Raw genomic sequence first — 57,671 nt, forward strand, 5'->3', positions numbered from 1 at the left:
TTCTTGCAATTCCCGTTTGTGCCCAAGTGGCGGAAGCAAACGATAGAGCTACCTATATATATGACTCTAAGGGAAGGCTACATGCGGTCAGCCATGCTGGTGGACCAAGCAGTGGCGCCACGGTCACACTCGAACACGATGATGCTGGGAATCGCTACCGGGTAACGAGTACTGCTTCTTCTGGGAGCGGAGGGTGCGGCTTTAATGTTCTAGACGCCAGCGGCAACAGCGAATTCAGCTTCGACATTCCTATTCAACGGACCGGGACTTGTTCTGGGGCCGTTACAATCCGTTATCAGCGCAACGGCCAGAGCGGCACAGTAACATTCCTTCCGCAAGACGAATATAAGTACGTCACTAACCCGGGATCGGGGTGCGGCGGATACAGTTACGTGATTACCATCTCTGTAGAATCCGGAAATGCTCATATCGAACGAGGCGCAGCAAACATCAGCGTTGTCGATAACTGCTAAAAATTTCAAATCCATCAATCCAAAATACAACGCAGCTCTATAGGGGATGTGGTAATGAGATTTAGAAATTCGCTGGCATTGTCCGCGTCTGCGCTTTCCATTGCGATGGCAGCACCGATGGCCAATGCGCAGAGCTCGCCACAACTGGATCCGCCAACCGACTATCAGCTAGACGAGCGCGGTGTCGATCTCACTACGGGAAGACTTAGCTATGACCCCGCCCCTATCTCCATCGGCGGAGAGGACGGAGGAATCAGCTACTTTCGCCCGACTGGCGTACAAGGATACAGGGATGAATATGACTCGTCGATCCTTCCCGGATCGAACCTAATATCTCTCGTTGTCAAGATTGGCGCGATTTCGGATCAATTTTCTACGGGAGGGGGAAAAAGCCAGTCGGGGACCGGGGCGAAGCTCACTATAGACGGCCAGAACTATACCTACATTACCTCTCAGGGCGCCGTTTTCGAATTCCGACGCGACGCATACGCCGATGTGTGGATCGATGGCATATATAAAGGCCAGACTCCCAAGCTTACCCGTATCGTCGAACCCGATGGGCACACTAGAACTGTAGAGTACACGCTGCGTCAATTTCAGCAATGCGCAGGCCAGAATTGCATCGCCAGACAGGTGAGCAGGCCCGTCGCCATCGCCTCCAATGACGGCTATCGGCTGACCTTCTGGTACTCATTTAATGATACCGAGGATACACTCGACTATACGACGGTGGACCGATGGATGGCCGTCTCAAGTGTGACGGGCTCGAATGCGGCGGATCGCTATTGCACGCCGACCAATTGTGGTCCTTCGACGCCTGGCCTCCGATCCACACGCTACAACCGGAGTGGAACGGTGGAGTCCCGGATCGATGCTGCGGGTCGCGAAACGCAAGCAAGCTTTGACGCGCAAGGACGCGTGGTGACGATCACGCCGGCTGGAGCCGGGGCAAACGTCATCCAAATTACCTATGACGCGGACGGCAGGGTGAGTTCCTACAGCCAGGGATCATCGACCTGGCTTTATTCGTTCCAGCCCAATCAGGGAAAGCGGATCGCGACCGTTACCTCGCCATCAGGTCTGGTCACGACCGCAGTATCGCAAATAGCGACGGGCAAGCTCCTCAGCTTGAAAATCGGCACGAGCGGCATAACGAACTTTCAATACGATGAGGTGAATCGCCTCACTGCGGTGATCGCCGCTGAAGGTGACAAGAAGACCTATGCCTATGACGCTAACGATAATGTGACGCGGGTTACGAGCTACGGAAAGGGGGGCGAAGAAATCGCTCATCTATCCGCAACGTACCCAGTTGATTGCAGCAATCCAAAAACCTGTCACCAACCCCTCACTATCACGGATGAGCGTGGAGCGACGACGAGCTTCCAGTACGCTGCCGAACATGGCCAGCCGACTCGCATTACCCGGCCAGCAGCGGACGTCGGCGGAGCGCAACGGGAACAGACGCTCACTTATCAGGCGCTGTATGCACGGTTCAAGGATGCCAGCGGTGCGCTGACGCAGGCCTCCTCACCCATCTGGAAATTGGTTGAGACGGCCGAGTGCGCGACCGCGACGCAGTGCATTGGTGGGGCACAGGAGACACGCACCTCTATCAACTATGGATCGGCTGGCCAGCCGAACAATTTGTTGCCAACTGCAATCACGATCAGAGCCGGCGATAATTCCGTCGCCAGTACTACCGTGAACACTTACACTTGGTTCGGCGAACTGCAGAGTGCCAGGGTCGGCACAGATGACGCGACGGTGTATCGCTATAGTGCAGCGGGCGAGCTGGAAGGAGTCCTTGAAACTGATCCAGATCTGGGTGGGCCGCGCCGCCGTCGGGCCTTGCGGTATTCCCGCGATGGCGCCGGGCGCGTGCAGACAACGGAGCTTGGCACAGTAGCGGGCACAAGCGACTCCGATTGGGGCGGCTTCGCGCCGGCGCAAGTGGCCACGACCAGCTATGACGGGTTCGGGCGCAAGATCGCCGTTGTCGAGACCGCAAGCGGCACCATCCTCGGCGCGGCTTTCTATGAATATGACAGCGACGGGCGCGTACGATGCGAGGTCCGAAGGGTGGCAACGGTAGGGAACACCTGCGCTCAGTACGTCGGCACTGAGGGTGCCGATAAAATAACCGAGTATGTGTACGGCAGCGATGGAGAAGTCTCGACGATACGTCAGAATGGCGTGGACTCAGCGAAATACACGTATTCGCCCAATGGCCAGGTGCTGACGGCCACGGACGCGAACAACAACGTTACAAACTACCAATATGATAGCGTCGACCGTCTGTTACGGACGACCTATGCTGACGGTAGCTACGAGTATCTGAATCGTAATGGCGCCGGAGACGTCCTATCGGTTCGCCAGCGCGACGGCCGTACGGTGACCAACAATTATGACGGGCTGGGCCGGCTGACGAGCCAATGGCTGCCAGGCGACGTGGGGGGAAATAGCAACCCTTCGTTCGGCTATGATCTCAAGGACCGGTTGATATCGGCATCCAATGGGAATGGTCAGCCACAGTGGACCAACGCGTCGGTCTTTACCTACGACGCGCTCGATCGCCTAACATCGGAGACAAGTACCATCGCGGGCATCGGGCCGAGAACCACATCGTATCAATATGATGCGGCAGGCAGGCGCACTCGGCTCGGCTGGTTCGATGGCTTTTACGTATCTTACGAGTATAATACTGCGGGCCAGTTGACGCACGTCCGTGAGAACGGCAGCCTTCCCTTAGCCACTTACAGCTACGATGACCTGGGACGCCGTACTGGGCTGGTACGAGGTAACGGTACCTCGACTGGCTATGGCTATGACGCCCTGGGGCAGTTGACCTCGCTCACGCAGGATCTCGCGGGGACTGCGAGCGACCTGACTACCCAGCTGACCCGCGACAAGCTTGGGCGAATTACGGTATCTGACAGGTCGAATGAGACCTATTCGTGGAGTGGCTACGTATCCACTACGCGCAATTACGGGCGCAATGCGCTGAACCAATATACATCGGCGGGATCGACGTCTTTTGGCTACGATAGTCGCGGCAACCTCGTCTCCGATAGCGGGGGCGCCTCCTATGCCTTTGACTCGCTCAACGAACTTGTCTCGTCGAGCGCCGGGGCAGCGCTAGCTTATGACGCGCAAGGCCGGCTTACGTACACCGCTATGAATGGCGCCAACGTCACTCGCTTCGGCTACGACGGCACCCAGATCATCAGCGAGTTCGATGTGAACGGCGGACTGCTTCGACGCCACATTCCAGGGCTGAGCGATGACGAGTACCTGCTCACCTATGGTCCCCAGGGTCGGCAATATCTGTATGCGGACGAGCGCGGATCGATCATCGCCGCTGCGGACGACGCTGGCAACGCCAGCCAGATCCTCAGTTATGACGAATTCGGCATTCCCGCAGCCAACAACACGCTTCGCTTCCAATATACTGGTCAGGCTTGGCTTCCCGAGTTGGGCATGTATCACTACAAGGCGAGGAACTATTCGCCGACACTCGGCAGGTTCATCCAGGCCGATCCGATCGGATATGACGACGGCATGAACCTGTACGATTACGCTCACGGCGATCCGGTCAACAATACCGACCCGACTGGCACATGCGCTCCCGAGCCGGGGGTGATAATCGTGTGCGGAAAGCTTCTTGCCCCGGTAGTCATCAAGGTGGCAGCTACTGTTGTCTCGGCCATAGGTAGCTTCTTCGGCTTGTTTTCCGGTGGACCGCCGAAAGTGCAATACAAGCCGAAAGATCCGCCCCGCCAGAAGCAGGACGCGAAGAAGTCCGGTACGCGCACCTGCAACATCACCGCAACGTTCCGTGCTGTCGGGCCTGGTCAAGCGACCGCGGATGGCGCCTTTTTTTCAAAATATCCCGCGTTAGCCGGTGGCTCCATTAAGGGGGGTACGTTCGGAACAGTGGCAGTAAAGAAGGGGTTCCTGGGTCTCACGACACGACAATTCCGGACATATGGGACTAGGATATTCGTGACACCGGGCAACCAAGATCTTCTTACCACGACGCGCGGCCCGTTGGGCAGATTAAGCGTTTCAGACTACGGCGACCCCAATATTCAGGCGACTGCGGGATACGCGTTCGACATTTATCGTTTTCCGACCACGAAAGAGGCGCTTACCTATGGTAACAAAGTTGTAAATGCAACGGTAGAATATCCAACTGAACTCGGAAATCGTTGTTGAGAGGGATTGAAATATGATTGCCGCGGTATTCGCAACATTGTTGACCCAGCAACCTCCGCTGCGGTTTTGCACTGCATCGCCTAAACGCTCTATAGATTTGCAATGGAGCAGAGCGGCTGCTCTAACGTCCCCTGACCGTTCCTGGTCAATTGAACTCACGCCTGACATTAAAGGAGAAAATAATAATAGTACACTTGCATTGATAAATTGCAAGACAATGACGAAGACTATTATAGCGCGTATCACTAGAAAAGCATACGCGAATTGGGAACCCAGAAGTAAAGAGTTACTTCTCGTTACAGAGCCCAGTGCCGGCGATATGATCCTGGAATATTTCAAGATCGGGACCAACCGCTCGGCCGTTGTAGTTAGTAAAAGTGATGCACCAAATCGCGCGTTGACAGCGGAATTGGTGAGAATGATGCCGCCCGGTTATAAATTGTCTTTTCGGATTATTAGGCTAGAGACATTTGATAATAATCAAATTACGTTATTATCAAGCGGAGTATTTGATAAAAAAAATGGTGGCGCAAGTATACCGTATTGCGCTAGGTTTACTATCAGCACTATCGGACATGTAGAACGAATTAATAAGATCACGACTAGCATAGATAATTTGAGCGACAAATGCGATTACTACCCCTAACACAATAATCCTTGGTTCTACAGCGTATATAGCCTTATAATATTCGCGAGTAAAAACAAAAGAGGGTTGTTTAAGTACCTGTGAACCGCACCCTTGACGAAACATAAGCCGCGCTGGCGGGCAGACCGACCTGTTCGGACAGATAGTGCTAGGGCATAACCGTTATCGAGATAATCTGTAAAATAATGCAATCGGGTAACCCACGACATCGCCTAGTATCTATTTCGCCAACTATTGCACAATATTCGTGGGCACGAAGCCCAGGTGCGACCACTTCATCGCGTCGGCACCGCGGCGCCGCTGTAGGGATCATAAGGCTGCGCTTCAAAGGGTTGCCGCGGTGGCGGCTGAAACACAGGGGCTGGCGGCGGCGCCACGCTGCGCGCTACCTCACCAGCCCCGCCGGCGATCGCGGCCTGCAATCCGGCAACGACACTCGGGGCACCGAACAGGATGAAGCAGCCTATGATGACAGTTACACTTTGACGTAGGTCAATCCTACCGGACAACGCCATGAAGCCGACCGATGCGACGGCGATGATGGCAATCGCGGTGGCAGCCGACCCTAGAAGCACCTGCTGCACCCACCCGACAGCAGTGACCAAGGTCCCGGTTCCTGAAGATGGGATCGACATGACTGCCCTCTGATGGTTCGATATAAATCCCGGCACATCCCTGTATAAAAGAAATTCGTAATTGTAGCCTTGAATCTGCTTCAACCCGCTTGCGCCTCGGCATGCTGGTACGCCGACCCCAAAATCTATCCAACCAACGGTCCGGATCCGCAAGCTACGCCAACTCGCGCTGACATCTTCCGAGGACTTAGCTTATAGCTAAATAATTGATTTTACTATATATTTAACAAATCTACTCCATCGCCAAATGTCACAACCAGCATGACATTTTCGCTCCCACCGCATCGATTCAAACCACCCCCCGCAGCCGCTATCCCCGTCCCATGATCTACAAACCCAAATTCGCCGACGAGGCCCGCATGATGTGCCGCCTCGGTGCCACCGACGAGGAACTCGCCCAGCATTTCGACGTCCGCGTCCGCACCATCTATCGCTGGCGCAACAAATATCAGGACTTCGCCGAGGCCGTCGTCATCGGAAAGGAGTTCGCCGACGATCGTGTCGAGCGGGCGCTCTATTCCCGCGCCGTGGGGTGCAGCGTTCAGCGCACCAAGGTGTTCAAGACGGCGGCCGATCCCGATCCGGTCTATGCCACCTATATGGACCATCTGCCGCCCGATACGCAGGCGGCCTTGCACTGGCTCCGCGTCCGCCGGCCGAAGAGATGGGGCGTCCGCAAGGACGTGCCCGAAGAGCCCTTTGACGAAAGTGCCTGGGACGATGACGTCTGGGAGGAGGTCATCCACCGGAAGCTGGACGAGGTCGTTCGAGAGAAGCAGATCAGGCAGTCCGCCCAGCGGCCGCGCAAGCAGCCTTCCGCGCCGACCCCCGCGCCCCCGCCTCCACCTCCACCGCAGCCAGCGCCCCCGTCACCACCACAGCCGGCGCGCCCGAATGCCGCCGCACCGCAACCCGCCCCGGCCGAGCGCCCGGCGCCCGCTCCGGCGTCGGCGCCGCCCCGTGTCGAAGCCACCCCCGCCTCGCGCGAAACCCCTCCGCCAGGCGCACCCTCTGCCCCTGCCGCGGACGACGCCCAGGCGCCACCGCCGGAAGGCGTCACGCCGCATCCCGATCTGCAGTTCTACGGCGCTCCCGATCAGCAACTCTACGCCGAACTCGCCAGGCTCATGGAGCCAGATCCGCCGTTCGATCCGTACCGGGAAGAAAGCCCCCGCCCCTCGGACGAAGCTTTGCGCTCGGGCGCTGCCCCACCCCCGCAGGCGAGCCCCGCCCCCCTCTCACCATCAGCGCCCCCACCCGCGCGCCCGGTTCCGCCGTCCCCGTCGCCGGCTTCGGCCCCGCCTCCCGCCCCACGCCCCCTGTTCGAGCGCTTCTCCCGTCCCGGCGGCGGCTATGGCTAGCCCCGCCGCCCGCCGGGCGCTCCGACGGCACCATGAGGGCACACGCAACACGACAAGCCTTATGAAATGCATTCCATTTCCCGTTGCACCGGCCTAGGCTGCCGCAAAACGGATCGGGGAGAGGGCCATGGGCCGCGGCACGCTTGCCACCATTGCATTGGTTACCAGCTACGCCGTGCTCGGCCTGCTGATGAACAGCGTCGGCGCTGTCATCCTGCAATCGATCGCGCACCACAATGTCTCCAAGCCGGAGGCCGCCACGTTGGAGGCGTGCAAGGATCTCTCGGTGGTCGTCGCGTCCTTCCTGTTCGCGGTCGGCCTGCCGCGCTTCGGCTTCAGGCGCGCGCAGATCATCGTGATGCTGGCGATCGCCGCCGGCGCGCTGCTGATGTCGGTGGTGGACAGTTTCCGCGCGACTCAGCTCTTCTTCGTGCTGATCGGCCTGTGCTTCGGCACGGCCAAGGTCGCCACCTATGCCTCGATCGGCCTGCTCCGCCCCGATCGTACCGGCCATGCCAGCCTCACCAGCCTGGTAGAGGGCGTGTTCATGGTCGGCATCCTGCTCGGCATCTGGATGTTCGGCTGGTTCATCGGCCGGGATAGCACCGGCAGCGAATGGCTTCAGGTCTATCGCGTCGTGGCCGCGCTCGCCGGGCTGTCCGCTCTGCTCTGGTGGCTCGCCCCGCTCGACGAGACCGTCAACCGCCAGCCCGAGGGTGCCCCCGCGGCGAGTCGGCGGGATATGCTTTCGCTCGTCATCCTGCCCTCCACCATCGCCTTCCTCGCCGCGATCTTCCTCTACGTGCTGGTCGAACAGAGCATCGGCACCTGGCTGCCGACCTTCAACAACCAGGTCCTCCATCTGCCCAGCGCGATGAGCGTCCAGGCGTCGAGCATCTTCATCGCCGCGCTCGCGGTGGGGCGGGTCAGCGCCAGCTGGCTGGTCGCGCGGCTCGGCTGGCTGCGCCTGCTGCTCGGCTGCCTCGTCGCAATGGCGGTGCTGGTGCTGCTCACCTTGCCCACCACCCGCGGCCTGACGCTGCGGCCGGGCGTCACCTGGTTCGATGCGCCGCTCGCGGCCTATCTCTTCCCGCTGATCGGCATGTTCATGGCGCCGATCTATCCGATCGTGTCGTCCGTCGTGCTCAGCGCGCTGCCGCAGCAGCGGCATGCCGCGATGGTCGGGCTGATGGTGATCTTCTCGGCCCTGGGCGGCACGATCGGCTCGCTGATCACGGGATTCGTGTTCGATCGCTTCTCGGGGCAGACCGCCTTCTACCTCGTGCTGCTGCCCATCGCGCTCATCGCCGTCGCGCTGTGGCGGCTTGATCGGATCACCGCGGCGCTCGCCGCCGCCCGCCCCCCCGTTCAGCCGCCGGCTTAGTCGCCCGCCTGAATCCGGTAATCGGAGAGGCGGAAGTCGGCGATCGTCGCGATGATCAGGTCCGCCGCCGGCAGCGCGTCGCGCGTCCCGACGCCCAGCGCCGCCATGCCGGCCGCGTGGATCGCCGCGACTCCGGCCGGCGCGTCCTCCACGCCCAGCACACGCTCGGGCGCTGCGCCCACCGCCCGGGCGGCGGCGAGGAAGATGTCCGGCGCCGGCTTGCCCGCCGCGACCGAGGCGGGATCGACCACCACGTCAAACAGCTCGTCGATCTCCATCCGCTGAAGCAGCAGCGGCGCATTGCGGCTCGCCGAGGCAAGCGCGACGGACAGCCCCGCCGCCCGGCACTGCTCGATCGCATCGCGTGCCCCGGGGAACAGGTCGCCCGGCCCGAACTCCTCTATCTCCTTGAGATACCATTCATTCTTCTGAGCGGCGAAGTCGGCGCGCGCCGCCGCATCGAAGCCCAGCCGATCCCCCAGGATCAGAGCCAGGCTCCCCATCCGGTCCACTCCCTTGAGCGCCTCGTTGGCCGCCTCGTCGAACGGGATGCCGATCGAGTCGGCAAGCCGCTTCCACGCCCGGAAGTGCGCCCGCGCGGTGTCGGTCAGCACCCCGTCGAGATCGAATGCGACGGCATCGATCTCCCGCGGCAGCCGCATCATGCCAGCGCCCCCGACCAGCTCTCGCCGGTCCGCAGGGTCACCTCGGCCGCGCCATGGCCGAACGCCAGGTCAGACCCCGAAACCAGGCTGTACCGCACACCCTCGCGGTCGATCTCGACCCGCAGCTCGCTCCCCCGCCACTGCAGGCCGAAGCGGTATCCCCGCCACGCCTCGGGCAGCGTGGGCCGGAACGCGAAGGTCTCGCCCGCTGGCCGGAAGCCCGCAAACCCCCATACCAGCGCCAGCCACGATCCCGCGAGCGAGGCCATATGCACCCCATGGTCGGTATTGCCGTGCTGGTCCTCGATATCGACGAAGCTGGTCGCGTTGAAGAAGCGCAGCGCCGCATCGTGATGGCCCACCTCGCTCGCCAGGATCGCGAAGGTCGATGCCGAGAGGGTGGAGTCGTGCGTGGTGATCGGCTCGTAATAGTCATAGGCGCGGCGCTTGCGCTCGATCGACACCTCTTCCCCGCCCAGCACCATGCCCAGGATCAGGTCGGCCTGCTTGCACACCTGGTGCCGGTACAAGGTCATCGGGTGATAATGGAGCAGCAGCGGGAACTGCTCCCGCGGCGTCCCCGCGACATCCCAGCGCGGCTTGCCAAGGAAGCTCGCATCCTGCGCATCGATCTGCCGCGCCTCGTCGAACGGCAAATGCAGGCCGTCCGCGGCCCGGGCGAATTCGCCCAGCTCCGCCCCGGTCAGCCCGATCCGCCCGGCCAGCGCCTGCCACGCCGCCGGCGCCTCGGCGGCCAGCCGCGCGGCGGTCCGGCCCACCAGCCTCAGATGCTTCTGCACCATGCGGTTGGTATACCAATTGTCGTCGACCAGCGCGGTATACTCGTCCGGCCCCGTCACCCCGTGGAGATGGAACGCGCCCTCCCGCCAGTCCCCCAGCACCAGCCACAGCCGCGCCGTCTCGACCAGCATCTCGGCGCCCATCTCGATCAGGAAGCCATCGTCCCCGGTCGCATCCACATACAGCCCGATCGCAAAGGCGATCGCTGCGTTGATGTGGTACTGCGCCGATCCGCTCGGGTAATGCGCCGAGCACTCCCGCCCGGCGATGGTCCGCCAGGCGTAGAGCGCACCCCTGTCGTGATCGAGCGCCCGGGCATTGGCCACCGCGGCCCCCAGAGTGCGATGGCGATAGACCAGCATCGACCGCGCGACCTCTGGCGCAAGCACGGCCAGCACCGGCAGCATGAACGCCTCGGTGTCCCAGAAATAATGGCCCTCATAGCCTTCGCCCGTCAGCCCCTTGGCCGCCGCCGTCGACAGCCCGTCCCGCCCCGCCGAACAGAACAGGTGATAGAGGTTGAGCCGCAGCGCCGCGGTCGTCCGGGCGTCCCCATCGATCGCGATATCCGCCCGGTCCCAGAAAGCGGAGAAGATGGCCCGCTGCGCCTCCAGCGCCGCCTCGAAGCCGATCGAGGCATAGCGCTCGGCCACCTCCGTGGCGGCCGAAGCCAGCGCCCCGGAGGGCTCCTGCCCGACCGCGAACCCGGTCACCACCAGCGCCCCGGCCACCCGCTGCGCGGCGGCGACCCCGATCCCGCTCCCGGGAAGTCGCTCGACCACCAGCGCATCGTCCGCCCGCTCGCACACGAACCCGCCCGAGCCGAGGTTCACCCCGATGCGCGGATCGTCCGACTGGTCCGCCGGCCGCGGCGCCGGGCTCAGATACGGCTCCAGCACCACGCTCGCCCCGTCCATACGCGCCTCGATCCGCCGCAGCAGCACCGGCGTCCCGTCGGCCGGAACGAGCCGCTCCGCCGTGATCTCGAGGATCCGCCCATCCTCCAGCCGCCACCGCGTCTCCCGCCGCAACAACCCCGACCGCAGATCCAGCGCGCGGCGAGTCTCGACGATCCCCGCCGCCGCGAAGTCAACCGCCGCGCCGTCCACCAACACCCGCAGCCCAAGCGGCTCCGCCACCGGCACGCGCGTATCCGACCGCTCGGCAAAGCCGTGCAACCGCTCATGATAATGGATCGGGCTCTGCTCATAGGCGAGCGCCAGGAACGTCGTGGCATGCGCCCGCTCCTCGATCGTCCCCCGCACGCCCAGCGCGCCGTTCGACAAGGCAAGCATCGTCGCGGCCCAGCCTTCGCGCGCGGGATCGTCGCCGTCGATCGTGATGGTCCAGCCGTCGTCTACGAAGTTCAGGGTTTCAGCACCCAGCCGGCCTTGCTCGCGCCCCAACAAATCCACTCCCCGATCATTCTGTGCCCGCGGGGATACCGGACCTTTGATAACGATTTCAAGAGCCGATCAGGTGGCGATCGTTATGGCCCTCGAAACGCCGTCGGATCAGGTCTCGCGCACCACCACGCGGGTCGGCAGCACCACCGATCGCGGGTGCCCGCCATCGATCAGCTGCATCAGCTTCTCGACCAGCAGCGCGCCCGCCAGGTCGGTCTTCTGGTCGATCGTCGTGATGGCCGGGCTGAAATGCGCCGTCGGCGGGATGTTGTTGTAGCCGACCAGCGAGAAGTCCCGCGGCGAAACCAGCCCGCGCTCCCGGAACGATCCGATCGCCGCCATCGCCGCGGTATCGGAAAAGCTGAACACCGCATCGGGAGCAGGCGCCCCGGCCAGATAGGCGGACACCGTTTCCGCGGTGGCGGTGAAGGCCATCGACTCGATCGGCAACAGGTCGATCGTGACATCGCCATGCCCGGCCGCCGCCAGCTTCAGCCCTTCATAGCGCAGGCGCAACTCCTCGTGCCGGATATCGCCGATGAACAGCCAGCGTCGCCGGCCCTGAGCAAGGAAGTGCGCGCCCGCCAGCTTGCCCCCGGCCAGGTTGTCGCTGCCCACCGCGCAATAGCCCGCATCCGCCGAAACCGCGCCCCAGACGACCAGCGGCACATCCTCCCGCGCAAGCGCCCGCAGCATCACGTCGCGCGTGCCCTGGCCAAGCACGATGAACCCGTCGGCGCCGCGGGCATGGAAGAAATCCCGAAACGCCCGGGCATCCTCCAGCCCCGGCGGCGACAGCAGCAGGTCCTGGTTGCGGATCGACAAGGCCTCGGAAACGCCGGCGAGCAGCTCGAAGATGAACGGATCGCCGATCGCGCCGTGACGATGCGATCCGAAATCGAGCATCACCGCGATGGTGTTGGTCCGCGCATGCCGCAGCTTCTGCGCGTTGCGGTTGACGGCATAGCCATGCGTATTGGCGACCTCGAGAACACGCGCCCGGGTCTCCTCGTTGACCAGCGGGCTGTTGTTCAGCACCCGCGACACAGTCGGGGTCGATACGTTCGCGAGACGCGCGATGTCGTGCATCGTCGGTCGCGACGCCGCGCCTCGCGCCCCTCCCCTCCGTCTGATCGCCTTGTCCTCGCTCATTGCAACCTTCGTAGCAGGCCCCGCCCTCGTAGCAAGCGGCAGAAATACGGATCTGTGAAAGCTGTCTTGAAAAGCATTTCAGATTTGCCTAGAATCGAGGTTCGAGAGGCAAGCATGCCCAATCACAGGGGAGGAATGAAATGCTCCGCACTGCACTTCTGATGGCCGGCGCCGCGCCGCTGGCCTTGTTCGCTACCACCGCCCAGGCTCAGACCACGCCGGACGCCAGCGCCGGCCAGGTCGAATCGACGGACGCGGTCGATACGCCCTATGAGGGTGAAGACATCATCGTCGTCGGCACCGCCGGCGGGGGCACACGCCGCCAGGACGCGGCCTTTGCCGTCACCACCCTCAGCAGCGCAGCGATCGCGCAGGCAGCCCCGAACAGCACGGCCGATCTGCTGCGCACTGTCCCCGGCGTCAGCGCCGAGAGCTCGGGCGGCCAGAACGGCGCCAACATCTTCGTCCGCGGCTATCCGTCCGGCGGCGACGCGCAGTTCGTCACCTTCCAGCTCGGCGGCGTGCCGATATTTCCGCCCCCGACTCTGTCCTTCCTCGAGAATTCGCAGCTGATCCGCCTCGACGAGACGGTCCAGCGCGTCGAGGCCGTCCGCGGCGGCACGGGATCCTTGTTCTCGAACGGCCAGCCGGGCCTCACCGTCAACGTGGTCCAGCGCACCGGCGGCAACGCGCTGCATGGTCTCGCGAAAATCTCCTACACCGATTATGACGAAGTGCGCGGCGACGCTTGGATTTCCGGCCCGCTCGATGAAAATACCGGCTTCATGGTCGGCGGCTATTATGCCCAGGGCAACGGCATCCGCGATCCCCGGTTCCGCGCCGAAAAGGGCGGACAGATCACCGCCAACATCCATCACGATTTCAGCGGCCGGGGCTCGGTCGAAATCTATGCGCGCTATCTCAACGATCACGGCCAGTGGCTGCTGCCCATCCCGATCGTTCAGAACGGCAGCAAGATCAGCGAATATCCCGGCTTCGACGCAGGCACCGGTACGCTGGCTGGCCGCGAGACGCAGGTCACCACCAACCTCGCCGGACGCACGGTCGATCTGGCGGACGGCCGCGGCGCGAACATCGGAAATGTCGGCCTCAGCTTCGACTATGAGCTGGCGACCGGCCTTCGTATCCGCGAGCGCCTCAGCTACCTCGGCGGCAGCGCCAACACCGTCGGCCTCGTGCCCGTAGGCCCGCCGAGCAGCGCCACGGCAACCGCCGTCGCGCTGGGCGGCGCCGGATCGACCGTCGGCAGCCTCACCTATGTCAACGGCGGCGGCGCGGTGGCCGGGGGCGCGAACGCCCAAGTCATGCGCGCCGGCATCTGGGAAGTGCGCAAGGAGATCGACTCGTTCGTCAACGATGTCGCCCTCGAATTCACCTCGGGCAGCAACAAGCTGACCGGCGGCTTCTATTTCGCTGACTATAATACGCGCGACAATTGGGCGCTGGGCAACCAGGTGCTGCTCACCGCCGAGCCGAGCGCCCGCTTGCTCAACCTCACGCTCGGCGATGGCCGGATCGCGACCAGCAACGGCTTCTCGTCCGGCGCCGGCTTCCTCGTCGATGCCTATTATTCCGGCAAGGACTATGCCTTTTACGGCGTGGACGAATTCCAGATCACACCGGAGCTGCGCGTCGACGGCGGCGTCCGCTGGCAGCGCCACGTCGTGGATGCGACGATCCGCACCCCATCGGGCACGGTCGATCAGGACGGCAATCCGAACACGCTCTACGACAACGCCTCCAACATCCTCGGCCCATCGCGCACCGTGCGCTACGCTCAGTCGGAATGGTCGTGGACCGCGGGTGCGAATTACGACATCACCAGCCAGATCGGCGTGTTCGCGCGCTACAGCCGTGGCAACAGCTTCCCGCAGTTCGACAATCTGCGCGAAGGCCTGACGATCGTCGCGCAAGTGGATACCTATGAAGGCGGCCTGAAGGTCTCCCTGCCCTTCGCCAATCTCTACGCGACGGTCTTCCACAACAAGTTCGACGGCCTGGCGACGACCCAGATCATCAACAATGTGCCGACCAGCTCGATCGGCGGGGCCAAGGCCACCGGCGTCGAGCTCGAAGGTGCCGTGCGGCCGTTCCGCGGCTTCAGCCTGACCGCTGCGGGAACCTATCTCGACGCGACCTATCAGGACTTCTTCACCGGCAACGGCACGATCGACAATACCGGCAACCAGGTGCAGCGCCAGCCGCGCTGGACCTGGCGCGTCACGCCTGCCTATGAGCTGGAGGTGGGCAGCCTGAAGCCGTCCGTCTTCGCGACGCTGCAATATACCGGCGACCGTTTTTCGGATCCGGAGAACAACCAGCTGCTGCCCAATTATTACCAGCTCGATGCAGGCGTCTCGGTCAATGTCGGCGACCGGTTCAAATTCCAGGTCACCGGCAACAATCTGACGAACGAGATCGGGCTGACCGAAGGCAATCCGCGCATCATCGGCTCGCAGGGATCTGGTCCGATCCTCGCCCGCCCGATCCTCGGCCGGTCCTTCCGGTTCAGCGCTGCGGTCAGCTTCTGAGGCGACAGGGCGCCGGAGCTTCCGGCGCCCTGTCGCGCAGCTCAGGAGTGCGATACGGGGAAGTATGGATCGACGCACTCTCCTGCGCGGCGCCGCGGCCCTTGCCGCCGGAACGGCACTTGCTCCGGCCGTCCGGGCGGCCGGCGCGCTGCCCCGCCGCAACGTGCTGCTCCTGATTTCCGACGACCAGGGCCTCGATCTCGGCTGCTACGGCGTGCCCATCAGGACACCCCGGCTCGACCGTCTCGCGCGAGACGGGACGCGGTTCAGCCAGGGTTTTGCTGCCGTCTCCTCCTGCAGCCCGAGCCGGGCGGTGATCAACACCGGGCTCTACACCCACCAGAACGGCATGTACGGCCTGCAGCACGACGTTCATCACCAGTCGCTGCTCGACGGCATCGAAACGCTCCCCGCGATGCTGCGGCACGCGGGCTATGCGACCGCGCTGGTCGGCAAGAAGCATGTCGGGCCGGACAGCGCCTTTCCCTATGAGGTCGAGCTGGTGCCGGAACGCTCCGGCATTCGCGACGTGCGCGAGCTCGCGATCGCTGCGTCGAGCTTCATCCGTTCGTCGGACGACCGGCCCTTCTTCGTCACCGTCGCCTATAGCGATCCGCACCGCGCGGCAGTCGATTACGGCAATGATCGGCCCTGGCCGGGCGTCAAACCCGTCTCATATGATCCCGCAACGGTGCCTGTCCCACCGCACCTTCCCGATATACCAGCAGTGCGCGGCGATCTCGCTGCCTATTATGAATCGCTGAGCCGCCTCGATACCGGGGTCGGCATGATCCTCGACGATCTCGCTGAAACCGGCCGGGCCGACGAGACACTGGTGATCTTCCTCAGCGACAATGGCCGCCCCTTCCCCGGGGCCAAGACTAATCTCTACGATCCCGGGCTGCATCTGCCGCTGATCATCCGCGCGCCGGGGGCACGGCCAAGCGTCAACGACGCGATGGTAAGCTGGGTGGATATCGCGCCGACCGTGCTCGACTTCACTGGTGTCGCGGCGCCAACCCAATACCCATTGTCCGGAAAATCGCTCCTGCCGCTACTCGGCCGGACCGGCGCGGCAGATCGCGATGCGGTATTCGCCAGCCATGATTTCCACGAGATCAATCAATATTACCCGATGCGCGCGGTGCGGACGCGCACCCACAGCTACATTGCGAACCTCGCTTTCCCACTCGATTACCCGATAGCCGGAGATGTTGCGGGATCGCCGAGCTGGAAGGCGATCAGCGCCGATCCGGCGATTCGGCTCGGCAAGCGCAGCCAGGCCGCCTATCTGAAGCGACCGGCCGAAGAGCTGTACGATCTCGCCCGGGACCCGGACGAGATCGACAATGTCGCCGCCGATCCGGCCTATGCAAAAGTGCTGGCCGACATGCGCCGGCGGCTGCAGGCAGTACGCGCGGCGACGCATGACCCGTGGCTGGCGGGACAGACCGATCCTTATGCGCATATGGAGCATCAACGATGAGCGACGAACCAACCCGCCGGGGCGTCCTCCTGGCGGGAAGCGGCGGGGCGTTCGGCCTGTTCAGCTGGGCCGCCGCTGCGGCGACGCCGGTTCAGCAACCCAAGCAGCTGGCGCTGAAGCGGGCCATCGGCGTTCGTCCGCGCAACATCCTGGTCGTCCTCACCGACGATCATCGCTTCGACGCCATGGGCTTCATGAAGGCGCAGAGCTTCGGCGACACGCCGACGCTTGACCGGCTTGCGCGCGAGGGAGTCCATTTCCGCAACGCGTTCGTTACCACTGCGCTCTGTTCGCCATCGCGGGCATCGATCTTCACTGGCCTCTATGCGCACCAGCACAAGGTCGTCGACAACAACCACCCGATCCCGCCGGGCCTGATCTATTACCCCGAATATCTGCAGGCGGCGGGCTATGAGACTGCCTTTATCGGCAAGTGGCATATGGGCGCCGAGACCGACAAGCCGCAGCCCGGCTTCGATCGCTGGGTCAGCTTCAAGGGCCAGGGAACCTATTGGCCGAGCGAAGACGGCTTGAACGTCGACGGCAAGCCAGTGCCCCAGCGCGGCTACATCACGGACGAACTGACCGACTATGCGCTCGACTGGATCGGCAAGCGCGATCCCAAGCGGCCATGGATGATGCATCTCGCGCACAAGGCCGTGCATTCGGAATTCATCCCGGCACCGCGCCATGCCGGGCGCTATGCGAAGGAGAGCTTCCGCTATCCGGCGACGATGAAGGCCGGGGCGCCCGGGCGTCCGATGTGGGTGGAGAACCAGCGCAACAGCTGGCACGGCGTCGACTATCCCTATCACGGCACGCTCGACATCGGCGATTATTACAAGCGCTATATGGAGACCCTGCTGGCGGTCGACGAAGGCCTGGCGCAGATCATGGACCTGCTCGAACAGCGCGGCGAGCTCGACGACACGCTGATCCTCTATATGGGCGACAACGGCTTCCAGTTCGGCGAGCATGGCCTGATCGACAAGCGCACCGCCTATGAGGATTCGATGCGGATCCCGATGCTCGCGCGGTGCCCGGCGCTGTTCGGCCCCGGAACGGTCGACCAGGTGGTCGCGAACATCGATGTCGCGCCGACCATGCTGGCGGCCGCCGGCCTGACGGCGCCAGCCGCGATGGAGGGTGCGAACGCCCTGCCGCTCGCTCAAGGCAAGGCAGTGCCGTGGCGCAAGGAGCTGCTCTACGAATATTATTGGGAGCGCAATTTCCCGCAAACGCCGACCGTCCACGCGCTGCGCGAGGACCGGTACAAATATATCCACTTCCACGGCGTCTGGGATATCGACGAACTCTACGATCTGCAGGCCGATCCCATGGAGGCCGACAATCTCCTCGCCCGCCCCGGCCATGAAGCGCTGGCCGACCGTATGAGCAAGAAGCTTTTTGCCCGGCTCGAAGAGACTGGCGGCATGCAGATTCCGCTCAGCCCGGATGCGGGCGAACGCAACGAGCTGCGCGATCCCAACGGGCCGAAGGGCACCCCCTTTCCGAGCCGCTTCCTGCGCCCGCCCGGCAAGAAGCTGGCGGCATTGGCGCGGCGGCTGCTACGCGGCTGACCAGCGCCGGATCGTCCTGTCAGGTTTCGGCGCCGCGCTGGCGGGCAAGCCGCGCCCGCCGTTTCTCCTTCTCGACGAAATGCATCGCTTCCAGCTTCAGGCCGTCCGGATCGAGGAAATAGACCGCATAATATCCCTCGCCATAATCGGGATACTCGGCCGGCGGATCGACGATCTCGGCCCCTTCCTTCAGCAGGAATTGATATAGCGCGTCGACCTGCTCGCGGGCGCCCAGTTCGAAGGCATAATGGTGATAGCCGATGTCGCCGGTGCGGTGCGGGCGGCCCCGGCCTGCCGCGTCGGCCTGGGTGATCCAGAACATGGTCTCGCCATTGTTCCAGCCGACAACCTCGCCGAATTCCCACTCGCACTCGAACCCCATGAACCCGAGCACGCGATCGTAAAAAACCTTCGATTGCGTCAGATCCCCGACACGTATCGCGAGATGGTCGATGCCGATTACCTGAACCATTGCCCCTTCCCTTCAGTCGGCTGACGGCGACGATCGGTTGCCGGAGCGGGATGAACCCGCATTCCAGAAACCAAGTCTTTGTACTCCTTTATGGACCATCGCTCCCACAGCCACTAGGGCGGGTAATCCACGCGTTTTGTTCGGGATCCGGGATTGAAGTCCACACTTGCCCTCCTCCCTATGGCGTTCGGCTGCACCATGGCGCTACCGGCCTCGGCTCAGCGGGCCGCGGACCCGCTTGAGCAGGCCCGCGCGTCGGCTGAGCCCGCGAAACCGGCGGACGAGGCGATCGTCACCGATTCCCAGTTTCAGGAGGCATTGCCGCCGATCGATCCAGCGCTCGCTGCGCCACTTGCCCCGATCGAGAGCATCGATGCCCTACCGGACGACGCGGCGTCTGCCGCGACGGCCACAGCACCGCCGAGTTCCCCAGTCTCTCCGGTCTCCCCGGTCTCTCAGACCGCCCCTTCAGCTACGGCGGCCACGTTGTCCGCCGATCTGGCGATCGATCAGCCGCTGCCGCCGCTCGCCGGCTTCGATGTCGAGCCGCCCGCGGCCACCGCGGCGGACGTCGCCGATACGGTCCCCGAAATCCGCTATTCGGTGACGGTCGACGGGCTCGACAAGGTGGAGCTGGAAGGGCCTTTCCGCGCTCTGTCGGCGCTCGACAAGGGCGATGGCAAGGGCGCGAACGGCGCGGTGATCGCCGCCCGGGCGCGCGAGGATGAAGGGCTCGCGCTGCGCCTGCTCCGCTCCGAAGGCTATTATGACGGTGTCGTCACCTCGCGGGTCGAGCCGGTTCGGGACCAGCCGGGCCGGGCGGTCGCGACGATCACCGCGTCGCCGGGCGGGCGCTATGCGCTCGGGACCATCGATGTGGTCGGGCCCGTGACCATACCGGCGGGTCTCGCCCGGGATGCGCTTGCGCTGCGGACCGGCGATCCGATCGTCGCCGCGGCGATCGAGGCGGCGGAGGCCGCGATTGCGCTGAAGCTGCCGCAGCAGGGCTACCCCTTCGTGACGGTCGGCGACCGCGACATCGTCCTCGACGACGCGACTCACATCGGGGATTATACCCTGCCGGTCGATCCGGGGCCGCGCTCGTCCTTCGGCACCTACTCCACCACCGGCAAGCTAGCCTTCGATGCCGATCATGTCGGCGTGCTCGCCCGCTTCCGCCCCGGCGAGCTCTATGACGAACGCCGGGTCAACGATCTGCGCGAGGCGCTGGTCGCGACGGGCTTGTTCGACAGCGTCGCGGTCCAGCCCAATCGCACCGGCCGCGTGGCCGCCGACGGCACCGAAGTGGTCGATCTGTTGGTCACCCAGAATGCCGGCAAGCCGCGCCGGCTGGCCGCGACCGGCGGCTATTCGACCGGCGAGGGCTTCCGCCTCGACGCCAGCTGGACTCACCGCAACCTGTTCGTGCCCGAAGGCTCGCTGTCCTTCTCCGGCACCGCGGGCACGCAGCAACAGGCTGTGTCCAGCACCTTCCGCCGCGCCAATGCCGGCCGGCGCGACAAGACGGTCTCGCTGTCGCTCGCCGCGAGCCGCCAGGATTTCGATGCCTATACCGCGCTGACGGTCGGCATCAACGGCCGCATCTCGCTCGATTCGACGCCGATCTGGCAGAAGAAATGGACCTGGGCCTATGGCTTCGAGATCCTCGGCGCGCGTGAGGACACGTTCCAGCCGGCGCGCGGCACCCGCGCGTTCCAGAACTACGGGATCGGCGGCATCAATGGCCAGCTTGCGTTCGACAGTTCGGATAGCCTGCTGAACCCCACCAGGGGCTTCCGCGCGATGATCCGCCTCAGCCCCGAGACCTCGCAGACCGAGGGCAGCAACTACCGCTACGTCCGCGCCCAGATCGACGGCAGCACCTATTATCCCGTCTCGGACAGTCTCGTCATCGCCGCGCGCCTCCGCGCCGCCTCGATCGCCGGAGCCCCGCGCGACGCCATCGCGCCGTCGCGGCGGCTCTATTCGGGCGGGGGCGGATCGGTCCGCGGCTATGGCTTCCAGGGACTAGGTCCGCGCGATCCGGACAATGATCCAATCGGCGGGCGCAGCCTGGTCGAGGGCGCGATAGAGGCGCGATACCGTTTCGGCGATTTCGGCATCGTGCCCTTCTTCGATGTCGGCCAGGCCTATAGCTCGACCCAGCCCAAATTCACCGATCTGCGCTATGGCGCGGGCATCGGCGGCCGCTTCTACACCAATTTCGGCCCGCTCCGGCTCGACGTGGCTACGCCGATCGGACGGCGTGCAGGCGATCCCAAGGTGGCGATCTACATCTCGATCGGGCAGGCCTTCTGATGACCGACGAGATCGCCCTGGAGCCTGCTCCGCGCCGGACGCCCCTGGCCTGGCGCATCGCCAAATGGCTTGGGGTCGTCATCGCCGCCCTGCTCGTCCTGGCGGTGCTGGCGGTCTTCGCCCTCAACACGGCGCCGGGCCGGCGCTTCGTCGTCAGCCAGTTCTCGGGCTATGAAACCGCGTCCGGGCTGAAGGTCGAATTCGGCGGGATCGACGGATCGCTGTACGGCAAGCTCGCCATCCGCGACCTGCGGATCAGCGATCCCAAGGGCGTATTCGCCACCGCGCCGCTGGTCGATCTCGATTGGCGCCCCTTCGCCTTCCTGCGCAACCATGCCGACATCCGCTCCGCCACCGCACGCACCGTCACCCTCGCCCGGCTGCCGGAGCTGAAGCCGACCCCGTCGGACCCGAACGCACCGCTTCTGCCCGATATCGACATCGATATCGGCCGGCTGAAGGTCGATCGGCTGATCCTCGGCGCACCAGTCACCGGCGTACGCCGGGTGATGACGCTGGACACGGTCGCCCATATCGCCGACGGACGCGCCCAGATCACCGGCAATGCCGCCGCGCTCGATGGCGGCGACCGGCTCGTCCTCAATCTCGACGCAGTGCCCGACCAGAACCGCCTGATCCTCGACGCGCGCCTTACCGCACCGACAGGTGGGATCGTGGCCGGCATGGCAGGCCTGAAACAGCCGCTGGTCGCCCGCATCACCGGACGCGGCAACTGGGCCGACTGGCAGGGCAAGGCCGAGGCGATGCTCGGCAATGGCCGGCTCGCCGACCTTGTCGTGGGCGCGCGCAACGGCACCTTCACGGTCAAGGGCCCGCTCCATCCCGGCCTGATCATGACGGGCCCGGTCGAGCGACTGACCGCCCCCGCCCTGCTGGTCGATCTCACCACGACCCTCAACCAGCGCCGCGCCGAGACCCGCCTCGCCCTCAAGTCGGATGCGATCGCAGTGACCGCCAACGGCCTGCTCGATCTCGGCCAGAGCCGCTTCGGCGGCCTGCAGGTCGAGGCGCGCCTGCTCACCCCGGGCTCGATCGCGAAAGAGCTGAACGGGCGAGACGTCCGCGCCTCTCTGCGGCTCGACGGCGCCTTTGCGCGGCCGCTGGTCGATTACAAGATCAGCGCGGCGGCCATCGGCTTCGGCGAAACCGTCGTTCAGGGCCTCTATGCGGAGGGCCGCTCGCGCGTCGATGCCGATCGCATCCTGGTGCCCGTCAAGGCGCGCATCGCCCGCGTGACTGGCCTCAACGCGGCCGCCGGCGGGCTGCTCACCAACGTCACGGTGGACGGCGAATTCGCGGTCAGCGGCGATACCATCCTGTCCGACAATCTCCGGCTCCGATCGCCCCAGATCGATGCGACCGCGATCGTCGTCGCCGATCTCTCCACCGGCATCTATCGCGGTGCGCTCAAGGGCCGCATCAACAATTACCGCATCGACGGCGTCGGTATCGTGAACCTGACGACCGACATGAACCTCGTCACCGTGCCGTCTGGCGGCTTCGGCCTCCAGGGCCGTTTCGGCGTAGTGACCGTGCGCATCGACAATGCCACCGCGGCCGAGTTCCTCGGTGGCCGCACCGTGGTCGCCGGCAATCTGAGCTTCGATCCGCAGGGCGTCTTCCAGATCCGAAATCTCCGGGTCGGGGCACCGCGCTTCCGGCTGTCGGGCGGCCAGGGCAGCTACCGCCCCGATGGCCGGATCGCCTTTTCGGCACGGGGCAGCTCCGATCAATATGGTCCGCTGGCCGTCACCGTGTCCGGCACGGTCGAGCGGCCGCTCGTGACGCTGCGGGCAAGCCGCCCCAATGTCGGTGTCCAGCTCAGCGATGTGGTGGCAGTCGTACGCGGTACGGGCGCGGGCTATGCCGTGACTGCGACCGGCGGCTCGCCTTACGGCCCATTCGACGCGGACATCCTGGTCCGCACCGGCAAGGGCCCGCTGACCATCGACGTCCGCCGCAGCCGGTTCGCCGGAATCGCGTTCGCCGGGACGGTGCAGCAAAGCGCGGCAGGTCCGTTCACCGGACGGCTCACCGCCAATGGCTCCGGCGTCACCGGCACGGTTGCGCTGAGCGCCGTCGGCAAGGTCCAGCGCGCGCAGATCGCCGCCCGCGCCAATGGCGCGCACATCCCGGGTCAGGCCCAGCTCATCATCGATCGCGCGATCATCGACGCGACCCTCACGCTTTATCCGAACGCGCCGGAGATCCTCGCCGACGTGCAGCTTGCCGGCGTCCAGCAGGGCGATTTCGTGCTCAAGACGGCCCGCGCGAAAGTGAATTACCGCGGTGGCCGCGGTACCGCACAGCTCGTCGCTGACGGATCGAGCGGGGCCAGCTTCCACGTCGCCGCGAATGCCCTGCTCTCGCCCGATCTCTATCGCGTCGCCGCACAGGGACAGGTCGGAGCGATCCCCTTCCGGCTCGCCCAGCCCGCCACGATCCGTGCGGCGCGCGGCACTTACACGCTGCTGCCGGTCGCGATCGTCCTGCCCCAGGGTCAGGTGCGCGTCGCCGGACGCTATGGCAGCGGCCTGGAGTTCCAGTCCCGCTTCCAGAATTTCGACCTAGCCGTGCTCAACAGCTTCGCTGCCGGCGCCGGTATCGGCGGCCGCGCGACCGGCAGCCTCGATTTCGCCCAGGCCGGCAACGGCTTCCCTCGCGCCGATCTGCGGATCGCCGTGAAGAGCTTTACCCGCTCCGGCGCTGCGATCGTCTCCACCCCGGTCGACATCGCCGCGCAGGGCACCCTGCGGCCCGAGGGCGGCACGCTCGCCGCCGTGATCCGCCGCGGCAGTGCGGTCATCGGCCGCGCCCAGCTTCGCCTTCAGCCTGTCAGCAGCGGCGCGTGGACGACGGCGCTATCGCAGGCGCCGCTCGGCGGCGGGATCCGCTACAACGGCCCGGCCGATGTCCTGTGGAGCCTCGCCGGCATCGCTGACCAGCAGCTGTCCGGCCCAATCGGCATCGCCGCCGATTTCTCCGGCCGCCTGTCCAGCCCGCAATTGACCGGCGTCATCCGCGCCAACGCACTGACCTATGACAACGAAACCTATGGCACCCGGATCACCGCGATCCGGGTCAACGGGCGCTTCACCAACGATCGGTTCGAGATCACCGAGCTCACCGGCCGGGCCGGCAAGGGCACCGTTACCGCGCGCGGCAGCGTCGGGTTCGGCAAGGATGCCGGCTTCCCGATCGACGTTCGCGCCACGCTCGCCAACGCGCAACTCGCGCGCAGCGACGCGCTTGGCGCGACGGTATCGGGCGACATCGCCGTCACCAACAGTGCTGCTGCCGGCGCGCTGATCTCCGGCACGCTGCGCCTGCCGGAAGTGCGCTACGAAATCATCCGGCAGGGTGCCGCCGAGATCGCCGAATTGCAAGGCGTGCGCCGCAAGGGCACTACGCGCGCCCAGGCGCTGCAACAGGCCGCCGCCGCTGGCCCACCGGGCCTGTTCAAGCTCGACCTCCGCATCCGCGCCGACAATAAATTGTTCGTCAGCGGCATGGGCCTGGAAAGCGAATGGAGCGCCGATCTCCGCGTCGGCGGCACATCGGCGGCGCCCGAAGTTATCGGCAATGTCGATCTCGTCCGCGGCACCTACAATTTCGCCGGCAAGCGCTTCGATCTCGATCAGAACAGCGTGATCCGCTTCGAGGGCGGCCCCGTCTCGAACCCGTCGCTGTCGATGACCGCAACCTCGACCATCTCAGGCACGGCGATCACCATCAACATCGCCGGGCGCGCACAGAACCCGCAGATCACCTTCACCTCGTCCCCCAGCCTGCCGCAGGACGAGTTGCTGTCGCGCATCCTGTTCGGCAACTCGATCACCGAGTTGTCGCCGACTCAGGCGATCCAGCTCGCGTCCGCGCTCAACGGGCTGCGTGGGTCGGGCGGTGGCCTCAATCCGCTCGGCAAGCTGCGCTCGGCGACGGGGATCGACCGTCTTCGCATCCTCGGCGCCGACGAAGCGACCGGTCGCGGCACTGCGGTCGCCGCCGGGCAATATATCTCCAACGACATCTATGTTGAGATCGTCACCGATACGCGCGGCTTCACCGCAACTCAGATCGAGATCGCTTTGTCGAAGGCGCTCAGCCTGCTCAGCCAGACCGGGGGCTCGAATGGCACCGCGATCAACCTGCGCTATTCGAAGGACTATTAGGCCGTCAGCGCTGCGCCGTTTCCCACCCGGTCGCCCGGTGGAACGGCGCGTTGGATGGCGCCAGCATCGGCCGCCCCAGGATATGGTCGGCCGCCTTTTCCCCGATCATGATCGTCGGGGCGTTGAGGTTCCCGGTCGTCACTGACGGCATCGTCGAGGAATCGACCACGCGCAGCCCTTCGACCCCGCGCACGCGCAGTTGCGGATCGACCACCGCCATCGGATCGCCATCGGCGCCCATCTTGCAGGTGCAGGATGGGTGATAGGCGCTCTCCACCTTCTCCCGCACGAACGCGTCGATCTGCTCGTCCGTTACGACATCGGCGCCCGGCTGGAGCTCCCGTCCGCGATAGGGATCGAACGCCGCCTGCGCGAAAATCTCGCGCGTCAGCCGCACACAGGCGCGCATCTCGGTCCAGTCGTCGGGATGGCTCATATAGTTGAACAGGATCTCGGGCTTTTCCGCCGGATCGCCCGAACGGAGGCGCACATGCCCCCGGCTCTTGGATCGCATCGGCCCGACATGCGCCTGGTATCCATGGCCCTCCGCCATCGAACTGCCGTCATAGGAGACCGCCATCGGCAGGAAATGATATTGGATATCGGGATAGCCGATCCCCGGCCGGCTGCGGATGAAGCCGCAGCTCTCGAAATGATTGGTCGCGCCGAGCCCGTCCTTCAGCGCCAGCCACCGCGCGCCGATCGCAAGCTTCGACAGCGGGTTCATCGACGAATAGAGCGTGATCGGCTGCGTGCATTCGATCTGGAAATAGAATTCCAGATGGTCCTGCAGATTCTCGCCCACGCCCGGCAGATCATGCACCACCGCGATGCCATGCCGCCGCAACTCGGCCGCCGGTCCCACGCCAGAGAGCTTGAGCAGCTGCGGCGAATTGATCGGCCCACCCGACAGAATTACCTCAGCGCGTGCGTGCGCGACATGATCGGTTCCGCCGCGGCGATAGGCGACGCCGGTCGCGCGCTTGCCCTCGAACAACACCCGGCTGGCCAGCGCGTTCGTCAGCACGGTCAGGTTCGGTCGCGCCATGGCCGGCTTCAGATAGGCATTGGCCGCGCTCCAGCGGCGCCCGTCCTTCACCGTCATGTCCATCCGGCCAAAGCCCTCCTGCCGTTCGCCGTTGACGTCGTCCGTCGCGGCATAACCAGCCTGGCCCGCGGCCTCGACGAACGCCTCGTAGAGCGGGTTTTTCAGCCGGCCGTAGCGCGTGTGCAGCTTGCCCTCATCGCCGCGATAGGCGTCGCCGCCTTCCTGCCGGTTCTCGGCGCGCCGGAAATAGGGCAGCACATCGGCATAACCCCATCCGGCCGCGCCCTCGTCGCGCCAGCGCTCGAAATCCATCGGATTGCCGCGAATATAGACGAGCCCGTTGATCGACGACGATCCCCCGAGCACCTTGCCGCGCGGCACGTGCATCCGCCGCCCGTTCAGCTGCGGCTCCGGCTCGGTCTCATATTGCCAGGTATATTTGGCCATGTTCATCGGGATCGCCAGCGCGCTCGGCATCTGGATGAAGACCGATCGATCCGATCCGCCGAATTCCAGCACCAGCACGCTGTGCCCCGCCTCGGTCAGCCGGTCCGCCAGCACGCAGCCGGCCGATCCGGCACCGACGACTATATAATCATATGTGTCTGCCATCCGCGGCATCCTCGCTATCGGCTCAATAGGGGCAATCGATGTCGGCCAGGGCGACGTAGACGCTCTTGATCCGGGTATAATGCTCGATCGCGGCCAGCCCGTTCTCGCGGCCGATGCCCGATCCCTTCACGCCGCCGAACGGCAACTCGATCGGCGTGATATTATACTGGTTGATCCAGCACGTGCCCGCATCCAGCCGCGCGATCACGCGGTGCCCGCGCGTCAGATCGTGGGTGAAGACGGCGGCGGCAAGGCCGAACTCGGTGTCGTTCGCGCGGGCGATCACCTCATCCTCGTCATCGAACGGCAGGACGGTCATCACTGGCCCGAATACTTCGTCGCGCACGATCGAGGCGCGGTCGTCCGCGGCAAGGAAGATCGTCGGTGCGACATAATAGCCATCGGCCAGCGCCCCCGATTCCAGCCGCGCGCCGCCCGCCACAAGCGTGACGCCTTCCTGCTTCGCCCGCTCGATATGCGCCAGCACCCGGTCCATCTGCTCGCGGCTGACGAGCGGGCCGATCTGCGTTGCCGGATCGGCCGGATCGCCGATCCGCAGCCGCGCGGTGCGCTCGGTCAGATCGGCGAGGAAAGGATCGAGGACCGCCCGCTGGACGAACACCCGCGTCCCGTTCGAGCAGACCTGCCCGGAGGAATAGAAATTGCCCAGCATCGCGCCGGACACGGCATTGCCGATATCGGCGTCGGCGAAGACGATCAGCGGCGATTTGCCGCCCAGCTCGAGCGTCACCGGCTTGAGCCCTTCGGCCGCCGCCGCCATCACGCGCTTGCCAGTCGGCACCGATCCGGTGAGCGACACCTTGGCGATCCCAGGATGGCGAACCAGCGCGCTGCCGGTCTCGCCATAACCGAGCACGACCTGGAACACGCCCTCGGGCAGGCCGGCTTCCAGAAAGATCTTCTCCAGCTCGATTGCCGTGAGAGGGGTCTGCTCGGCCGGCTTGAACAGCATGGCGTTGCCGCAGGCGAGCGCCGGCGCGGCCTTCCAGCAGGCGATCTGTAGCGGGTAATTCCACGCCCCGATGCCGGCGACGATGCCGAGCGGCTCGCGCCGCGTATAGCCGAACGCGGCAGGGCCGAGATCGATATGCTGGCCAGCAATGGTCGCGGCGACGCCGGCATAATATTCGAGGCAATCCGCCCCGGACAGGACATCGACCGCCAGCGTCTCCTGCACGGGCTTGCCGGTATTGCGCGTTTCGAGGAGCGCCAGGTCGGCATTGCGCTCGCGCAACAGGTCCGCGGCGCGGCGCAGCACCCGGCCGCGCTCGGTCCCGGTCATCGCCGCCCAGATCGTCTGCCCGGCCGCAGCCCGCCCTACCATCGCGTCCAGCGCTTCCGACGGCGTCACGGACAGCGTCGCGATCACTCGCCCGGTTGCGGGATCGACGGGCTGGATCGTGCTCCGTGCCACGCCAAGGTCCGCACCCTTCGCCAGGGCGAGGTGGCGATCGACGAAGGAGGTAAGCAGCTGGCGCGCGGAATCACCGTCGGTCTCGGTCCAGCCCGAAAGGGCACCGCGCAGCCACACGCCGTCGATCATCGCCGCGATCATCGTCGCCAGCCGCCGCGCCTCCGGCGCATCGACCAGCGGCCGCAGGGCTTCGCGCAGATTGGACAGGAGCCGCTTCTGATAGATGCGCTGCAGCCGCCCTAGACCCGGGGTGTGGAGCACCTGCCCCCAGAAGGCGAGCCACGCGGTGCTGGTGCGCTGATCGAAACATTCCGACGCCAAAGTCGCATCGATGATTGCCTGAAGCCGCTCGCGCGGTGTCTCGGCGAGTTTCTGGCGCACGCGCATGGTATCGCCCAGACGCGTGATCAGTGACCGGAACGTCGCCTCGAGCAGGCTGTTCTTGTCGCCGAAATAATGCGCGACGAGCCCGGCCGAGATGCCGGCACGGCCGGCGATTTCCCCAAGCGTCGTGCCGACAAAGCCGACTTCGGCCAAGCTGTCGATGGTCGATTCGATCACCTGCGCTCGGCGCGAATCCTCGATCGGGCGCGGAAGGGTCGCCGTGGCGACGGGAGGAGTCATGCATACCTCTTGAATGATCGTTCAACGACGATGACAAGCGTTTGCGCGATTATTTCGCGCTGACCAAGAAAAATATGAGGCAGGGCTTGCGCTCGCGTTGAATGTCCAGTCAACTCCCGGTGGGGACGGGGAGAACGCCGGTGCCGAGATTCTGGTTGTTACTGGGTTCACTGCTCGCGATGACATTGGGGGCCACGCCCGCTTCAGCGCAGGAGCCGGCCGCCTGCCGCACCGTGCGCATGGCCGATGTCGGCTGGGCGGATGTCACCGCCACGACGGCGGTCGCCAGCCAGATCCTCGCGGGACTCGGCTATCAGCCCCGCACCACGATCCTGTCGGTCCCGGTCACCTTCAATTCGATGGCAGCCGGCGATATCGATGTGTTCCTCGGCAACTGGATGCCGATGCAGGATGCGGACCTGAAGCCCTTCCGGGACAAGGGCCATGTGCAGACGGTTCGCGCCAACCTGACCGAGGCGCGCTACACGCTGGCGGTGCCGGCCGATCTGTTTGCGGCAGGCCTGACGGATTTTTCGAAGATCCATCTGTTCGCCGACAAGCTTGGCGGCAAGATCTACGGCATCGAACCGGGTAATGACGGCAACCGGCTGGTGCTTGGGATGATCCAGAAGAACCAGTTCGGGCTCGGCAAATTCACCCTCATCGAAAGCAGCGAACAAGGCATGCTCGCTGAAGTCGAGCGTGCGGTGCGCGACAAGCGGCCGATCGTCTTCCTCGGCTGGCAGCCGCATCCGATGAACGATCGCTTCGCGATGCGTTATCTGTCGGGTGGCGACGCTGTGTTCGGCCCCAATTTCGGCGGCGCGAAGGTCTACACCACCGTGCGCCGCGGCTACCTGGCCGCTTGCCCCAATGTCGGCCGCCTGCTGCAGAACCTGTCGTTCCGTGTCAGCGACGAAAATGCGCTGATGGAGGCCGGACTTACCAGCGGCGATCCCGAAGCGGCGGCCCGGCACTGGCTCGCCGCGCATCCCGATCGGCTCGCGGCGTGGCTGAAGGATGTGTCCACCGTCGATGGCCAGCCCGGGCTGGCCGCGGTGTCGGCCCAGCTCGGCGAGACCGGCGCGACCAACTTCATCACCGCCCACAAAATCCCGGTCGGCGCGTGGATGGCCGATATCGTCGAGACCATCAAAGGCCGGGGCCAGATATTCGCGCTCGTCACGCTGGTGGTCGGATCGGCCGTGAACGGGCTCACCGCCCTGCTCAATGCGGTCCCGCCGGTGCTCGGCGCGCTGCTCATCGCAGTCCTTGCCTATGTCCTGCGGCGCTCGATCCCGCTTGCCCTGTTCGTCGCAGCGGCGCTGCTGTTCATCATCAACCAGGGCTATTGGGCAGCCACGATGGAAACGCTGTCGCTGGTCCTGTTCGCTGCCCTCACCTCCACGATCATCGGGGTGCCGATCGGCATCTGGGCCGGCCACCGGCCCCGCGCCTTCAGCTGGATGCGCCCAGTGCTCGATCTGATGCAGACTCTGCCGACCTTCGTCTATCTGATCCCGACGCTGGTCCTGTTCGGCCTGGGCGTGGTGCCGGGGCTGATCTCCACCGTCATCTTTGCCCTGCCCGCCCCGATACGTCTGACTCAATTGGGCATCATGAACGTGCCCCGGCCGTTGATCGAAGCCGGCGAATCCTTCGGCGCGACCCGCTGGCAGTTGCTCACCAAGATCGAGCTGCCTGCCGCCTCGGGCTCGATCCTGGCCGGCGTCACCCAGTGCATCATGCTCAGCCTGTCGATGGTCGTGATCGCCGCCCTTGTCGGCGCCGGCGGGCTGGGCGTGCCCGTCGTGCGGGCACTCAACACGGTGCAGGTCGGCATGGGCTTCGAAGCGGGTTTCGCGATCGTCCTGCTCGCCATCATCCTCGATCGCATGACGCGCAACGAACCGGCAGGAGCCGCCTGATGCCTCTCGCGCTCGAATTCCGCGATGTCGACATCCTGTTCTGCCCGGGCGCCGGGCGGAAGCACGAAGCGAAGCTGGCGGCGGCGCTGGCGCGGCTTGACGCCGGCGCGACGCGCGCCGAACTCGCCGCTGAGTTCCGCGTCACGCTCGGCGTGGCGGGGGCGAACCTTGCCGTTGAGCAGGGCAAGATCTCGGTGCTGATGGGCCTGTCCGGCTCGGGAAAATCGACTCTGCTGCGCGCGGCCAACGGGCTCAACAAGGTGACGCGCGGGCAAGTGCTGGTGCAGGACGGCGTCGGCGCCAAGGACATCGCCGAATGCGACGAAGGTGTGCTGCGCCACATCCGCCGGCGCCGCATCGCGATGGTGTTCCAGCAATTCGCCCTTCTGCCTTGGCGCACCGTGCGCGAGAATGTCGCGCTCGGGCTTGAGCTGCGCGGACAATCCCGCGCCGAGATCGCCGGCATCGTCGACGAGCGGCTGGCGCTGGTCGGCCTCGAAGGCTGGGGCGATCGCTATGCCAGCGAACTGTCCGGCGGGATGCAGCAGCGCGTCGGGCTCGCCCGTGCCTTCGCCACGGATGCCGACATCCTGCTGATGGACGAGCCCTTCTCCGCGCTCGATCCGTTGATCCGCGCCCGGCTGCAGGACGAATTGCTGGCGCTGCAGGAGCAGGTGCAGAAGACGATCCTGTTCGTCAGCCATGATCTCGAGGAAGCGATCAAGCTCGGCGATCAGGTGACGATCCTGGAGGGCGGCCGCATCATCCAGAGCGGCACCGGCGAGGACATCGTGCTGCGTCCCGAAACCAATTATGTCGCCGATTTCGTCCGGCACATGAACCCGATGAGTGTGATGACCGGCGCCACCGTGATGCGGCCGCTCGCCGATCTCGTGCGCGACGATCTCGGCCTGGTGATCGACCGGGTCGGGCGTTACCGCCTGACCGAGAGCCTGTCGCAGGTCGCGCTGGACGGGACCCGGCAGGATTTCACGCATGTCGAGGATCTGAGCGTCGTGGGGGTTCCCGATGGGATCATTTCCACGCCGGTCGATGCCCCGATCCGGGATCTGATGCGGCTGTGTGCCCAGCGCGACCATCCGATCCTCCTGACCGGTCCCGAGGGAATCGTCGGCGTGTGCGATCGCAAGAGCCTGCTCATCGCTCTCGCCGGCAGCAGGCCGGCCTGAGCCTATTCCTGCCGCACGCGGGGGAAGCGCGCCGCTGCCTCGATATCCTCGAGATCCATATGCGCCCGCACATATTGCTGCGCGGCATCGCGATAGGGCTGGAAGTCCCATGATGTGAGCGCGCCGCGTTGCGCCGCCGCGGCGACGAGCCGCCGGCGCCGCTGGCTGTCCAGCACTTCCTCGTTCAGCCGGCCAAGGTCCCAGCGTTCGGCCACTTCCCGGTGAAATGCGGCGACCCGTTCGGCCTGCGCCGGATCGGCCGCGAGATTGTGCAGCTCGTCGGGATCTGCCGAAAGATCGAACAGCTGATCGGGATCGACCGGCGAATGGATGAACTTCCACTGCCCACGCCGGATCATCACGATCGGCGCGAGCGCCGCCTCCCCCAAGTACTCAGCAATCACACCGTCCGGGCCGTCGCCGCCGGTCAGATGCGGCACCAGGCTGGTTCCGTCCGCCGCCGAGATCAGCTTTTCGGGAACCGGCGCTCCCGCCATCTCGACGAAGGTCGGCAACAGGTCGATCAACGATACGCTTTCCGCCACCCGGCGCGGCGCGAACCGGCCGGGCGCGTGGACGATCATCGGGATTCGCGCGCCGCCCTCGAAGAAGTTCATCTTGTACCAGAGGTCGCGCTCGCCGAGCATTTCACCGTGATCGCCGATCACGACCACCACCGTATCCCCGGCCAGGCCGCTATCGGCCAGCGCATCCAGCACTACCCCAAACTGTTCGTCGACGAACGCGATCGATCCGTAATAGGCGTGCCGCGCCGCGCGCACCTGCGCGTCGGTCACTTCTTCCAGATCGTTGCCGCACACGTGCCGCAGCCGGCGCGAATGCGGATCGCGCTGCTCAGCCGGAATATGCACTCGCGGCATCTCGATCTCGGCATCGTCATAGAGATCCCAGTAACGCTGCGGGATCGCGAACGGATCGTGCGGGTGAGTCAGCGACATCACCATGAAGAAGGGCCGCGCATCATTGCTGCGCGCGATCTCGAACAGCTTGCGCCGCGTGACGAACGTCACCTCCTCGTCGAAATCGAGCTGGTTGGTGCGCACGCACGGCCCGGCGCTCGTCACTGAATCCATCGAATGATACCAGCTCGGCCGCGCCTCGAAATCGGACCAGTCGGGCGTCCAGCCGAAATCGGCGGGGTAGATGTCGGTGGTCAGCCGCTCCTCGAAACCGTGCAACTGGTCCGGCCCGACAAAGTGCATCTTGCCGGCAAGGATCGTCTGATATCCCTGATAGCGGAGATAATGCGCGATCGTCGGCTGGTCGGCGGGAAACTCGCAGGCATTGTCATAGGCGCCGATGGCGGAGGGCAGGCGCCCCGCCATCCATGAGAAGCGCGACGGCGCGCATAACGGGCTGTTGCAATAGGCGCTGTCGAACACGACACCTTCGGCCGCCAGCCGCGACAGGTTCGGCGCCATGACGACGGGGTGCCCATAAGCCGGCAGAAAGGCCGGGGCCAGCTGGTCTGCCATCAGGACCAGGATATTGGGTCCGCGTGCCTCGCTCATCATCCCGCTCCACCTGATCGTCCCAACCTGCCTAACGGGATGATGGGCCGGATGGGAAGCCGCCGCGCCCTTAACTGTCCCATTAGTCCGCGTGATACCGCTGGCCTCGTACCGCACACGGGCCCGCCCGCTGGTGGTGAAAATCTGAAACTTGATACCCGAGCAGGATGCTACCGCTAGCGCCACAGAGCAGGCGCTTATTTTAGGCTGCGTTGAGATCCAACCGGCGCTCGCTGATCAGCGGGACGAGCGCCCGCACTTGAGTGCCGAGTAGACTGCGTCCTTTATCACTTCCCTTGTTTCGGGCAGGCAAAAGCGAGGCACGCGGTTGCGGCGGCTTTCCGGATTGTCCGTAATAAACCCGCCTTCGTCGATCGGATTATCTTTCGCAGGCACTGCGACTTCAAAATGCAAATGCGAAAGCATGGCGCAGCCCACGCTACCTTCGTCCCCAAGATACTGTCCGACCTTCACATGCTGCCCGACCGAGAGCCCGGCATCTCCGGTGGTCGTTCCATGGCGCATGTGGGAATAGAGCGTCCATTCGCCATTGGGGTGTGCGATCCAGAGATAGTTGTTGCGGCAATCTGCCGCCGCTCGCCCGCTCTGCTGTGCAGCAAAACCATCTTGAATGGCCATCACCGTGCCGGCTGCGGCCGCGACGATTCGATGCGTCTGTCCCTGCCGGGGCTCCCCTACCAGATCGACCCGAGTGACTGGGCGATGAGTGCGTGCATCATCGAACACTGAAACTCTTGATCCATCGGCATAAGGCAGCCGATAAACGCCTTGAGACATGATGGCGCCAGTCGGGCTGAGCAAGGGCATTGAGACACGGGGTTTCTCAAACAATCCCGGCGAAGTACCTCCACATGCAGCCAATGCCGCGATTCCGATCAGGCTCAACGCTCGCATGGATGAATGGTAACTTCGGCAATGTCCGTTGACCATCACTCATTGCCGTTCGCGACCAGACTGTGCCGGGTACCAAAATCAGGTTTTGACCACTAGCTCGCCAACGCAGCGCTCTCTTCCGGCCATTCAACGCTCGAGGACAGCCAGGGATAATGCTGCGCCAGCGCGCCGACCCTGCTCGTACGGAGAATGGCGCGCGCGTGTGCTGCAATCTCGCGCGGCAGATCGCCGAATTCGCCGCGCCGCGCCACGAGCTGGATGCGGCGGCGAAACTGGGCGCGCGGCATCGGGAAGATGACCATCTGGTCGAGCAGGTCCGGGTGGCTGGCCAGGCACAAGGGCGTGGTGATGCTCCAGCCCAGCCCGGCGACCACGGCGCTGAGCTGCTGCATCGTCGAATCCACTTCGAGCACATTGGGCAGCTTCAGGCGCATGCGCGTCAGCTGATGCTCGATCCGCTGGCCCATCGCCGACAGCAGCGAGTAGCGGATGAACGGCTGATCGGCGAGATACTCGATGCCCTCCAGCAGGCCGGAATAGCTGGCCGGCGCGATAACGATGAAGCTCTCCTCCATGATCGGATGGTGCTCGACATCCTCGACATCCTCCAGCTGGCTGCTGCCCGTCACCAGCATGTCCAGCTTGCGGGCGAGAAACTCGTGATGCTGGAGCAACGAAATGCCGGACCGCATCCGCCAGCGCTGCACCCGGTTGCCGCATGCCTGGAGCAATGGCGCGGTAAGGTGATTGGCCAGGCTCTCGGCCATCGCGATGGTCACGCAATCGAATGGTTGCGCGCTTCCCTCGCGGACCTCGCGCATCAGCCCCTTCGCAGCAGACAGCAGCCGGGATCCGTCGCGAAACAGCAATTTGCCCGAAGGGGTCAGCGCGAGCGGCCGCATCGACCGGTCGAACAGCCTCGTGTCGAGCGCCGCCTCCAGCTTGGAGATCGTCTGCGACACGGCGGACTGAGTCATTCGCAGATGGGATGCCGACTGAGTCATGCCGCCGAGTTCGGCGGTCAGCATGAAGACCTCGATCGAGGAAAGGTCGAATCCGGACGGCAGCTTCATGAGGGGGTTCCTCCGATCACGATGATGCCGTCGACCACCCTCTCCAACGGATGCCTTGACCTGCTCATCTAGCCCGATCCAATCCTGCAAAGCCACCGCGCGATCGCAGCCGCTACGTCATACTATAAGACACGCTAATCCTGCAGCGCTACACTTGCCGTCGCGGGACGGCGCCGCCATCCGGATAATTCTGAGGGAGACCCCACTGAAATGTCGCCGACTGCCGATGAACGCATGATGGATGAAGACAAGCCGTTGCGGGAGGCGCTCGCGGCGCTGGGCATCTCCTGGCATGCCCATGAACATGTCGCCGTGTTCACCGTCGACGAGAGCGACGCGGTCCACGCCGCGATGCCGGGCGTCCACACGAAGAACCTGTTCCTGAAGGATGCCGGCGGACGATTCTGGCTCGTCACGGTTCCGGCCGAGATGCGCGTCGATCTGAAGGCGCTGCCGGCCGTTATCGGATCGCGCAAGCTCTCCTTCGGCAGCGCCGAGTTCCTGCAGGATCTGCTCGGCATCGCGCCCGGATCGGTCACCCCGCTGGCAGCGCGCAACGACGGCGGCGGCCTGGTGACGGTGGTGCTGGACAAGGCTGTCGCCGAGGCCGGGCAGGTCAATGTCCATCCGCTGCGCAACACCGCGACGATCGGCTTGGCCGGCGCCGACCTCGTACGGGCGCTGTCCGAATGGAGGCATGTGCCCGCGATCGTCGAGGTTCCCGCCCGCGCATCCGATTAGCAACACTTATGTCGTCAATCGACGCCATACGCCTCACAACGATGCTCACGATGCCGGCGGGGTGCTCCGACGTCGTCCCGGAGGGAACGAAACCTTGAAAACTCACGCGCGGGTAGTTGTGATCGGTGGCGGCGTCGTCGGCCTGGGAACGCTGTACCATCTGGCGAAACTCGGCTGGTCGGACGTCATGCTGATCGAGCGCAAGGAACTGACCTCCGGTTCGACCTGGCACGCCGCGGGGCTGCTGCCGCTGTTCAACCTCAGCTACTCCGTCGGCAAGATGCACCAATATTCGGTCGGCCTCTATCCGACGCTCGAGGCGGAGACGGGCCTCAATGTCGGTTTCTCCAACGTCTCCAATATCCGCCTGGCCTGCACCCAGGACCGGCTGGACGAATATCTTTATTATATGGGCGTCGCGCGGACGATCGGCGTGGACGTCGATCTGCTGACGCCCGAAGAGCTCAAGGAAATCTGGCCGCTGGCCGACACCAGCGGTGTGCTCGCCGCGATCCGCCACCCGGCCGATGGTTATATCCAGCCGGCCGATCTCAGCCAGGCGTTCGCTCGCGGGGCGCGGCAGATGGGCGCTGCGATCCACCGCAATACCGTCGTGACCGCGATCACCCGGCAACCGAACGGCGAGTGGCTCGTCTCGACCGACCAGGGCGACGTGACCTGCGAGCACGTCGTCTCCGCGACCGGCAACTTCGCCCGGCAGACGGGTGCGATGGTCGGCCTCGACGTGCCGGTCATCCCGGTAGAGCATCAATATATCGTGACCGAGCAGCATCCCGCGATCATGGAGCGCAAGCGCCTTGGCCTGCCGGAAATGGGCGTGCTGCGCGAGAGCGATGCGAGTTATTACATGCGGGAGGAAGCCGGTGGCCTGTTGCTCGGCCCGTACGAACTCGGCGCGCCGATCTGCTATCCGAAGGGCCCGTCTGCGGATTCCGAATATGAGCTGTTTCCGGACGATCTGGAGCGGCTAGAGCCTTATATCATGGCGGCGATCAACCGTGTGCCCGCCTTTGGCGAAGTCGGCATCAAGCGCATCTATAATGGCGCGATCGCCTATACGCCGGACGGTAGCCCGATCGTCGGCCCGGCGGCTGGCCTGCGGAACTTCTGGCTGAACGAAGGCCATAGCTTCGGCATCACCGCCGCTGGTGGCGCCGGCTGGCAGCTCGCGCACTGGATCATCGACGGCGAGCCGACGATCGACATGATGGGCGTCGATCCGCGCCGCTTCGGCGATTACGCCGGCTTCGGCTATCTCAAGACCAAGAATGAGGAGGCCTATGCCAAGGTCTTCACCGTCCATTATCCCGATGAGGAGCGCGAAGGCGCGCGCGGCCTGCGCCGGGCGCCGTGCCATGACCGGATGAAGGCCATGGGCGCCGTGTTCGGCACCGTGTTCGGCTGGGAGCGCCCCAACTGGTTCGCGCCGACGGGCTATGCGCTCGGGCCCGACGATCTGGTCCGCCCAGACGTCCTGCTCAACGCCAACTATCCCCGGCCCGACGGCAACGCGCCGATCCGCGAGCAATGGTCTTTCCGCCGGTCGAACTATTTCCCGCATGTCGGCGCCGAGATCGCGCATGTGACGGACAAGGCCGGGCTGCTCGACATGACCGCCTTCGCCAAGTGCGAGATCAGCGGGCCGGGCGCCGAGGCATGGCTCGACGGCCTCCTGACCAATGCGGTGCCGAAAAAGGTCGGGCGCGTCACGCTGAGCTATCTGCTGACCACTAACGGCGGCGTGCGCAGCGAATTCACCGTCTACAAGACGGCGCCGCAGCGCTTCTATCTCGTTTCGGCGGGCGCCTATGAGAAGATCGACCATGATTATCTCAAAAAGGCGATGCCGCGCGACGGATCGGTCAGTTTCGAGCGCCTGACAACGGCGATGGGCGTGCTGGTCCTCGCCGGCCCCAGGTCGCGCGATATCCTGGCCAAGCTCACCGATGCCGATCTTTCCACCGCCGCCTTCCCCTGGCTGACCGGCCAGCGGATCAGCATTGGGGTGGCGCAGGTGGATGCCCTGCGCGTGAACTTCGTCGGCGAACTCGGCTGGGAGATTCACCATCCGATCGAGATGCAGAACTACATCTTCGATGCATTGTTCGAGGCCGGCGGCGACGATCTGAGGCCGTTCGGCATCCGCGCGATGGATTCGATGCGGCTGGAAAAGAGCTACAAGCTGATCCCGCGCGAATTGTCGGTCGAATATTCGGCGTTCGAAAGCGGCCTCAACCGGTTCGTCGATTCAAAGAAAACCGGCTATCTTGGTCGCGACGCCCTGCTCGCTCGCCGCGAAAAGGGCGAAAACAACACGCTGGTGACGCTCGAAGTGCATGACGTGACTGATGCCGATGCCCGCGGCGCCGAACCGATCCTGCTGGACGGCGCGCTGGTCGGCCGCGCCACCTCAGGCGGCTATGGCTGGCGCACCGGCAAGAGCCTGGCGCTGGCGATGCTCCGCCCCGATCTCGCGACGCCCGGCACCGAGGTGGAGATCGTCGTCCTCGGCACGCCCCACCGCGCGACGGTGATCGCGGACTCCCCGTTCGACCCAGCCAATGAAAGGCTTCGCGGATGACGATGCCCTTTGATGCAATCCCGGCCCTGCTGAAGCAGGTCCGCCCCGGCTACACCTTGCCCCAGCAGCTCTATGTCGGCCAGGAAGCCTTCGAGTTCGACACGCGGGTGATGCTGCCCTCGGTCTGGCTCTACGCCTGCACCGTCGCGCATGTGAAGAAGCCGGGCGACTGGTTCCTGTTCGAGATGGCGCATAATTCCGTGATTATCGTGCGGGGCCGCGACGGCACGGTGCGCGCGTTCCACAATAGCTGCCGCCATCGCGGTGCGCGGGTATGCAGCGCGCAGACCGGCAACGCCCCGCGCCTGATGTGCCCCTATCACATGTGGACCTACGGCCTGGACGGACGGCTGCTGGCCGCGCGCTCGATGGCGGAGGACTTCGACAAGAAGGACTTCGGGCTGATCCCGGTCGCGCTCGAAAATATCGGCGGCCTGTTGTTCGTCTGCCTCAGCGACGCGCCGCCGCCGATCGACCGGGTGAAGGCCGATATCGAAGCCCAGATCGGGATCTATGATCTTGAGCGCTGCAAGGTCGCGGTGCAGGACGATCTGATCGAGGACGCCAACTGGAAGCTCGTGATGGAGAATAATCGCGAATGCTACCATTGCGAGGCCAATCATCCCGAACTCCTTGCCTGTCTCGGCTCGAACGGCTTCGGCAAGGGACTGCCGGAGGACGTGGTTGACGGTGGCGAGCGCGTCGATCCGTTCCTAGAGGTGATCAACGCCGAGCGGGATTCGTGGAAACAGCTCGGCATCTATCATGATCTGATCGAGTTTCCCGACCAGTGGTGGCACCGTGTCGCACGGCTGCCGCTGGCCGGCGGCGCCTTCAGCCAGACGATGGATGGCCAGGTCGCGTCGCGGAAGCTGATCGGCCCCTTCACCGAACCCAACTCCTCTAGCCTCTCGGTCTGGACTCAGCCCAACAGCTGGCACCATTTCTGCTGCGACCATGTCGTCACTTTCTCGCTGGTGCCGCTCGCCGCCGACAAGACGCTGCTGCGCACGAGTTGGCTGGTGCATGAGGATGCCGAGGAAGGCGTCGATTATGACTCGGATAATCTCGCGGCGGTGTGGCGCGCCACGAACCGGCAGGATTCCCATCTCGCCAAGATCAATCATCAGGGCATCGCCGGCGACGGTTATCGCGAAGGTCCCTATTCGACCGAGGAAAAGCTGGTCGAGTTCTTCAAGGACTTTTACGTCGACCGCTCGCGCGACGCGCTGGAGCATAATCGCGCATGACCAAGTTCAGCGCGGTCAGCCTGGTCGCGAAGGCGCTCGGCCATCACAAGGACTGGCCCGAACAATTCCCCAATGCCAGCCCCAAGCCCGCTTATGATGCCGTCATCGTCGGTGCCGGCGGGCATGGCCTGGGCGCGGCCTATTATCTCGCCCGGAAGCACGGCATCACCAATGTCGCGGTCATCGAAAAGGGCTGGCTGGGCGGCGGCAATACCGGGCGCAACACCACGATCATCCGCTCCAACTATCTCTATGACGAAAGCGCCTTCCTCTACGACCACGCCGTCAAGCTGTGGGACGGACTGAGCCAGGAGCTCAACTACAACGTCATGTACTCGAAGCGCGGGGTGATGATGCTCGCGCACAATGTGCACGACGTGCAGAGCTTCAAGCGGCACATCCATTCGAACCGGCTGAACGGCGTCGACAATGAATGGCTGACGCCCGAGGAAGCCCAGGCCTATTGCCCGCCCCTGTCGATCTCGCCGACTGCCCGCCATCCGGTGCTGGGCGCGGCGCTGCAGCGGCGCGGCGGCACCGCGCGGCACGATTCGGTCGCCTGGGGCTATGCCCGCGCGGCCAGCGCGCTGGGCGTCGACATCATCCAGAACTGTGCCGTCACCGGCATCCGGCGCGGCGCCGACGGTGCCGTCGAGGGCGTCGAGACCGAACGCGGCTTCATCGCCACCAAGAAGATCGGCGTGTCCGCCGCCGGCAACAGCTCGGTCGTCATGCAGATGGCCGGGCTGCGCTTCCCGCTGGAGAGCTTCCCGCTCCAGGCGCTCGTCTCGGAACCGGTCAAGCCGGTGTTCCCCTGTGTCGTGATGTCGAACACCGTCCACGCCTATATGAGCCAGTCCGACAAGGGCGAGCTGGTGATTGGCGCCGGCACCGATGCCTATGTCAGCTACTCTCAGCGCGGCGCGCTCCATGTCGTCGAGCATACGCTGGCCGCGATCTGCGAGATCTTCCCGATCTTCCGGCGGATGCGGATGCTGCGCAACTGGGGCGGCATCGTCGACGTGACGCCCGATCGTTCGCCGATCCTCGGCAAGACGCCGGTCAAGGGCCTGTACGTCAATTGCGGCTGGGGTACTGGCGGCTTCAAGGCGACGCCCGGCGCGGCGGACCTGCTCGCCTGGACGATCGCCAAGGACGAGCCGCACCCGATCAACGCGCCCTTCACGCTCGAGCGGTTCCGCGACGGGCGCATGATCGACGAGGCCGCGGCTGCGGCGGTGGCGCACTGATGCTGCTGATCGACTGTCCCTATTGCGGCGAACGCCGCCCCGAGCTCGAATTCGCCTATGCCGGCGAAGCGCATATCGCCCGCCCGGAGCGGCCCGACTCGCTGAGCGACCAGGAGTGGGAAAGCTATCTCTACATCCGCACCAATGCGCGCGGCCGCCATGCCGAACGGTGGCGCCATATCCATGGCTGCGGCCGCTTCTTCAACGCCGTGCGCGACACGGTGAGCGACCATTTCGAGCGCACCTATAAAGCCGGCGAACCGCGCGACACCGGGGGCGCGGCGTGAGCGCGTACCGCGTGGCCGGCAAGGGCCGGGTCGACCGCAACCAGCCGATCGCCTTCACCTTCGACGGCAGGGCGCTGCAGGGCCTCGCCGGCGATACGCTTGCCTCGGCGCTGCTGGCCAACGGAGTCCATCTCGTCGGCCGGTCGTTCAAATATCACCGACCGCGCGGTCTGCTCGCCGCCAGCGTGGAGGAGCCCAACGCCCTGATGGGCGTGGATCGCGGTGCCGGGCGCTACACGCCGAACGTGCGCGCGACGACGATCGAGCTGCATCCCGGCCTGTCAGTCGAGACGCAGAACCGCTGGCCCTCGCTCGGTTTCGATCTCGGCGCTGCCAACGGCCTGTTCTCGGGCCTGCTCCCGGCGGGATTCTACAACAAGACCTTCATGTGGCCGCGCTCGGCGTGGGAGAAGCTCTACGAGCCGGCGATCCGCCGCATGGCCGGGCTGGGCCGCGCGCCGGACGCAATCGATCCGGATCGCTATGCGGCGACCTATGCGCATGTCGATGTGCTGGTGATCGGCGCCGGGCGCGCCGGCCTCACCGCAGCGCTCGAAGCGAGCGCAAACGGCGGCCGCGTGACGATCCTCGACGAGCAGGCCGAGTTCGGCGGCAAGCTGCTCGCCCAGCCGGATCAATGGGATTGGCTCGCGACGACGCTCGCCACCCTGGAGGAGCGCGGCGTCCAGTGCCTGCCGCGCACCACCGCGATCGGCCTGTGGCATGATGGCTTCGCCGGCGCGGTCGAGCGCCTGACCGACCATCTGGCGCCCGACGACACCACCGGCCCGCGCGAGCGCCTGCACCGCATCCGCGCCCAGCACATCATCCTCGCCGCCGGTGCAATCGAGCGGCCGCTGGTCTTCGCCGACAATGATCGCCCCGGCATCATGCTGGCTAGCGCCGCGCAGACCTATCTCAACCGCTACGGCATCGCCGTCGGCAGGGCCGTCGCGCTGATGACGACGCTGGACAGCGGCTATGCGGCGGCGTTCGACCTCGCCGATGCGGGCATCGCCATCGCCGCGATCGTCGACGCCCGGGCCGATATCGCGCCCGAGCTGGTCGATCGCTGCGCCCGGCGCGGCATTCCGCTCGCGACCGGCCAGGTCGTCATCGGCACGCGCGGCGGCAAGCGCGTCAGCGCGATCACCGTCGCCGCCGCCGATGGTGGCGGGCAGCGGCGCACCATTGCCTGCGACGCCCTGCTGATGGCGGGCGGCTGGACGCCCACCGTGCATCTGTGGAGCCATGCCAAGGGCGCGCTCGCCTGGTCGGAGGCGCTCGCCGCCTATGTGCCGGCCGGCACGGTCGCGCAGCTTTCCTGTGTCGGCGCCTGCGCTGGCGAGATCGATCCCGGCAACGGGCTCGCTCTGCCAATGCTGCCCTCCCCGCGCGATCCGGCGACGGTCAAGGCGTTCGTCGATTTCCAGAACGATGTCACCGCGCGCGACATCCGCCTCGCCGTGCGGGAGGGCTTCCGCTCGATCGAGCACGTCAAGCGCTACACCACCAACGGCATGGCCACGGATCAGGGCAAGACCTCGAACCTCAACGGCCTGCAGATCGCGGCTCAGGCGCTGGAGGCCGCACCGGCCTCGGTCGGCCTGACCACCTTCCGTCCGCCCTACACCCCCGCCGGCTTCGGCGCGCTCGCCGGCATCGCCAAGGACGGGCTGTTCCAGCCGGTCCGCAAGACGGCGATCGACGGCTGGGCCGAGAGCAAGGGTGCAGTGTTCGAGAATGTCGCCCAGTGGCGCCGCGCCCGCTATTTCCCGCAGGGTAGCGAGGACATGCACGCCGCCGTCGCCCGCGAATGCCGCGGCGTGCGCCGCTCGGTCGGCATGTTCGACGCGTCGACCCTCGGCAAGATCGAAGTGGTCGGCCCGGATTCGGCCGAATTCCTCAACCGGCTCTACACCAATCCCTGGAAGCAGCTCGCGCCCGGCCGCTGCCGTTATGGCCTGCTGCTGCGCGAGGATGGCTTCATCGTTGACGACGGCGTCGCGGCGCGGCTGAGCGACGACCGGTTCCACGTCACCACCACCACCGGCGGCGCGGCCCGCGTGCTCAACATGATGGAGGATTATCTCCAGACCGAATGGCCGGATCTAGATGTCTGGCTTACCTCGACGACGGAGCAATATGCCGTGATCGCGGTGCAGGGCCCCCGCGCCCGCGACCTGATCGCGCCGTTCGTCGAGGGGATCGATCTGTCGCCGGAGGCGGTGCCGCACATGGCCTATGCGCAGGGGCGGATCTGCGGCGTACCGGCCCGCCTGTTCCGGGTCAGCTTCACCGGTGAACTGGGCTTCGAAGTCAACGTGCCCGCCGGCTATGGCCGCATGGTGTGGGAAGCGTTGTGGGACGAAGGGCGCAAGTACGATATCGTGCCCTATGGCACGGAGACGATGCACGTGCTGCGCGCCGAAAAGGGCTATATCATCGTAGGCCAGGATACTGACGGCACCGTGACGCCGGACGATGCCGGGATCGGCTGGGCGGTCGGGCGAAAAAAGCCCGACTTTGTCGGCAAGCGCTCGCTGGCGCGCGCTGAACTGCAGCGGCCCGACCGCAAGCAGCTGGTCGGCTTGCTGACCGACGATCCGGCGCTGGTGCTGGAGGAAGGCGCCCAGATCGTGGTTGATCCCGGCGCCGCCATTCCGATGCCGATGATCGGCCATGTCACCTCCTCCTATTGGAGCGAGACTGTCGGCCGGTCGATCGCGCTGGCGCTGGTCGCCGGCGGTCGGGCCAAGATCGGACAGCGAATCCATGTGCCGATGCCCGGCGCCACGCACCGGGCGACCGTGACCGACACGGTCTTCTACGATCCCGAAGGCGAGCGGTTGAATGGTTGAGGTGATGATTCCGGTCCCCGTCGCTCCGGCGGTCCATGACGGGGTGACCATCGTCGCGGGTGCGCCCCAGGCGCGCTTCAGCCTGCGCGCGCGGGACACCACCGGCCTGCCCGCGGCGATCATGTCGACGGCGGAGATCGACCATGGCACGGCGCTGTGCCTCGGGCCCGACGAGTGGCTGTTGCTCCTGTCGGCAGGCGCTCCTGCCCCGGTCCCGGCCGGCGTTCATGCCGTCACGGATGTCAGCCACCGCGCGATCGGCCTGATCCTCGACGGGGCCAATGCCGCGGCCCTGCTCCAGACCGGCTGCCCGCTCGATCTTTCGCTCCCGGCCTTCCCGGTCGGCCGGGCGACGCGCACTGTGTTCGAAACGGTGGAGATCATACTGTGGCGACAGTCGGCCACACGTTTCCGCGTCGAGACCTGGCGCTCGTTCGCGCCGTGGTTATGGGATGCGCTGAATCTGGCCGCCGGCGACCTCAAGACGCCGGCAGCCTGATCAGGCGGTCATTTCGGCGCCCACGCGCAGATCCCGATCGTCGCGCCGGCGGCGACCCGCTTGTCCGCTTCGGCTACTGCCACCGTGATCGACTTGCCGCCGCTGCACAGCACGCGCTGCCCGGTGAAGCCGGCAAGCTCGATCAGCGCCTGATCCCAGTGGCGATATTGCACGTCATGGCCTTCATCTGGATAGACGCGCAGCTCGGTGACGTTGGGATAATGCTTCCGCCAATATTCCGCCTGGTCCATCGTCACCAGCGGATCGCTGCCGCCCTGATAGATGGTGACGGGCGCCATCACTTTGGAAACATCGGCACCGGGTTTGCAGTAACGCTGCATCTCGGCCGCCTCCGGGGTTGGATCGCCCATCTGGCCGCGGATGAAGAAGGTCCGGGCACCCTCTTCGAACGCGCGATCGGCGAAGCCCGGGATGCGGCGGGTCGGGCTGGTCTGCGGGAAGTCCCACCAGCTTTGCGGATTCTGGATGGTCGGCGCGATGCGCGCGCTCACCGTCGCCAGCGGCACGCCGCACTGCGGACCGTCGGGCTTGCTCGCCGCGGTGGCCAGCAGGTGGAGCGAGATCACCCGCTCCGGCATGGCTGACGCCACGGCCGCGATGTACGGCCCGCCGCCCGAGATCGCGACACCCGCGAAGCGCTTCACGCTCAGCGAATCCAGCACGGCCTTCACTTCGCCGGCATAGTCCGTCACGCCCCAATCGGCCTGATAGGCGGTGTCGCCGAAGCCGTTCCGTTCGACGGTGATGAAACGCAGATGGAGCTGGCGGCGCAGCGTCTTCAGGAAATCGGTCATGCCCGCGGCCCGCGCGCTGGTGCCCGTGCCGCCCACGAACAGCACCGGCCGCCAGCCTGCTTCCCCGGTATCGGTGAAATGAACGATCCGGCCGGACGGCAGGGTCAGCGATTGCACCGCCGCCCCTATCTCGTCGAAGCCGGCCTGGATCGGGCCGATGGCCGGGACCGAAGGCTGCTCGGCCTGCGCCGCGGCCGCGCTCGATCCCGCCAGAAGTGCTGCTGCGATCCAGGGCTTCATCGCTTATTCCTTCATCAGCTGGTTGTCGTTGGTGGCATGGCGATGCGCCTGCCGGCGCCTTCGGGGGCAGCGAGCCCCGCCTGCGCCGCGGCCAGGGCAGCGACGCGTCCGGCCGGAACACCCGTGGCGGATGCGCCACGTCCGCTGGCTGCATCGACATGGACGAGCATCTGCTCGGCAGTCGCGACGCGCACGCCATCGGAACGGACCAGCGTGTGGAACAGATGCAGCCGCTTGGCGTCGGCGCCCAGAATCTGGGTCGTCGCCTGCAGCATGTCGCCGGCCTTGGTCTCACCGAGGTGACGAATATGAGTCTCGACCATGAACCAGCTGCCATGATCCGCCAGATAGGCGGCATCGACGCCGATATGGCGCAACAGCGCATCGGTGGTGTCGCCGAACACCTGCAGATAGCGATGCTCGGTCATATGGCCGTTATAGTCGATCCACTCGTCCGCAACCCTGGCCGAGTGCAGCGTCAGCGGCGCGCTCTCGTCGACCGTCGCCGTAGGCGCCGGCAGGGCCGCCATCAGGCGCTGCGCAAAGCCGGCCAGCGTCGCCCCGGCCCCGTAATCCTGCCCACGTAGCGCCGACAGGACGGCGATCAGCGAATCGTCGCGAATCCGCTCCAGCTCCCGGATCGAGGCAGTGCCGGCCTGGTCGTCGGACTGGCCGGCCACCAGATCGATCAGCTCGTCGGTCAGCTCCGGCGCCTCCAGCTTGGTCCAGGGCAGTTTCAGCGCGGGGCCGAACTGCTCCAGGAAATGCCGCATGCCTTCCTCGCCGCCCGCCATGCGGTAGATCAGGAACGTGCCCATGAATGACCAGCGCAGGCCGGCGCCGTAGCGCACGGCATCGTCGATCTCCTCGGTCGTCGCGATGCCGTCCCGCACCAGCCACAGCGCCTCGCGCCACAAGGCCTCGAGCAGGCGATCGGCGATGAAGCCATCGATCTCCTTGCGCACGTGCAGCGGATGCATGCCGATGGCGGTGTAGATCTCCGCCGCGCGCTGCCTGGTCATGTCGGAAGTGCCGTCGCCGCCGCAGATCTCGACCAGCGGCAACAGATAGACCGGGTTGAACGGATGGCCGACGACGAGCCGTTCGGGATGCGCCATGCCGGACTGGAGCCGGGTCGGCAGCAGGCCGGAGGTCGACGATCCGATCACCACGTCGGGCCGGGCCGCGCGATCGATCGCGGCGAGCACGGCGATCTTCAAATCCTCGCGCTCGGGCAGGCTTTCCTGCACGAAGTCCGCGTCGCTCACCGCATCCTCAACTGAGGTCGCCAGCCGCAACCGGCCCTCGGCCGGCAGCAGGCCCGGCAGCAGCTTGCCCCAGGCCCGCCGTGCGCCGTCGATCACCGTTTCCAGCTTGCGGCCGATCTCGGGATCGGGATCGTACATCGCGACATCCACGCCGTTGAGCAGGAAGCGCGCCGCCCATCCGGCACCGATCACCCCGCCACCCACCAGCCCGACGCGCCTGATGTCCCCGGCCATGGTTACGCCGCCTTCCGCAGCTGGAGCTTCTCGCGCACTTCGGCCGGCCCCATCACGCGCACGTTCATCGCCTCGATGATGGTCCTCGCGCGATTCACGAGATCGCCGTTGGACGCCCGCACGCCGCGCGACAGGTTGAGATTGTCCTCCAGGCCGACCCGGACGTTGCCGCCCGCCAGCACTGCCATCGCGACGAACGGGATCTGCCGCGCGCCGATCGAGAAGCCGCTGAAGATCGCGCCGGGCGGCAGCTGGTTGACCATGGTCATCACCGTCGTGGGATCGTCCGGCGCGCCATAGGGGATGCCCATGCACAGCTGGATCATCAGCGGATCGTCGAGCAGGCCCTCGCGGATCAGCTGCTTCACGAACACCAGATGGCCGAAATCGAATACTTCCAGCTCGGGCCGGACGCCCAGTTCCTGCACGCGCTTCGCCATCGCGCGGAGGTGGGACGGCGTGTTGGTCATCACATAATCGCCGGCGGAGAAGTTCATCGTGCCGCAATCGAGCGTGCAGATTTCCGGCAGCAATTCCTCGACATGGATCAGGCGTTCGAGCGGACCGACCATGTCGGTGCCGTCGGGATTGAGCGGCAGCGGCGTTTCGCCCGTACCGAACACCAGATCGCCGCCCATGCCCGCGGTCAGGTTAATGATCACATCGGTGTCGGAGGCACGGATTCGCTCCACGACTTCACGGTACAGCGCCGGATCGCGGCTGCCCTTGCCCGTCGCCGGATCGCGAACATGGATATGCGCGATCGACGCACCCGCCTGGGCCGCCTCGATCGAGGCATTGGCGATCTGTTCGGGCGTTACGGGCACGCCGGGATGACGGTCCACGGTCTCTCCTGCGCCGGTAACCGCACAGGTAATGAAAACCTCGCTCTGCATCGCATCCTCGCTTGAACTGTTGCCGCAAGATTGATCGCCGATGCGGGGTTCGTCGTTACTGAAAACGACAATATCCGTGCATTGCACGACATTATTGTGCAGCCTCGCCGTGGATGACCGCCGCAGCATCCCACACCGAGTCGATCGACTTCCTGCTCGTCGAGGGGTTCTCGGCGATGGCATTCTTCTCGGCGGTCGAGCCCCTGCGGGTCGCCAACCGGCTCGCCGGCCGGGCGCTGTTCTGCTGGCGCCTGTTCTCGCCGGACGGCCAGCCCGTCGCGGCGTCGAGCGGGATGCGGATCGTTGCGGATCTGCCGCTCGCTGCGCTGGCAGCGCCCGGGACTCTCGTCATCTGCGCCGGCTTTCGGCCCGAGCGCGGCTTGCCCCGCGCGCACTTCGCGATCCTGCGCCGCTTCGCGCGCGACGGCGGCCGGTTTGGCGCGCTCGACACCGGAATCGAGCTGCTTGCCCGGGCCGGCCTGGCCGGCCGCGGGCCAGTCAGCATCCATTGGGAGGCAGCACCGGAGTTCCGGGAACGCTGGCCCGACATCGCGGTCACCGACGCGCTCTACACCATCGGGGATCGCGTCTCGACCTGTGCCGGCGGCACGGCCGCGCTCGATCTGATGCTCGAACGGATCGCACGGACTCAGGGCGTGCCCTTCGCCAACGCTGTGTCGGAACAGCTGATCCATGATCGCATTCGCCCGGCGGGCGAGCAGCAGCGCATGCCGCCCGGCCTGCGCCTCGCGACGCGCAACCGGACCGTGCTGGCCGTCGTGGCGCTGATGGAGGCGAACCTGGAAATGCCGCTCGATTCGGTCGCCCTCGCCGATCGCGCCGGGCTTTCCGTGCGCCAGATGGAGCGGCTGTTCCGCGATCATCTCGGCAGCACGCCCCAGGGTCATTACCGCAGCGTCCGGCTCAAACATGCCCGGCGGATGATCGAGGAAAGCGATGCGCGGGTGCTGGAGGCAGCCCTCGCTACGGGGTTCGATTCAGCCTCGGCCTTTGCCCGCACCTATCGCCGGGCATTCGGCGAGAGCCCCGCCGCACGGCGCCGACGCCCCGCCTGAACCAGTACTGATTTACCCCCTTGCGGGCCTGTCCGGTGCCCCGCAGCATCGTGCGTGTGTGTACGCACGTATACGTGCGGCGTGCACCTGATGCCAGAAAAGGGAGTCCGCCGCTTGTCGACCCAACCCCTCATCGAAACCCGCTCGATCGATTTCGTGCCGCTGACGGAACGTCACGGCAAGGTCTGGCACCTGTGGCCGATCTGGTTCGTCGGGGACGCGCATCTCGCCACGCTCGCGACTGGTGCCCTGGGTATTTCGCTGGGGCTGAACATGTTCTGGTCGGCGGTCGCGATCCTGTGCGGTTGTGCGCTCGGCACATTCTTCATGGCCTTCCACGCCGCACAGGGGCCGCAGCTCGGCCTGCCGCAGATGATCCAGTCGCGGCCGCAATTCGGCTATCGCGGCGCGCTGCTGGTGTGGGTCGTCGCGCTGGTGACCTATGTCGGGTACAACGCCTTCAACCAGGTGCTCGGCGCCCACACGATGCACGAGCTTGCCGGGCTGCCGACCGGGCCGACCATGGCCATCTTCACCATCGCCTCGGTCGGGATCGCCCTGATCGGCTATGATCTGATCCACCGCGCGCAACGCGTGCTGGCCTTTGCCCTGATCGCGATCCTGGCGGTGTTCACGGTCGGTGCCGCGATCGTGGTCGAATGGCCCGCGGGCCAGCTCGATCCTCATGTGTTCGCGGCGATCCCGTTTCTGATCCAGCTGTTCGCCGCAGCCGCCTATCAGCTCAGCTGGTCGATCTATGTCTCGGATTATTCCCGCTATCTGCCGCCGGACGTAGGCGTGCGCGCCGCCTTCTGGTGGACCTTTGCCGGCGCAATGATCGGCGGGGTGTGGATGATGCTCGTCGGCGCGACCGCGGCCGCGGCGCTGCCCGGCACGAACGTGATCGCGGCGGCGCGCGCCGTCGGCGATCTGATCTTCCCCGGCTTCGGCCTGGTCCTGCTGATCGTGGCTTTTGCCGGCCTCATCACGGCCACCTCGCTCAATTTCTACGGCGCCTCGCTGACCCTGCTCAGCATTACGGATTCCTTCGTGAAACTGCGCAACACGGTCAGGGAACGGATCGGCTCACTGCTGATCGTAACCGCTGCCGCCAGCCTGCTGGCCTTCTCCGCATCAGGGGATTTCATGCACCAATATGAATTGCTGCTGTCGGTGCTGCTGTATCTTTTCACGCCCTGGACCGCGATCAACCTGATCGATTTCTACATCGTCCGGCACGGCACATATTCCATCCCCGACATCTTCGATCCCGACGGCATTTACGGCCGGTGGAACTGGCGCGGCCTGACCAGCTACGCGATCGGCTTTGTCGCGATGGTGCCGTTCTTCTCGACGCATTTGTTCACCGGCTTCGCCGCACGGGCGATCGGTGGCGCCGATATCTCGATGCTCATCGGGCTGCCGGTGTCGGCGATCGCCTATCTGTGGCTTTGCCGGGTGCCCGGACTGGTGCGCGAGAAATAACCATCAGCGGGCACCCGGGGCGGGACGGTTCCACCCGATCCGGAGCATTAGCAAAGCCACGCTTGACCATAAGAATGCATTTTCCCAGCCTCGTGCACCGGGAGGAGTTCGGCAGGACTCCGGGAGGAAGAACACCGGATCGAGCGTAAACGCGCCGGCCCGAAGACGTGACCGCTACAACCATATTGGGGGAAATTTATGACACGTCGACACCTTCTTTCCAGCGCAGCGGGCTTTGTCCTGATCGCCTCGGCGATGCCGGCCAACGCACAGAGCGTCGATCAGGCCGCTGCCGCTGCTCCGGACGAAACGACCGACATCGTCGTTTACGGACGCGGCGAGACCCGGCAGGTCCAGACCCTGACCGCAGTGGATATCGGGGCGGCCGTGCCAGGCACCAGCCCGCTCAAGGTTCTGGCCAAGCTGCCAAGCGTTTCCTTCCAGTCCGCGAACCCGCTCGGCACCAACGAATGGTCGACGCGCATCGCGGTCCGTGGCTTCAGCCAGAGCCAGCTCGGCTTCACGCTCGACGGCGTCCCGCTCGGCGACATGAGCTACGCCAACTTCAACGGCCTGCACATCAGCCGCGCGATCGCTTCCGAGAATATCGGCAGCACGCGGATCGCGCAGGGCGCGGGTTCGCTCGATACGCCCTCCAGCTCCAATCTGGGTGGCACGATCCAGTTCTTCAGCAAGGATCCCGAGGACACGATGAATGTCGATGCCGAGGCAAGCTTCGGCAGCAACAACAATCTGCGGCTGTTCGGCCGCATCGAATCCGGAGACATCGGTGGCGGTGTGAAGGGCTATGTCAGCGGCTCCTTCCTCGATGCACCGAAATGGAAGGGCCAGGGCAAGCAGGAAGCCTGGTCGATCAACAGCAAGCTCGTCGCCCCGCTCAGCGACACGGCGAAGATCACTGCCTTTGCGAACTATTCGAACTACAAAGACGACGATTACATGGATACGTCGCCGGCCCTGATCAAGAAATTCGGCTGGGACTGGGATTATCTGCGTAATGATTATGCGACCGCGCTCGCGATCGCCAGCAATCTCCAGTCCGGCACTTATTGCGCCAGCTATGCCGGCTACAGCCAGACGATCTGCGGTGACGACACCTATTACGACGGTTATGGCCTGCGCAAGGATCTGTTGCTGGGCGCTACGCTCGACGCGGAGCTCGGTGACGCGCTCACTCTCAAGCTGACGCCCTATTATCATCACAATGACGGCATCGGCACCTGGTGGACTCCCTATGTCCCAACCCCCGGCGGCGCGAAGCTTTCGGTCCGCTCGACGGCCTATGAGATCGATCGCGGTGGGCTGAGCGGGTCGCTGACCTACAAGATCGCCAACCACGAGCTTTCGGTCGGCGGCTGGTACGAGCACAATGCCTATGATCTGGGCCGCCTGTTTTACCCGCTGGCGGCGGGCGCGACGTCAAGCCTCGGCCCGCGCGAATGGCCGAAGAATCCGTTCAGGACCCAGTACAGCTACCACTTCACGATCAATACCCTGCAGTATTTCGTTCAGGACAGCTGGCAGGTTACCGACGCATTCAAGATCAATGCCGGCTTCAAGGGCCTGCAGGTCAAGATCGATAATGAATTCGATCCGGTTAGCGACGACCTGACCCGTGACACGTCTGGCAAGCTCAAGGCGAAGGACATGTTCCTGCCGCAGGTCGGCGCGAACTATACGCTCAGCAGCCAGTTCGAGCTGTTCGCCAGCTATGCGGAGAACATGCGCGCTTACACCACGGAGCCGTTCCAGACGAACAAGGTCGGCTTCGCGGCGATCAAGGACAAGATCAAGCCTGAGACTTCCTGGACGGTCGAGGGCGGTCTCCGCTTCCATCTGCCCAAGTTCGAGGGCTCGATCGCAGGATATCACGTCAAGTTCGAGAACAGGCTCCTGTCGGTGCAACCGGGCTCGATCGTGCAGGGCGCCGCCTCGGCATTGGCCAATGTCGGCTCGGTCACCACGAACGGCGTTGAGGTGGCGGGCACGTACAACATCACCCGCGCCTTCTCGCTCTACAGCTCCTATGCCTATACGGACGGCAGCTACGACCAGGACACGCGGGATGGGAACGGAGCCCTGCTTGCCGCAAGCAAGGACAAGAGCGTGATCGCGGTGCCGAAGCACCTGATCAATGGCGAGATCGCCTATGACGACGGCGCGATCATCGGTCGTCTGAATGTCGCCTATCAGAGCAAGCGCTATTACACCTACAACAACGACGCCAGCGTCAAGGGTTATGCGCTCGTCGATCTGACCGCCGGCTATCGTTTCCACACCGACGACATGCTCAACGGCCTCGAACTCCAGGTGAACGTCACCAACCTGTTCGACAAGAAATACATCGCGACGATCGGACAGAACGGCTTCGCTTATTCGGATCCGGGCGGCACGCTTCAGTCGATGCTGGTCGGTGCGCCCCGCCAGGTGTTCGCCACGCTCCGCAAGAAGTTCTGATCGCCGACCCCGGCCTTCCACCCAGGAAGGCCGGGGTCGTCTTTTCGAAAGGCGCCGAATGTCGTCGACCCAGCGCCGCGATTTCCTCAAGACCATTGCCGCCGCCATCGCGGCCGGCACGATACCCGCCCCGATCGGTCATGCTTTGGCGCTGCCGGCCAACCGGCGGACCGGATCGATCATGGATGTCGAGCATGTGGTGATCCTGATGCAGGAAAACCGCTCCTTCGATCATTATTACGGCACGTTGCGCGGCGTGCGCGGCTTCGGCGATCCCCGCCCCTTGATGCTGCGCAGCGGAAAATCCGTGTTCCACCAGCCGACCCCGGATGGCACTGGCAAAGTGCTGCCCTTCCACCTCGACAGCAAGGCCTCCAACGCGCCCGGGATGAAGAGCCTCGACCATAGCTGGAAGGGGCCGTTCGCCGAATGGGCGAATTACGATGTGTGGATCAAGCACAAGACCGCGCTGACGATGGGGCATTTCAAGCGCGACGACATTCCCTTCTATCACGCGCTGGCTGACGCCTTCACCATCGGCGACAATTATTTCTGCTCGCTGCACGGCCCGACAAACCCCAATCGCATGTATCTCTTTTCAGGGACCAGCGGCCTCTCGGCGGGCGACGATCGCCCGCAGGTCGTCCACAATGTCGATGACGGCAACTGGACGGCCGACATGACCCGCGACAAGGCGAATTACGCGGCGATGGGCTGGACGACCTATGCCGAGCGCCTGCAGACCGCCGGAATCGATTGGCGCGTCTATCAGGAATGGGAAAATTACGGCGACAACTCGCTGGCCTATTTCAAGCAGTTCCGCGGGCTCGATCCGGCAAGCGAGCTTTATCGCCGTGCCCGCGCCTATGCGCCGGGATCGAGCAGCGAGACCGCCAGGACGTCCGAGGCGCAATATCTCGTCGAGGATTTCGCCGCCGACATACGCGCCGATCGCCTGCCGCAAGTCTCCTGGATCGTGGCGCCGTACAAATATACCGAACATCCCGAAGCGACGCCCGCCCACGGCGAATCCCTCGTCTCCCGCCTGATCGCCGCGCTTGTCGCCAATCCGGCGGTCTGGGCAAAGACCGCGTTCATCATCAACTATGACGAGAATGACGGCTTCTTCGATCATGTTCCCGGCCCGGTGCCGGCGATCGATCGCGCCCAGGGACTCAGCACGGTCGACATGGCGGGCGAAAGCTACAAGGGCGCGCCGGTCGGGCTCGGCATTCGCGTTCCGCTGCTCGTCGTCTCGCCCTGGACGCGCGGTGGGTGGGTCAATTCCGAGCTGTTCGATCACACCTCGGTCATCCGCTTCCTCGAACGGCGCTTCAGCGTATCGGAGCCGAACATCACGCCGTGGCGGCGGAGCGTCACTGGCGATCTTACCTCGATGTTCGATTTCGCCGATCCCGACCGCTCGGCGCTGCACAGCCTGCCTTCGGTCGACGGAAATCTGAGGCGCACCGCCGCCGCTGCGACACTCCCGCCGCCGGTCCCGCCCACCCGGCAAGCCATGCCGGTTCAGGATGCCGGGCAACGTCCTGCCCGTCCCCTGCCTTACCGGCTCTCCGTCCGCGATGTCCGCCAGGCCGATGGCGGCTGGGCCCTCGAATTCGCCAATACGGGCAGTCTCGGCGCGGTGTTCGCGGTGCACGACCGCGCCGGCAGCGCTGGCCCGTGGACCTATACCGTCTCGCCGGGTGCGCGCCTCACCGATCGCCCGCCGGGCCTTCCCGCTGGCTCCTATCGGCTGGTCGTGCAGGGCCCGAACGGCTTCCTGCGCGAGCTCGCCGGCAGCGACCCGGCGCCGGTCGTCGCGCTCGAAGAAGCGGGAAATACCGTGATCCTCAAACTCGCCAACCCGACCGACCGGCCCTGCCGCCTGACCGTCCGCGCGCTCGCCTATGACCAGGCCGCACCGGTCACGATCGTCCTGAAACCCGGCGAGACCCGGACGATCCGGCGTCCTATCGCCGCCAGCCATCATTGGTACGATCTGCTGGTGACCGGCGAGGACGGCTTTACCCGCCGGTTCGCAGGACATGTCGAAACCGGCCGCCCGAGCTGGTCCGATCCCGCCATGGGCAGCTTGGCAATCGGATAATCGTTACGCCTATGGATTATCGACGTCTTAAACCGGCACGACCGTCGTATATTTCGTCAGCGACAGCGCGAAATGCGACGATGCCCCGCCGACCGAGGGATGGTCGAGCAGCGTGCGCATGAGGAAATGCTCGTAATCGGCGACATCGGCCACGACCACGCGCAGCAGATAATCCCATTCCCCCGACATCGAGAAACATTCCATGATCTCGGGCCGGGAGCGGACGAATTCCTCGAACCGGACGATGCTGTCGCGCGCATGGCTCTTCATGCGGACTTCGCACAGCACATTGACCCCGCGCCCGACCTTCTCGGCATCGACCAGCCGCACCGTCGCGGTCAGCACGCCTGCCGCCTCGAGCGCCTTGATCCGGCGCCAGCAGGACGCGGTCGAACTGCCGACCCGCGCCGCGAGCTCGGCGCTGCTGAGCGAGGCGTCGGCCTGCAGTTCGCAGATGATCCTTTTGTCGATTGCATCCATCATGACATTTTGTTTCAGAAATCGCTCCATCCTGATCGCGATCGATCAATAATCCGCTGAAAGCCTGCCATTTTGGAAAGCACGCCCACGCGTCCCGTGCAAGATATCCATCATGGAAGATATTCAGGCAAGACATCCCGATGGCGCCGCTCCCGACTGGACCATCCCGCAGGACTGGCACCGCTATACGCCGGCCGAACATGCGATGTGGGACAGGCTATTCGAACGCCAGGCAAAGCTCCTGCCCGGCCGCGTCGCCCCAGAATTCATCGAAGGGCTCGACGTCCTGCGCATGTCCAAACCCGGCATCCCCGACTTCGCCGAATTGTCCGACCGGCTGATGAAGGCAACCGGCTGGCAGGTCGTCGCGGTGCCCGGCCTGATCCCCGACGACGTCTTCTTCGACCACCTCGCAAACCGCCGTTTCGTGTCCGGAAACTTCATCCGCACGCCCGAGCAATGCGATTATCTACAGGAGCCGGACATCTTCCACGACGTGTTCGGCCATGTGCCGCTGCTCGCCAATCCGGTCTTCGCCGATTACATGCAGGCGTACGGCCAGGGCGGCCAGCGCGCGGCTGGCCTCGGTCTGATCGCCAACCTGTCGCGGCTCTATTGGTACACGGTCGAGTTCGGCCTGATCCGCAACGGCGACGATCTCAACATCTACGGCGCCGGCATCGTCTCTTCCTATGGCGAGACTCAGTTCGCGCTCGACAATCCATCGCCCAACCGGCTCGGCTTCGATCTCACGCGCGTGATGCGCACGAAATACCGGATCGACGATTACCAGCAGACCTATTTCGTGATCGACAGCTTCGAGGATCTGCTGCGGCAGACGCTCGATACCGATTTCGGCCCGGTCTATGCCGCACTGGCTGGCCAGCCGGACATCGAGATCGAGACGATCCTGCCCGACGATCGCGTGATAACCCGCGGAACCCAGGCTTATGCCCATGGCAAGCTGGTGGCGGCATGACCGTTCAACCAGCCCTTGCGGTGATCCATGGCCACGCTCCGATGTTCGGGCCACTGCGTCCCCAGCCCGCCGACGCGCTGCTGGCGCTGATCGGCATGCACCGAGCCGACCCCCGGCCGGACAAGATCGATCTCGGCGTGGGCGTGTACCGCGACGCGCTCGGCGCCACGCCCGTACTGCGCGCCGTCAAGGCGGCCGAGGCGGCGCTGGTGCGCGATCAGCCGACCAAAGCCTATATCGGGCCGGAAGGCGACGCCCGCTTCACCGAACTGCTCGCCCCGATCGTCTTCGGCCCCGCCATGGCGGTGTCGGAGCGGCTGACCGGCGTGCAGACCCCCGGCGGCACCGGCGCGCTGCGGCTCGGCGCCGACCTGCTCCACCGCGCCGGCATGACCGGCCGGGTCTGGATCGGCACGCCGA

The 57,671-nt window shown here is 65.1% G+C and carries 38 protein-coding genes (1 of these 38 only partly in view); 24 read left to right on the plus strand and 14 right to left on the minus strand.

What is annotated here, in order from left to right:
• Positions 1-590: 590 nt before the first annotated feature.
• Together U1769_RS21130 and U1769_RS21135 are read left to right on the plus strand one after the other, a co-directional pair.
• Positions 591-4,691 (plus strand): RHS repeat domain-containing protein, encoded by a 4,101-nt coding sequence (locus U1769_RS21130; protein WP_332720004.1) that lies wholly within the window; start codon positions 591-593, stop codon positions 4,689-4,691.
• A gap of 13 nt (positions 4,692-4,704) precedes the next feature.
• A complete protein-coding gene (locus U1769_RS21135; protein ID WP_332720005.1) occupies positions 4,705-5,337 on the plus strand; it encodes a hypothetical protein in 633 nt (210 codons plus the stop codon).
• 275 nt (positions 5,338-5,612) lie between these two features.
• Here U1769_RS21135 and U1769_RS21140 read toward each other — a convergent pair whose 3' ends face one another.
• A complete protein-coding gene (locus tag U1769_RS21140; RefSeq protein WP_332720007.1) occupies positions 5,613-6,056 on the minus strand; it encodes a TrbC/VirB2 family protein in 444 nt (147 codons plus the stop codon).
• A gap of 239 nt (positions 6,057-6,295) precedes the next feature.
• On the opposite strand from U1769_RS21140, the gene U1769_RS21145 reads away from it, so the two are divergent.
• Both U1769_RS21145 and U1769_RS21150 read left to right on the plus strand, forming a co-directional pair.
• The gene (locus U1769_RS21145) at positions 6,296-7,333 is read left to right on the plus strand and encodes a hypothetical protein (protein ID WP_332720008.1); all 1,038 of its coding nucleotides are present in this window, start codon (positions 6,296-6,298) and stop codon (positions 7,331-7,333) included.
• Positions 7,334-7,460: 127 nt separating this feature from the next.
• Positions 7,461-8,717: an MFS transporter gene (locus U1769_RS21150; protein ID WP_332720009.1), complete on the plus strand. Its 1,257-nt coding sequence runs from the start codon at positions 7,461-7,463 to the stop codon at positions 8,715-8,717.
• On the opposite strand, the gene pgmB is transcribed toward U1769_RS21150, so the two are convergent.
• The 3 genes from pgmB to U1769_RS21165 form a co-directional block, all read right to left on the minus strand.
• Entirely contained in the window at positions 8,714-9,382 is a 669-nt protein-coding gene (pgmB, locus tag U1769_RS21155; protein ID WP_332720010.1) for a beta-phosphoglucomutase, read from the minus strand. The two genes, U1769_RS21150 and pgmB, sit on opposite strands and share 4 nt — an antisense overlap.
• On the minus strand, positions 9,379-11,589 hold the full coding sequence (locus U1769_RS21160; protein WP_332720012.1) for a glycoside hydrolase family 65 protein: 2,211 nt from the start codon (positions 11,587-11,589) through the stop codon (positions 9,379-9,381). The genes pgmB and U1769_RS21160 overlap by 4 nt, the downstream gene beginning before the upstream one ends.
• Positions 11,590-11,697: 108 nt before the next feature.
• Positions 11,698-12,678 (minus strand): LacI family DNA-binding transcriptional regulator, encoded by a 981-nt coding sequence (locus U1769_RS21165; protein WP_332720014.1) that lies wholly within the window; start codon positions 12,676-12,678, stop codon positions 11,698-11,700.
• A 203-nt stretch (positions 12,679-12,881) separates the two neighbouring features.
• Between U1769_RS21165 and U1769_RS21170 the strand changes: the two genes are divergently transcribed.
• The 3 genes from U1769_RS21170 (at position 12,882) to U1769_RS21180 (ending at position 18,359) form a co-directional block, all read left to right on the plus strand.
• The gene (locus tag U1769_RS21170; RefSeq protein ID WP_332720016.1) at positions 12,882-15,293 is read left to right on the plus strand and encodes a TonB-dependent receptor; all 2,412 of its coding nucleotides are present in this window, start codon (positions 12,882-12,884) and stop codon (positions 15,291-15,293) included.
• A 64-nt stretch (positions 15,294-15,357) separates the two neighbouring features.
• Complete coding sequence (locus tag U1769_RS21175) at positions 15,358-16,779, plus strand: sulfatase family protein (protein ID WP_332720018.1); 1,422 nt, start codon at positions 15,358-15,360, stop codon at positions 16,777-16,779.
• Entirely contained in the window at positions 16,776-18,359 is a 1,584-nt protein-coding gene (locus tag U1769_RS21180) for a sulfatase family protein (RefSeq protein WP_332720019.1), read from the plus strand. The genes U1769_RS21175 and U1769_RS21180 overlap by 4 nt, the downstream gene beginning before the upstream one ends.
• 19 nt (positions 18,360-18,378) lie before the next feature.
• Here the strand turns inward: U1769_RS21180 and U1769_RS21185 are convergent, their stop codons facing one another.
• A complete protein-coding gene (locus U1769_RS21185; protein WP_332720020.1) occupies positions 18,379-18,831 on the minus strand; it encodes a VOC family protein in 453 nt (150 codons plus the stop codon).
• 486 nt (positions 18,832-19,317) lie between these two features.
• On the opposite strand from U1769_RS21185, the gene U1769_RS21190 reads away from it, so the two are divergent.
• Positions 19,318-21,150 carry an autotransporter assembly complex protein TamA gene (locus U1769_RS21190; protein WP_332720021.1) on the plus strand — a complete coding sequence of 611 codons (1,833 nt, stop codon included), beginning with the start codon at positions 19,318-19,320 and terminating at the stop codon, positions 21,148-21,150.
• The gene (locus U1769_RS21195) at positions 21,150-25,343 is read left to right on the plus strand and encodes a translocation/assembly module TamB domain-containing protein (protein ID WP_332720022.1); all 4,194 of its coding nucleotides are present in this window, start codon (positions 21,150-21,152) and stop codon (positions 25,341-25,343) included. The genes U1769_RS21190 and U1769_RS21195 overlap by 1 nt, the downstream gene beginning before the upstream one ends.
• Positions 25,344-25,347: 4 nt before the next feature.
• Here U1769_RS21195 and betA read toward each other — a convergent pair whose 3' ends face one another.
• Together betA and betB are read right to left on the minus strand one after the other, a co-directional pair.
• On the minus strand, positions 25,348-27,003 hold the full coding sequence (betA, locus tag U1769_RS21200; protein ID WP_332720023.1) for a choline dehydrogenase: 1,656 nt from the start codon (positions 27,001-27,003) through the stop codon (positions 25,348-25,350).
• Positions 27,004-27,025: 22 nt separating this feature from the next.
• Positions 27,026-29,062 carry a betaine-aldehyde dehydrogenase gene (gene betB, locus U1769_RS21205; RefSeq protein ID WP_332720024.1) on the minus strand — a complete coding sequence of 679 codons (2,037 nt, stop codon included), beginning with the start codon at positions 29,060-29,062 and terminating at the stop codon, positions 27,026-27,028.
• A gap of 140 nt (positions 29,063-29,202) precedes the next feature.
• On the opposite strand from betB, the gene choW reads away from it, so the two are divergent.
• Positions 29,203-30,990: a choline ABC transporter permease subunit gene (gene choW / locus U1769_RS21210; protein WP_332720025.1), complete on the plus strand. Its 1,788-nt coding sequence runs from the start codon at positions 29,203-29,205 to the stop codon at positions 30,988-30,990.
• On the plus strand, positions 30,990-32,180 hold the full coding sequence (locus U1769_RS21215) for a quaternary amine ABC transporter ATP-binding protein (protein ID WP_332720026.1): 1,191 nt from the start codon (positions 30,990-30,992) through the stop codon (positions 32,178-32,180). Before choW ends, U1769_RS21215 begins: the two co-directional genes overlap by 1 nt.
• A gap of 2 nt (positions 32,181-32,182) precedes the next feature.
• Here the strand turns inward: U1769_RS21215 and betC are convergent, their stop codons facing one another.
• From betC to U1769_RS21230, 3 genes are all read right to left on the minus strand, one after another.
• Entirely contained in the window at positions 32,183-33,712 is a 1,530-nt protein-coding gene (gene betC, locus U1769_RS21220; RefSeq protein ID WP_332720027.1) for a choline-sulfatase, read from the minus strand.
• Positions 33,713-33,949: 237 nt separating this feature from the next.
• Positions 33,950-34,663 (minus strand): M23 family metallopeptidase, encoded by a 714-nt coding sequence (locus tag U1769_RS21225; protein WP_332720142.1) that lies wholly within the window; start codon positions 34,661-34,663, stop codon positions 33,950-33,952.
• A 56-nt stretch (positions 34,664-34,719) separates the two neighbouring features.
• On the minus strand, positions 34,720-35,700 hold the full coding sequence (locus U1769_RS21230; protein ID WP_332720028.1) for a LysR family transcriptional regulator: 981 nt from the start codon (positions 35,698-35,700) through the stop codon (positions 34,720-34,722).
• A 210-nt stretch (positions 35,701-35,910) separates the two neighbouring features.
• On the opposite strand from U1769_RS21230, the gene U1769_RS21235 reads away from it, so the two are divergent.
• From U1769_RS21235 to U1769_RS21265, 7 genes are all read left to right on the plus strand, one after another.
• Positions 35,911-36,441: a prolyl-tRNA synthetase associated domain-containing protein gene (locus tag U1769_RS21235; protein WP_332720029.1), complete on the plus strand. Its 531-nt coding sequence runs from the start codon at positions 35,911-35,913 to the stop codon at positions 36,439-36,441.
• A 94-nt stretch (positions 36,442-36,535) separates the two neighbouring features.
• Positions 36,536-39,043 carry a GcvT family protein gene (locus tag U1769_RS21240; protein WP_332720030.1) on the plus strand — a complete coding sequence of 836 codons (2,508 nt, stop codon included), beginning with the start codon at positions 36,536-36,538 and terminating at the stop codon, positions 39,041-39,043.
• A complete protein-coding gene (locus tag U1769_RS21245) occupies positions 39,040-40,293 on the plus strand; it encodes an aromatic ring-hydroxylating oxygenase subunit alpha (RefSeq protein ID WP_332720031.1) in 1,254 nt (417 codons plus the stop codon). The genes U1769_RS21240 and U1769_RS21245 overlap by 4 nt, the downstream gene beginning before the upstream one ends.
• Positions 40,290-41,543 (plus strand): sarcosine oxidase subunit beta family protein, encoded by a 1,254-nt coding sequence (locus U1769_RS21250; RefSeq protein WP_332720032.1) that lies wholly within the window; start codon positions 40,290-40,292, stop codon positions 41,541-41,543. Before U1769_RS21245 ends, U1769_RS21250 begins: the two co-directional genes overlap by 4 nt.
• Positions 41,543-41,830: a sarcosine oxidase subunit delta gene (locus tag U1769_RS21255; RefSeq protein ID WP_332720033.1), complete on the plus strand. Its 288-nt coding sequence runs from the start codon at positions 41,543-41,545 to the stop codon at positions 41,828-41,830. The genes U1769_RS21250 and U1769_RS21255 overlap by 1 nt, the downstream gene beginning before the upstream one ends.
• On the plus strand, positions 41,827-44,691 hold the full coding sequence (locus tag U1769_RS21260) for a 2Fe-2S iron-sulfur cluster-binding protein (protein ID WP_332720034.1): 2,865 nt from the start codon (positions 41,827-41,829) through the stop codon (positions 44,689-44,691). The genes U1769_RS21255 and U1769_RS21260 overlap by 4 nt, the downstream gene beginning before the upstream one ends.
• Positions 44,684-45,190, plus strand: coding sequence for a sarcosine oxidase subunit gamma (locus U1769_RS21265; protein WP_332720035.1), 507 nt, complete (start codon positions 44,684-44,686; stop codon positions 45,188-45,190). Before U1769_RS21260 ends, U1769_RS21265 begins: the two co-directional genes overlap by 8 nt.
• 8 nt (positions 45,191-45,198) lie before the next feature.
• Here U1769_RS21265 and U1769_RS21270 read toward each other — a convergent pair whose 3' ends face one another.
• From U1769_RS21270 to U1769_RS21280, 3 genes are read right to left on the minus strand one after another with little or no spacing between them, the layout of a single operon-like run.
• Entirely contained in the window at positions 45,199-46,245 is a 1,047-nt protein-coding gene (locus tag U1769_RS21270) for an alpha/beta fold hydrolase (protein ID WP_332720036.1), read from the minus strand.
• 14 nt (positions 46,246-46,259) lie between these two features.
• Positions 46,260-47,747, minus strand: a complete 1,488-nt coding sequence (locus U1769_RS21275; protein ID WP_332720037.1) for a carnitine 3-dehydrogenase — start codon at positions 47,745-47,747, stop codon at positions 46,260-46,262.
• Between the two features lie 2 nt (positions 47,748-47,749).
• The gene (locus U1769_RS21280) at positions 47,750-48,643 is read right to left on the minus strand and encodes a beta-keto acid cleavage family enzyme (RefSeq protein WP_332720038.1); all 894 of its coding nucleotides are present in this window, start codon (positions 48,641-48,643) and stop codon (positions 47,750-47,752) included.
• A 113-nt stretch (positions 48,644-48,756) separates the two neighbouring features.
• Between U1769_RS21280 and U1769_RS21285 the strand changes: the two genes are divergently transcribed.
• The 4 genes from U1769_RS21285 (at position 48,757) to U1769_RS21300 (ending at position 55,792) form a co-directional block, all read left to right on the plus strand.
• A complete protein-coding gene (locus U1769_RS21285; protein ID WP_332720039.1) occupies positions 48,757-49,719 on the plus strand; it encodes a GlxA family transcriptional regulator in 963 nt (320 codons plus the stop codon).
• A gap of 114 nt (positions 49,720-49,833) precedes the next feature.
• Positions 49,834-51,204: a purine-cytosine permease family protein gene (locus U1769_RS21290; RefSeq protein WP_332720040.1), complete on the plus strand. Its 1,371-nt coding sequence runs from the start codon at positions 49,834-49,836 to the stop codon at positions 51,202-51,204.
• A 198-nt stretch (positions 51,205-51,402) separates the two neighbouring features.
• Positions 51,403-53,682 (plus strand): TonB-dependent receptor, encoded by a 2,280-nt coding sequence (locus tag U1769_RS21295; RefSeq protein ID WP_332720041.1) that lies wholly within the window; start codon positions 51,403-51,405, stop codon positions 53,680-53,682.
• Positions 53,683-53,740: 58 nt separating this feature from the next.
• Positions 53,741-55,792, plus strand: a complete 2,052-nt coding sequence (locus U1769_RS21300; RefSeq protein ID WP_332720042.1) for a phosphocholine-specific phospholipase C — start codon at positions 53,741-53,743, stop codon at positions 55,790-55,792.
• 27 nt (positions 55,793-55,819) lie between these two features.
• On the opposite strand, the gene U1769_RS21305 is transcribed toward U1769_RS21300, so the two are convergent.
• Positions 55,820-56,272, minus strand: a complete 453-nt coding sequence (locus U1769_RS21305; protein ID WP_332720143.1) for an Lrp/AsnC family transcriptional regulator — start codon at positions 56,270-56,272, stop codon at positions 55,820-55,822.
• Between the two features lie 112 nt (positions 56,273-56,384).
• Between U1769_RS21305 and phhA the strand changes: the two genes are divergently transcribed.
• Positions 56,385-57,251, plus strand: coding sequence for a phenylalanine 4-monooxygenase (gene phhA, locus U1769_RS21310; protein WP_332720043.1), 867 nt, complete (start codon positions 56,385-56,387; stop codon positions 57,249-57,251).
• Positions 57,248-57,671 carry the 5' end (the start) of an amino acid aminotransferase gene (locus U1769_RS21315; protein ID WP_332720044.1) on the plus strand. The gene runs 794 nt beyond the window's last position, so the window shows 424 of its 1,218 coding nt (coding positions 1-424); it begins with the start codon at positions 57,248-57,250; the stop codon falls past the right edge of the window. The genes phhA and U1769_RS21315 overlap by 4 nt, the downstream gene beginning before the upstream one ends.

Source organism: Parasphingomonas zepuensis (genome assembly GCF_036663735.1).
Taxonomy (GTDB): domain Bacteria; phylum Pseudomonadota; class Alphaproteobacteria; order Sphingomonadales; family Sphingomonadaceae; genus Sphingomonas.

Excerpts from the sequence above, each read along its gene's own strand:
- U1769_RS21130 (WP_332720004.1), top strand. The coding sequence starts at position 591 with ATGGCCAATGCGCAGAGCTCGCCACAACTGGATCCGCCAACCGACTAT.
- U1769_RS21135 (WP_332720005.1), top strand. The coding sequence starts at position 4,705 with ATGATTGCCGCGGTATTCGCAACATTGTTGACCCAGCAACCTCCGCTG.
- U1769_RS21145 (WP_332720008.1), top strand. The coding sequence starts at position 6,296 with ATGATCTACAAACCCAAATTCGCCGACGAGGCCCGCATGATGTGCCGC.
- U1769_RS21150 (WP_332720009.1), top strand. The coding sequence starts at position 7,461 with ATGGGCCGCGGCACGCTTGCCACCATTGCATTGGTTACCAGCTACGCC.
- pgmB (WP_332720010.1), bottom strand. The coding sequence starts at position 9,382 with ATGATGCGGCTGCCGCGGGAGATCGATGCCGTCGCATTCGATCTCGAC.
- U1769_RS21165 (WP_332720014.1), bottom strand. The coding sequence starts at position 12,678 with ATGCACGACATCGCGCGTCTCGCGAACGTATCGACCCCGACTGTGTCG.
- U1769_RS21170 (WP_332720016.1), top strand. The coding sequence starts at position 12,882 with ATGCTCCGCACTGCACTTCTGATGGCCGGCGCCGCGCCGCTGGCCTTG.
- U1769_RS21175 (WP_332720018.1), top strand. The coding sequence starts at position 15,358 with ATGGATCGACGCACTCTCCTGCGCGGCGCCGCGGCCCTTGCCGCCGGA.
- U1769_RS21180 (WP_332720019.1), top strand. The coding sequence starts at position 16,776 with ATGAGCGACGAACCAACCCGCCGGGGCGTCCTCCTGGCGGGAAGCGGC.
- U1769_RS21185 (WP_332720020.1), bottom strand. The coding sequence starts at position 18,831 with ATGGTTCAGGTAATCGGCATCGACCATCTCGCGATACGTGTCGGGGAT.
- U1769_RS21195 (WP_332720022.1), top strand. The coding sequence starts at position 21,150 with ATGACCGACGAGATCGCCCTGGAGCCTGCTCCGCGCCGGACGCCCCTG.
- betA (WP_332720023.1), bottom strand. The coding sequence starts at position 27,003 with ATGGCAGACACATATGATTATATAGTCGTCGGTGCCGGATCGGCCGGC.
- betB (WP_332720024.1), bottom strand. The coding sequence starts at position 29,062 with ATGACTCCTCCCGTCGCCACGGCGACCCTTCCGCGCCCGATCGAGGAT.
- U1769_RS21215 (WP_332720026.1), top strand. The coding sequence starts at position 30,990 with ATGCCTCTCGCGCTCGAATTCCGCGATGTCGACATCCTGTTCTGCCCG.
- betC (WP_332720027.1), bottom strand. The coding sequence starts at position 33,712 with ATGAGCGAGGCACGCGGACCCAATATCCTGGTCCTGATGGCAGACCAG.
- U1769_RS21225 (WP_332720142.1), bottom strand. The coding sequence starts at position 34,663 with ATGGTCAACGGACATTGCCGAAGTTACCATTCATCCATGCGAGCGTTG.
- U1769_RS21230 (WP_332720028.1), bottom strand. The coding sequence starts at position 35,700 with ATGAAGCTGCCGTCCGGATTCGACCTTTCCTCGATCGAGGTCTTCATG.
- U1769_RS21235 (WP_332720029.1), top strand. The coding sequence starts at position 35,911 with ATGTCGCCGACTGCCGATGAACGCATGATGGATGAAGACAAGCCGTTG.
- U1769_RS21245 (WP_332720031.1), top strand. The coding sequence starts at position 39,040 with ATGACGATGCCCTTTGATGCAATCCCGGCCCTGCTGAAGCAGGTCCGC.
- U1769_RS21250 (WP_332720032.1), top strand. The coding sequence starts at position 40,290 with ATGACCAAGTTCAGCGCGGTCAGCCTGGTCGCGAAGGCGCTCGGCCAT.
- U1769_RS21255 (WP_332720033.1), top strand. The coding sequence starts at position 41,543 with ATGCTGCTGATCGACTGTCCCTATTGCGGCGAACGCCGCCCCGAGCTC.
- U1769_RS21265 (WP_332720035.1), top strand. The coding sequence starts at position 44,684 with ATGGTTGAGGTGATGATTCCGGTCCCCGTCGCTCCGGCGGTCCATGAC.
- U1769_RS21270 (WP_332720036.1), bottom strand. The coding sequence starts at position 46,245 with ATGAAGCCCTGGATCGCAGCAGCACTTCTGGCGGGATCGAGCGCGGCC.
- U1769_RS21275 (WP_332720037.1), bottom strand. The coding sequence starts at position 47,747 with ATGGCCGGGGACATCAGGCGCGTCGGGCTGGTGGGTGGCGGGGTGATC.
- U1769_RS21280 (WP_332720038.1), bottom strand. The coding sequence starts at position 48,643 with ATGCAGAGCGAGGTTTTCATTACCTGTGCGGTTACCGGCGCAGGAGAG.
- U1769_RS21285 (WP_332720039.1), top strand. The coding sequence starts at position 48,757 with ATGACCGCCGCAGCATCCCACACCGAGTCGATCGACTTCCTGCTCGTC.
- U1769_RS21295 (WP_332720041.1), top strand. The coding sequence starts at position 51,403 with ATGACACGTCGACACCTTCTTTCCAGCGCAGCGGGCTTTGTCCTGATC.
- U1769_RS21300 (WP_332720042.1), top strand. The coding sequence starts at position 53,741 with ATGTCGTCGACCCAGCGCCGCGATTTCCTCAAGACCATTGCCGCCGCC.
- U1769_RS21305 (WP_332720143.1), bottom strand. The coding sequence starts at position 56,272 with ATGGATGCAATCGACAAAAGGATCATCTGCGAACTGCAGGCCGACGCC.
- phhA (WP_332720043.1), top strand. The coding sequence starts at position 56,385 with ATGGAAGATATTCAGGCAAGACATCCCGATGGCGCCGCTCCCGACTGG.